52 protein-coding genes and 2 pseudogenes (1 of these 54 cut by a window edge) are annotated in these 57330 nt (G+C 73.7%); 25 read left to right on the top strand and 29 right to left on the bottom strand.

Annotated features, from left to right (window positions below; genetic code table 11):
• Nucleotides 1–57: 57 nt before the first annotated feature.
• A complete protein-coding gene (locus tag RM555_RS19720; RefSeq protein WP_311413136.1) occupies nt 58–423 on the top strand; it encodes a hypothetical protein in 366 nt (121 codons plus the stop codon).
• Nucleotides 424–780: 357 nt separating this feature from the next.
• Here the strand turns inward: RM555_RS19720 and RM555_RS19725 are convergent, their stop codons facing one another.
• From RM555_RS19725 to RM555_RS19735, 3 genes are all read right to left on the bottom strand, one after another.
• Nucleotides 781–1035, bottom strand: a complete 255-nt coding sequence (locus tag RM555_RS19725) for a Smr/MutS family protein (RefSeq protein WP_088987488.1) — start codon at nt 1033–1035, stop codon at nt 781–783.
• Between the two features lie 125 nt (nt 1036–1160).
• Nucleotides 1161–1529, bottom strand: a complete 369-nt coding sequence (locus tag RM555_RS19730) for a tetratricopeptide repeat protein (protein ID WP_311413137.1) — start codon at nt 1527–1529, stop codon at nt 1161–1163.
• A gap of 97 nt (nt 1530–1626) precedes the next feature.
• Nucleotides 1627–2397 carry an ROK family protein gene (locus RM555_RS19735; RefSeq protein WP_311413138.1) on the bottom strand — a complete coding sequence of 257 codons (771 nt, stop codon included), beginning with the start codon at nt 2395–2397 and terminating at the stop codon, nt 1627–1629.
• A gap of 74 nt (nt 2398–2471) precedes the next feature.
• Here RM555_RS19735 and RM555_RS19740 point away from each other — a divergent pair, with 74 nt between their 5' ends.
• The 3 genes from RM555_RS19740 (at nt 2472) to RM555_RS19750 (ending at nt 5265) form a co-directional block, all read left to right on the top strand.
• Nucleotides 2472–4109: an ABC-F family ATP-binding cassette domain-containing protein gene (locus tag RM555_RS19740; RefSeq protein ID WP_311413139.1), complete on the top strand. Its 1638-nt coding sequence runs from the start codon at nt 2472–2474 to the stop codon at nt 4107–4109.
• Between the two features lie 38 nt (nt 4110–4147).
• The gene (locus tag RM555_RS19745; RefSeq protein WP_151457752.1) at nt 4148–4465 is read left to right on the top strand and encodes a hypothetical protein; all 318 of its coding nucleotides are present in this window, start codon (nt 4148–4150) and stop codon (nt 4463–4465) included.
• A 74-nt stretch (nt 4466–4539) separates the two neighbouring features.
• Nucleotides 4540–5265: a methyltransferase domain-containing protein gene (locus RM555_RS19750; RefSeq protein WP_311413140.1), complete on the top strand. Its 726-nt coding sequence runs from the start codon at nt 4540–4542 to the stop codon at nt 5263–5265.
• 24 nt (nt 5266–5289) lie between these two features.
• Here the strand turns inward: RM555_RS19750 and RM555_RS19755 are convergent, their stop codons facing one another.
• A complete protein-coding gene (locus tag RM555_RS19755) occupies nt 5290–6297 on the bottom strand; it encodes a LacI family DNA-binding transcriptional regulator (protein ID WP_311413175.1) in 1008 nt (335 codons plus the stop codon).
• 135 nt (nt 6298–6432) lie between these two features.
• Between RM555_RS19755 and arfA the strand changes: the two genes are divergently transcribed.
• From arfA to RM555_RS19780, 5 genes are read left to right on the top strand one after another with little or no spacing between them, the layout of a single operon-like run.
• Complete coding sequence (gene arfA, locus RM555_RS19760) at nt 6433–7947, top strand: arabinosylfuranosidase ArfA (protein WP_311413141.1); 1515 nt, start codon at nt 6433–6435, stop codon at nt 7945–7947.
• Nucleotides 7948–8004: 57 nt separating this feature from the next.
• A complete protein-coding gene (locus tag RM555_RS19765) occupies nt 8005–9333 on the top strand; it encodes an ABC transporter substrate-binding protein (RefSeq protein WP_311413142.1) in 1329 nt (442 codons plus the stop codon).
• Nucleotides 9334–9339: 6 nt separating this feature from the next.
• A complete protein-coding gene (locus tag RM555_RS19770; protein WP_132230819.1) occupies nt 9340–10305 on the top strand; it encodes a carbohydrate ABC transporter permease in 966 nt (321 codons plus the stop codon).
• A 10-nt stretch (nt 10306–10315) separates the two neighbouring features.
• Complete coding sequence (locus RM555_RS19775) at nt 10316–11200, top strand: carbohydrate ABC transporter permease (RefSeq protein ID WP_311413143.1); 885 nt, start codon at nt 10316–10318, stop codon at nt 11198–11200.
• The gene (locus tag RM555_RS19780) at nt 11197–12213 is read left to right on the top strand and encodes a glycoside hydrolase family 43 protein (RefSeq protein ID WP_311413144.1); all 1017 of its coding nucleotides are present in this window, start codon (nt 11197–11199) and stop codon (nt 12211–12213) included. Before RM555_RS19775 ends, RM555_RS19780 begins: the two co-directional genes overlap by 4 nt.
• A 162-nt stretch (nt 12214–12375) precedes the next feature.
• On the opposite strand, the gene RM555_RS19785 is transcribed toward RM555_RS19780, so the two are convergent.
• Entirely contained in the window at nt 12376–13878 is a 1503-nt protein-coding gene (locus RM555_RS19785) for an amino acid permease (protein WP_449560149.1), read from the bottom strand.
• Nucleotides 13879–14189: 311 nt separating this feature from the next.
• On the opposite strand from RM555_RS19785, the gene RM555_RS19790 reads away from it, so the two are divergent.
• Together RM555_RS19790 and RM555_RS19795 are read left to right on the top strand one after the other, a co-directional pair.
• The gene (locus RM555_RS19790) at nt 14190–15854 is read left to right on the top strand and encodes a glycoside hydrolase family 10 protein (RefSeq protein WP_311413145.1); all 1665 of its coding nucleotides are present in this window, start codon (nt 14190–14192) and stop codon (nt 15852–15854) included.
• A 179-nt stretch (nt 15855–16033) separates the two neighbouring features.
• Nucleotides 16034–16570: a phospholipase gene (locus tag RM555_RS19795; protein WP_151453406.1), complete on the top strand. Its 537-nt coding sequence runs from the start codon at nt 16034–16036 to the stop codon at nt 16568–16570.
• Between the two features lie 79 nt (nt 16571–16649).
• Here RM555_RS19795 and RM555_RS19800 read toward each other — a convergent pair whose 3' ends face one another.
• Complete coding sequence (locus tag RM555_RS19800) at nt 16650–19520, bottom strand: ATP-binding protein (RefSeq protein WP_311413146.1); 2871 nt, start codon at nt 19518–19520, stop codon at nt 16650–16652.
• Nucleotides 19521–19619: 99 nt separating this feature from the next.
• Entirely contained in the window at nt 19620–19841 is a 222-nt protein-coding gene (locus tag RM555_RS19805) for an FmdB family zinc ribbon protein (RefSeq protein WP_311413147.1), read from the bottom strand.
• A gap of 380 nt (nt 19842–20221) precedes the next feature.
• On the opposite strand from RM555_RS19805, the pseudogene RM555_RS19810 reads away from it, so the two are divergent.
• The 3 genes and pseudogenes from RM555_RS19810 to RM555_RS19820 all read left to right on the top strand — a co-directional run.
• Nucleotides 20222–21511 (top strand): annotated as a pseudogene (locus tag RM555_RS19810) (lytic murein transglycosylase); the annotation flags it as partial.
• Nucleotides 21512–21583: 72 nt separating this feature from the next.
• Entirely contained in the window at nt 21584–22600 is a 1017-nt protein-coding gene (locus tag RM555_RS19815; RefSeq protein ID WP_311413177.1) for a GNAT family N-acetyltransferase, read from the top strand.
• A 97-nt stretch (nt 22601–22697) separates the two neighbouring features.
• A complete protein-coding gene (locus tag RM555_RS19820; RefSeq protein ID WP_311413148.1) occupies nt 22698–25976 on the top strand; it encodes a lamin tail domain-containing protein in 3279 nt (1092 codons plus the stop codon).
• A 65-nt stretch (nt 25977–26041) separates the two neighbouring features.
• Here the strand turns inward: RM555_RS19820 and RM555_RS19825 are convergent, their stop codons facing one another.
• The 6 genes from RM555_RS19825 to RM555_RS19850 all read right to left on the bottom strand — a co-directional run bounded on the left by RM555_RS19825 (nt 26042) and on the right by RM555_RS19850 (nt 33351).
• Nucleotides 26042–26608: a helix-turn-helix domain-containing protein gene (locus RM555_RS19825; RefSeq protein WP_311413149.1), complete on the bottom strand. Its 567-nt coding sequence runs from the start codon at nt 26606–26608 to the stop codon at nt 26042–26044.
• Between the two features lie 955 nt (nt 26609–27563).
• Complete coding sequence (gene hemB / locus RM555_RS19830) at nt 27564–28547, bottom strand: porphobilinogen synthase (RefSeq protein ID WP_311413150.1); 984 nt, start codon at nt 28545–28547, stop codon at nt 27564–27566.
• A 19-nt stretch (nt 28548–28566) separates the two neighbouring features.
• Entirely contained in the window at nt 28567–30147 is a 1581-nt protein-coding gene (locus RM555_RS19835) for a bifunctional uroporphyrinogen-III C-methyltransferase/uroporphyrinogen-III synthase (RefSeq protein ID WP_151453400.1), read from the bottom strand.
• Nucleotides 30144–31139: a hydroxymethylbilane synthase gene (gene hemC, locus RM555_RS19840; protein WP_311413151.1), complete on the bottom strand. Its 996-nt coding sequence runs from the start codon at nt 31137–31139 to the stop codon at nt 30144–30146. Before hemC ends, RM555_RS19835 begins: the two co-directional genes overlap by 4 nt.
• Entirely contained in the window at nt 31136–32584 is a 1449-nt protein-coding gene (locus RM555_RS19845; protein WP_311413152.1) for a glutamyl-tRNA reductase, read from the bottom strand. Before RM555_RS19845 ends, hemC begins: the two co-directional genes overlap by 4 nt.
• Nucleotides 32581–33351, bottom strand: coding sequence for a redox-sensing transcriptional repressor Rex (locus RM555_RS19850; RefSeq protein WP_151453397.1), 771 nt, complete (start codon nt 33349–33351; stop codon nt 32581–32583). Before RM555_RS19850 ends, RM555_RS19845 begins: the two co-directional genes overlap by 4 nt.
• Nucleotides 33352–33751: 400 nt before the next feature.
• On the opposite strand from RM555_RS19850, the gene RM555_RS19855 reads away from it, so the two are divergent.
• On the top strand, nt 33752–35053 hold the full coding sequence (locus RM555_RS19855) for a sensor histidine kinase (RefSeq protein ID WP_311413153.1): 1302 nt from the start codon (nt 33752–33754) through the stop codon (nt 35051–35053).
• A gap of 24 nt (nt 35054–35077) precedes the next feature.
• Nucleotides 35078–35731, top strand: a complete 654-nt coding sequence (locus tag RM555_RS19860) for a response regulator transcription factor (RefSeq protein ID WP_311413154.1) — start codon at nt 35078–35080, stop codon at nt 35729–35731.
• A 75-nt stretch (nt 35732–35806) separates the two neighbouring features.
• Here RM555_RS19860 and RM555_RS19865 read toward each other — a convergent pair whose 3' ends face one another.
• The 3 genes from RM555_RS19865 to RM555_RS19875 are packed head-to-tail and all read right to left on the bottom strand — an operon-like array spanning nt 35807 to nt 38457.
• Nucleotides 35807–36457, bottom strand: a complete 651-nt coding sequence (locus tag RM555_RS19865) for an HAD family hydrolase (RefSeq protein WP_311413155.1) — start codon at nt 36455–36457, stop codon at nt 35807–35809.
• Nucleotides 36458–36479: 22 nt separating this feature from the next.
• Nucleotides 36480–36731, bottom strand: coding sequence for a glutaredoxin family protein (locus RM555_RS19870; RefSeq protein WP_121399981.1), 252 nt, complete (start codon nt 36729–36731; stop codon nt 36480–36482).
• Nucleotides 36724–38457 (bottom strand): AMP-binding protein, encoded by a 1734-nt coding sequence (locus tag RM555_RS19875; protein ID WP_311413156.1) that lies wholly within the window; start codon nt 38455–38457, stop codon nt 36724–36726. Before RM555_RS19875 ends, RM555_RS19870 begins: the two co-directional genes overlap by 8 nt.
• Nucleotides 38458–39012: 555 nt before the next feature.
• On the opposite strand from RM555_RS19875, the gene RM555_RS19880 reads away from it, so the two are divergent.
• The 3 genes from RM555_RS19880 to RM555_RS19890 all read left to right on the top strand — a co-directional run bounded on the left by RM555_RS19880 (nt 39013) and on the right by RM555_RS19890 (nt 42149).
• Nucleotides 39013–39972 (top strand): ECF subfamily RNA polymerase sigma factor, BldN family, encoded by a 960-nt coding sequence (locus tag RM555_RS19880; RefSeq protein ID WP_311413157.1) that lies wholly within the window; start codon nt 39013–39015, stop codon nt 39970–39972.
• A gap of 290 nt (nt 39973–40262) precedes the next feature.
• On the top strand, nt 40263–41147 hold the full coding sequence (locus tag RM555_RS19885; RefSeq protein WP_311413158.1) for a DUF5667 domain-containing protein: 885 nt from the start codon (nt 40263–40265) through the stop codon (nt 41145–41147).
• Between the two features lie 126 nt (nt 41148–41273).
• Nucleotides 41274–42149, top strand: a complete 876-nt coding sequence (locus tag RM555_RS19890; protein ID WP_225852020.1) for an HAD family hydrolase — start codon at nt 41274–41276, stop codon at nt 42147–42149.
• Between the two features lie 68 nt (nt 42150–42217).
• Here RM555_RS19890 and RM555_RS19895 read toward each other — a convergent pair whose 3' ends face one another.
• From RM555_RS19895 to RM555_RS19930, 8 genes and pseudogenes are all read right to left on the bottom strand, one after another.
• Nucleotides 42218–43090, bottom strand: a complete 873-nt coding sequence (locus RM555_RS19895; protein ID WP_311413178.1) for a lysophospholipid acyltransferase family protein — start codon at nt 43088–43090, stop codon at nt 42218–42220.
• Nucleotides 43091–43257: 167 nt separating this feature from the next.
• Nucleotides 43258–44331, bottom strand: coding sequence for an NAD-dependent epimerase/dehydratase family protein (locus RM555_RS19900; protein WP_311413160.1), 1074 nt, complete (start codon nt 44329–44331; stop codon nt 43258–43260).
• A gap of 120 nt (nt 44332–44451) precedes the next feature.
• A complete protein-coding gene (locus RM555_RS19905) occupies nt 44452–44553 on the bottom strand; it encodes a 30S ribosomal protein bS22 (RefSeq protein WP_007465623.1) in 102 nt (33 codons plus the stop codon).
• 216 nt (nt 44554–44769) lie between these two features.
• On the bottom strand, nt 44770–44979 hold the full coding sequence (locus tag RM555_RS19910; protein ID WP_007465625.1) for a helix-turn-helix domain-containing protein: 210 nt from the start codon (nt 44977–44979) through the stop codon (nt 44770–44772).
• A gap of 274 nt (nt 44980–45253) precedes the next feature.
• Nucleotides 45254–45418 (bottom strand): annotated as a pseudogene (locus RM555_RS19915) (ABC transporter ATP-binding protein); the annotation flags it as partial.
• Between the two features lie 56 nt (nt 45419–45474).
• Nucleotides 45475–46920, bottom strand: coding sequence for a hypothetical protein (locus RM555_RS19920; protein WP_311413161.1), 1446 nt, complete (start codon nt 46918–46920; stop codon nt 45475–45477).
• A 209-nt stretch (nt 46921–47129) separates the two neighbouring features.
• Nucleotides 47130–47708 carry a TetR/AcrR family transcriptional regulator gene (locus RM555_RS19925; RefSeq protein WP_311413162.1) on the bottom strand — a complete coding sequence of 193 codons (579 nt, stop codon included), beginning with the start codon at nt 47706–47708 and terminating at the stop codon, nt 47130–47132.
• Entirely contained in the window at nt 47701–48498 is a 798-nt protein-coding gene (locus tag RM555_RS19930) for an alpha/beta fold hydrolase (RefSeq protein WP_311413163.1), read from the bottom strand. The genes RM555_RS19925 and RM555_RS19930 overlap by 8 nt, the downstream gene beginning before the upstream one ends.
• Nucleotides 48499–48575: 77 nt before the next feature.
• Between RM555_RS19930 and RM555_RS19935 the strand changes: the two genes are divergently transcribed.
• Entirely contained in the window at nt 48576–48974 is a 399-nt protein-coding gene (locus RM555_RS19935) for a VOC family protein (RefSeq protein WP_311413164.1), read from the top strand.
• Nucleotide 48975: 1 nt separating this feature from the next.
• Here the strand turns inward: RM555_RS19935 and RM555_RS19940 are convergent, their stop codons facing one another.
• Complete coding sequence (locus RM555_RS19940; RefSeq protein ID WP_311413165.1) at nt 48976–49896, bottom strand: proline dehydrogenase family protein; 921 nt, start codon at nt 49894–49896, stop codon at nt 48976–48978.
• 131 nt (nt 49897–50027) lie between these two features.
• Here RM555_RS19940 and RM555_RS19945 point away from each other — a divergent pair, with 131 nt between their 5' ends.
• Genes RM555_RS19945 through RM555_RS19955 form a run of 3 tightly spaced genes read left to right on the top strand, consistent with a single transcriptional unit; the run spans nt 50028 to nt 52057 of the window.
• Complete coding sequence (locus RM555_RS19945) at nt 50028–50297, top strand: hypothetical protein (protein WP_225852019.1); 270 nt, start codon at nt 50028–50030, stop codon at nt 50295–50297.
• Between the two features lies 1 nt (nt 50298).
• Nucleotides 50299–51465: a glutathionylspermidine synthase family protein gene (locus RM555_RS19950; RefSeq protein WP_311413166.1), complete on the top strand. Its 1167-nt coding sequence runs from the start codon at nt 50299–50301 to the stop codon at nt 51463–51465.
• 19 nt (nt 51466–51484) lie between these two features.
• Entirely contained in the window at nt 51485–52057 is a 573-nt protein-coding gene (locus tag RM555_RS19955; protein WP_132230792.1) for a CGNR zinc finger domain-containing protein, read from the top strand.
• 76 nt (nt 52058–52133) lie between these two features.
• Here the strand turns inward: RM555_RS19955 and RM555_RS19960 are convergent, their stop codons facing one another.
• Both RM555_RS19960 and RM555_RS19965 read right to left on the bottom strand, forming a co-directional pair.
• Nucleotides 52134–52940 carry a sugar phosphate isomerase/epimerase family protein gene (locus RM555_RS19960; RefSeq protein WP_207913771.1) on the bottom strand — a complete coding sequence of 269 codons (807 nt, stop codon included), beginning with the start codon at nt 52938–52940 and terminating at the stop codon, nt 52134–52136.
• A gap of 77 nt (nt 52941–53017) precedes the next feature.
• Nucleotides 53018–53962, bottom strand: a complete 945-nt coding sequence (locus RM555_RS19965; RefSeq protein WP_311413167.1) for a Ppx/GppA phosphatase family protein — start codon at nt 53960–53962, stop codon at nt 53018–53020.
• A gap of 74 nt (nt 53963–54036) precedes the next feature.
• On the opposite strand from RM555_RS19965, the gene RM555_RS19970 reads away from it, so the two are divergent.
• A complete protein-coding gene (locus RM555_RS19970) occupies nt 54037–54846 on the top strand; it encodes a hypothetical protein (protein WP_311413168.1) in 810 nt (269 codons plus the stop codon).
• Between the two features lie 56 nt (nt 54847–54902).
• Here RM555_RS19970 and RM555_RS19975 read toward each other — a convergent pair whose 3' ends face one another.
• A complete protein-coding gene (locus tag RM555_RS19975) occupies nt 54903–55586 on the bottom strand; it encodes a response regulator transcription factor (protein WP_311413169.1) in 684 nt (227 codons plus the stop codon).
• A gap of 23 nt (nt 55587–55609) precedes the next feature.
• The gene (locus RM555_RS19980) at nt 55610–56896 is read right to left on the bottom strand and encodes a sensor histidine kinase (RefSeq protein ID WP_311413170.1); all 1287 of its coding nucleotides are present in this window, start codon (nt 56894–56896) and stop codon (nt 55610–55612) included.
• A gap of 306 nt (nt 56897–57202) precedes the next feature.
• On the opposite strand from RM555_RS19980, the gene phoU reads away from it, so the two are divergent.
• Nucleotides 57203–57330, top strand: the beginning of a protein-coding gene (gene phoU / locus RM555_RS19985) for a phosphate signaling complex protein PhoU (protein WP_132230787.1). Its footprint extends 526 nt past the window's final position; the window shows 128 of its 654 coding nt (coding positions 1–128); the start codon lies at nt 57203–57205; its stop codon lies beyond the right edge, outside the window.

Raw genomic sequence — 57330 nt, forward strand, 5'->3', positions numbered from 1 at the left:
GGAGAGGGCTCTGGCGGGGGAGTAGCCCTACCAACTGGCAGAAGGGTGAAAAGGGGGATGACAAGTCCCACCCAGCCTGAGCGGCAGGTCGAGGAAGATCTGACGCAGCAGGGGTATCCGGAGACCGATCCCACCTGCCGGGGGCAGGCCGAGGACATCGAGGCCGAGGCGGAGTTGAAGGCCGGGCCCTTCCAGGGAAAGTTCCGTCTCCGCGACGGGGCAGGCAAGACGGCGTCGAGCTGGTCCCACCTCTTGGAGGTGGCTTCCGTCCTGGTCTGGCCGGCCGGGGTGACGCTTCTCCTCTGGCTCGCGGGCGCTCCCGTCGTGGTCAGGGTTTGGGCGATGGCGGTGGTCACCGTGGTTTCATTGGCCGTGTACGGCCTGCGGGTCTGGACCGCGAGGAGGGGGCGCCGGGAAGAGTAGGCACCCCGGAGGCGCGCTGGTGAGCGGTTGCTCGTGAGACCGGGCAACCGCTCACCCATGAACCGGGGAGCCGCTGGCGGCGAGGTCGCGGTGCCCGCAAGCACGGCGCGAGGCATCAGCGAGCAGCAAGAAAGCAGCGTGCACCTCACAGCCCTCGATCAACGGGCCCGCGCTGCGGCCTGCATGCCGGGGCCGTCAGCAACCGCCTCGCCGGCGATCCGCAAGTTCAGGGCTGGGCACAGATCCGGCACAACCGAGCGCGAGTAGCGGCGGAAGACGCCGGAAACCGATGGAAGGCGTTTCAGCAGGCCAGGAGCTATGCCGGGGGCAGCGTGGGAGGTCGGGAGACGGGGGCTCTTACTTCCAGCGGAAGTGGACGAAGAGGCGGCCGAAGTTCTTCGAGTCCTTCTCGACCCGGTGGTAGAGCTGCTTGACGTCCTTCTGGTCGAGAAAGCGCAGCACCCGCTTCTTGAGCTGGCCGGAGCCCTTGCCGGGGATGATCTCGACGAGCGTGGCCTTCTTCGCCACCGCCTCGTCCATGATCCCGCGCAGGGCCCGGTCGATGTCCTGGCCCTTGTTGAAGATGTCGTGCAGGTCCAGCTTCAGCTTCATCGCGCACCCGCCGGCAGCTCACGTCCCATGACGCCGATGGTAGGCGTCCCGCGGCGCCCGCGACGAGCGCGAGGGCGGGGCAGCTCGGCAGAGCTGCCCCGCCCTGGGCGTCGGTCCGTCCGCTGTCAGCGGGTGCCCTCGACCCGGGTCTGCACCCGGTCCAGGGCGGTGCGGTAGTCGTCGTTGCCGCTGTCCATGGCCGCCGCGATGCGCAGGTGCCGCAGCGCGTCGGCGTGCCGGCTGAGCCGCTCCAGCGTGCGGCCCAGCACGTGGTGGGCGTAGTGGTCGGCGGGGTCCCGGTCGATCAGCTCCCGCAGCTGCGCCTCGGCCCGGTTGAGCTGGGCCGACTGGAAGTACGCGCGGGCGAGCAGCTGGCGTACCGAGGCGTTGCCGGGCTCGGCCTCGACGATCGGTTCGAGCAGCCGGGCAGCCCCGGTCGGGTCACCGGCCTCGAAGAACATGGTCGCCCGCCGGTACTCGGCCAGAAGGTCCATCCGACCCACCCCCTCGTGTCGCGCCACTGTCCCGACGCTGGCACAACATCAGCCGTACCGCGACTGTTCCCGGGGGCCGGGAGCCGCGCGGGCGGGGTCAGGTGGGGGCACCGTGCCGGCCGGCGGCCAGCTCCCAGGCGCGTACGCCGCCGACGATGCCGGCGGTGTTGGGCACCACCACCACGTCGTCGCCCATCCGCACGAGCTGCTCGGGGCGGATCAGTCGGGAGTTGCCGCCGCCCAGGTAGAGCCGGTCCCAGCGGAACACCGGGCGCAGCCCGTCCACGACCTGGCGGATGCGGCGGGACCAGAACGCGTCCCCGAGCCGGCGCCGCTCCGGCTCCCCCACGTACGTGTCGTAGGTGGTGTTCCAGCGCACCGGCGCGTGGGACAGCTCCAGGTGCGGGGCGAGCACCCCGCCGTCGAAGAGCGCGCTGCCCAGCCCGGTGCCGAGGGTCAGCACCAGCTCGCAGCCGGTCCCGGCGACCACGCCGGCGCCGTGCACCTCGGCGTCGTTGAGTACCAGCGCGGGTACCCCGAACGCCTCGGCGAGCGCGGTCCGCGCGTCGTACCCGGACCACTGGGCGACCAGGCCCGGGTCGACCTTCGACCGGGGGCCGGAGCGGGTCACGTAGTGCGGGGTGGCGACCACCACCCCGTGCCGGATCATGCCCGGCAGGCCGACGGTGAGCCGGTCCGCCGTGGGCAGCCGGCCGGCGAGGTCCAGCAGCGTCTTCACGAAGAGCGCCGGCGGCAGGGGGTACGGGGTGGGCACCCGCAGCGGCTGGGCGCGCATCGTGCCCGCCTCGTCCAGCACGGACGCCTTGATCCCGCCGCCGCCACAGTCGATCGCCAGTGTGGTCACCACCCGAGCAGTGTGCCGCGCGGCTGCCGGGGCGCGAAGCAAGGGTGGGCGATCGGGGCGGATAGGGTCGGACACTGATGAGCGCGACGATGATCGTCAAGGGGCTGGCCGCGGGGCACGGGGACCGGGCACTGTTCGCCGGGCTGGACCTGGTGGTCGCACCGGGGGACGTGGTGGGGCTGGTCGGGCCGAACGGGGCCGGCAAGTCGACGCTGCTGCGTACCCTCGCCGGACTGCTGCCGGTGGAGGCCGGCAGCGTGACCCTGAGCCCGCCCACGGCGAGCGTCGGGCACCTGCCGCAGGAGCCCGAGCGGCGGCCCGGCGAGACCGTGCGGGACTTCCTGGCCCGGCGCACCGGGGTCACCGCCGCGCAGGCCGCGCTGGACGCGGCGACGGCCGCGCTCACCGACGGCGTGCCCGGCGCCGACGACGCCTACGCCGAGTCCCTGGAGCGCTGGCTCGCCCTCGGCGGGGCGGACCTGGAGGAACGGGCCGAGCAGGTGGCCGCCGAGCTGGGGCTCACGGTCGACCTGGAGCACCCGATGACCGGCCTCTCCGGCGGTCAGGCGGCCCGGGCCGGGCTGGCCTCGCTGCTGCTCAGCCGCTACGACGTGTTCCTGCTCGACGAGCCGACCAACGACCTGGACCTGGCCGGCCTGGAGCGGCTGGAGGAGTTCGTCACCGGGCTGCGCGCCGGCACGGTGCTGGTCAGCCACGACCGGGAGTTCCTCGCCCGCACGGTCACCCGCGTGCTGGAACTGGACCTGCACCAGCAGCAGATCCGGCACTACGGCGGCGGCTACGCGGGCTACCTGGAGGAGCGCGAGGTCGCCCGCCGGCACGCGCGGGAGTACTACGAGGAGTACGCCGACACCCGGGCCGGCCTGGAGGCGCGCGCCCGCACCCAGCGGGCCTGGATGGAGAAGGGCGTGAAGAACGCCCGCCGCAAGGCCACCGACAACGACAAGATCGGCCGCAAGTTCCGCGCCGAGTCGACCGAGAAGCAGGCGGCCAAGGCCAAGCAGACCGAGCGCCTGATCGAGCGGCTGGAGGTGGTCGAGGAGCCGCGCAAGGAGTGGGAGCTGCGGATGGAGATCGCCGCCGCGCCCCGCGCCGGCGCCGTCGTGGCCTCGCTGCGCGACGCCGTCGTACGCCGGGGCGACTTCACCCTCGGCCCGGTGACCCTCCAGGTCGACTGGGCCGACAAGGTGGCGGTGACCGGGGCGAACGGCTCCGGCAAGTCCACCCTGCTCGCCGCCCTGCTGGGCCGGCTCCCGCTGGACTCCGGGCACGCCGCGCTCGGCCCGGGCGTGGTGGTCGGCGAGGTGGACCAGGCCCGGGGGCTGTTCCTCGGCGACGTGCCGCTGATCGACGCGTTCGGTGCCGCCGTACCGCAGCTGTCGCCGGCGGACGCGCGCACGCTGCTGGCCAAGTTCGGCCTGCGCTCGGGGCACGTGCTGCGGCCGGCGGCGACCCTGTCGCCGGGCGAGCGGACCCGGGCGGCGCTGGCGCTGCTCCAGGGGCGCGGGGTGAACCTGCTGGTGCTGGACGAGCCGACGAACCACCTGGACCTGCCCGCCATCGAGCAGTTGGAGTCGGCGCTGGCCAGCTATCCGGGCACGCTGCTGCTGGTCACCCACGACCGGCGGATGCTCGACGCCGTGACCACGAACCGACGGCTGCGGGTGGCCGCCGGGCGGATCGCCGAGGATTGATCCCTGCCGACCCGCTCGCGCCGGGTGAGAATGACCCCATGCTCAAGTGGGAGTACGCGCTGCTGGTCCGCCGCCGCCAGGCGGCCACCACCGACATCGGCTGGGAGATCGTCTTCGTCTGGTACGGCCCGGACGGCTCCATGGTCGACGTGACGCCCTACGGCGACACCGCGCTGGCCCATCTCAACCGGGCCGGTGACCAGGGCTGGGAGCTGGTCTCGATGAGCGAGGACCCGTCCATGCCCGGCAACAGCGAGCTGCACCGCTATCACCTCAAGCGGCCCAAGGCGGCCGCCCCGCCGCCCCGGCAGCGGATGCGCGGCGGCGGACGCCCCCGGCGGACGATCGGTGGCTGACCGCCCGCCCGGCTCGGGGCGTCCGGGGCATAACGGGCGGGGATCCGGGTATCGGCCGGCGGGAGGTGGCCCGGATGGTCGCGCTGGCACAGAACCCGCCCTCGGCCGAGCGGCTGCGGGCGGTCGACGGATTCCTCACCGAGGCCTGGGTCGACCAGGCCCGGCACGACGACCGGCTGCGAGACCTCGCGGTCGAGGTGCGCTTCGACCGGGGGGTGGCCCACCTCAGCGGCGAGGTCGCCGGGCAGGACGAGCTGCGCATGGTCCGGGACCGGGTCGGCCGGCTCGCCGGCGTGCTCGGCGTCTGGTGCCGGGTACGCGTCGGCGGGCGCGACCCGGTGGTGGTCGACCTGGGCTGCGGCGCCACCAAGCAGTGGCCGGGCAACCTGGGGCTGGACATCTTCCCGGCCCCGGGGGTGGACGCGGTGGCGGACCTCTCCGGCTCGCTGCCGCTGGCCGACGACTCGGTGGACGTCTTCTTCGCGGTGCACATCCTGGAGCACCTGATCGACTTCCTGCCGCTGGTCGACGAGTGCCACCGGGCGCTCCGGCCGGGCGGCGTGCTGCACGTGATGAGCCCGTGGTGGCGGCACGTGAACGCCGTCGCCGACCCGACCCACGTCCGGCTGCTCGACGTGCAGACGGTCAAGGGCGTCTGCCTCCAGCGCCCGCCGGGCACCCCGCGCTGGTATCCCCTGCACGTCGGCTGCGACGGCGCCTCGATCTTCGCCGACCTCACCCCGCTGCCCCCGGACGCGGACGGCCCCACCCCCGCCCACCTGGCCCGCTTCTTCGACTGACCGCCGCCCCTGGCCAGCGGGGGGTCAGCGGCCGAGGGTGCTCTCGCGGGGCGCCAGGCGCCAGGGGGCCGAGAGTTCACGGGGCGGGGCGGTGCGGTCGCCGTCGATCCGGCCGGCGAGCAGTTCCACCGCCAGCCGGGCGATGCGCTCCTTGTCCGGCGCGATGGTGCTCAGGGTGGGCACGGAGAAGCGGCCGTCCTCGATGTCGTCGAAACCGGCCACCGCCACGTCCTCGGGGACGCGCAGGCCCGCCTCGTGCAGGGCGCGCAGGACGCCCAGGGCGAGCGTGTCGTTGAAGCAGAAGACCGCGTCGGGGCGTACGCCGGAGGTCAGCAGGCCGCGCATCGCGGCGGCGCCGTCCGCGCGGTGCCAGGCCGTCGCGGGCGCCACCAGCCGCTCGTCGTACGGGAGGCCGGCGTCGGCGAGCGCGGCGGTGTAGCCGGCGAGCCGCAGCCGGGCGCTGGCCCCCTCGGGGGTGCGCTGCGAGCCGATGGCGGCGATCCGGCGCCGGCCGAGACCGGCCAGGTGGGTGGTGATCTCCCGGGCGGCGCCCACGTTGTCGATCCCGACGTGATCGGCGGGACCGTGGTCGACCCGCTCGCCGAGCAGCACCATCGGGGTGCCGGCCAGCCCGGTGAGGTCCTCGGCGGTGAGCGCCAGCGGGCTGAAGATCAGCCCGTCGATCAGGTGCTCGGTGATGCCCGACGCGGCCACCCGCTCCTGCTCCCGACCGCCGCCGGTCTGGTCGATCAGCACCGTCCAGCCCAGCTCGGCCGCGGCCGTGACGACGTGCCGGGCCAGCTCCGCGAAGTAGGGGATGTCCAGTTCGGGGACCGCGAACGCGATGATCCCGGTGCGCCCCTTGCGGAGGTTGCGCGCGGAGAGGTTGGGCCGGTAGTTCAGCTCGGCGATGGCCTCCTCGACCCGGGCGCGGGTGTCGGGCCGGACGTGCACGTAGCCGTTGACCACGTTGGAGACGGTCTTCACCGACACGCCGGCGCGCTCCGCCACGTCCTTCAGCCTGTGCCGCACCACGTCGCCCTCCCCCATGGCGCGCACTTTACCGCGTGGGCGGCCCTTTACAACGTTGCTTACAACGTTGTAGAAACCAGGAGCACCAGGTGACCACGGTCACCCGGGACCGGCAACGAGGAAAGGTGGCACCCCTTGCGGACCGCGCAGCTCACCATCGACCCGGCCTTCGCCGTCGGACCGGCCGACCGGCGGCTCTTCGGCTCGTTCGTCGAGCACATGGGTCGCTGCGTCTACGGCGGGGTCTACGAGCCCGGGCACCCCACCGCCGACGCGCGCGGCCTGCGCGGCGACGTGCTGGAGCTGACCCGGGAGCTGGGCGTCTCCGTGGTCCGCTACCCCGGCGGCAACTTCGTCTCCGGCTACCGCTGGGAGGACGGCGTCGGCCCGGTCGGTGACCGCCCCCGCCGGCTCGACCTGGCCTGGAAGACCGTCGAGACCAACGCCTTCGGGCTCGACGAGTTCATGACCTGGGCCGCCGAGGCGGGCGTCGAGCCGATGATGGCCGTCAACCTCGGCACCCGGGGCGTGCAGGAGGCCTGCGACCTGCTGGAGTACACGAACCATCCGGGCGGGACCCAGCTGTCCGACCTGCGCCGCAAGCACGGCGCCGAGGAGCCGTACGGGGTGCGGCTCTGGTGCCTGGGCAACGAGCTGGACGGCCCGTGGCAGGTCGGCCACAAGACCGCCGACGAGTACGGCCGGCTCGCCGCCGAGACCGCCCGCGCCATGAAGATGATCGACCCGTCGATCAGCCTGGTGGCCTGCGGCAGCTCCAACCGGACGATGTCCACCTTCGCCTCCTGGGAGGCGACCGTGCTGGAGCACACCTACGAGCACGTCGACTACATCTCCGCGCACACCTACTACGACCCGTCCGACGGCGACCGGGCCAGCATCCTGGCCTCCGCCGTCGACATGGACAACTTCATCCGCGACGTCGTGGCCACAGCCGACCACGTGGCCGCCAAGCAGCGGCACCGGCGGAAGCTGAAGATCTCCTTCGACGAGTGGAACGTCTGGTACCAGTCCCGTCTCCAGGCCGACCTGGACCGGCGCGGCTGGGTCGAGGCACCGGCGCTGATCGAGGACGACTTCACCGCCGTCGACGCGGTGGTGGTCGGCGACCTGCTGATCACCCTGCTCCGGCACGCCGACCGGGTCGGGGTGGCCTGCCAGGCCCAGCTCGCCAACGTGATCGCCCCGATCCGCACCCGCACCGGCGGCCCCGCCTGGCGGCAGAGCATCTTCCACCCGTTCGCGCTGACCGCCCGGCACGCCCGCGGCACCGTGCTGCGCACCGAGCCGGTCGGCCCGACCTACGAGACGAAGCGGTACGGCGAGGTCCCCGTGCTCGACACGGTCGCCGTGCACGACGAGGAGACCGGCGAGCTGACCGTGTTCGCGGTCAACCGGGGCAACACGGACCTGGAGCTGCACCTCGACCTGCGCGGCCTCGCAGGACTATCCGGTCAATCCCACCTCTGCCTCGCCGCCGGGGACGACCCGACGGCGACGAACACCGAGGCCGAGCCCGACCGGGTGACGCCCCGGCAGCTGCCCGACCCCACCACCGACGGCGGCCGGTGCTCCGTGCGCCTTCCGGCCGTCTCCTGGAACGTGCTGCGCTTCTCCCCCACCGGCGGCTGACACCGCACCGGTCCTGAGCAGGCACACTTCATCCCGTCCCCCAAGGAGCGAAACCCCATGATGCAGAACGAAATGAGCCGGCGGCGCCTGCTCGGCCTCGGCCTCGGGCTCGGCGCCGCGGCGTCGTTGACCCTGGCCGGGTGCGGCGGCGGCGACGACAGTTCGGGCCCGGCGGCCGGCAACGGCGGCAAGGACTACACCGGCCCGAAGGTGGACCTGAAGCTGTGGAACGGCTTCACCGGCGGCGACGGCGACATCTTCAAGGCGCTGGTGAACCAGTTCAACACCGAGCACCAGAACATCGCCGTCTCGATCGCCACGTACCAGTGGGAGGACTACTACAACAAGCTCCCCGGCGCGGCCTCCAGCGGCGCCGGCCCGGACATCGCGGTCATGCACATGGACCAGCTCGCCACGTTCGCCGCGCGCGGCGTGATCACCGAGCTGGACGACGTCGCCAAGACCCTGGAGCTGTCGGAGGGCGACTTCGCCCCCACCGTCTGGAAGGGCGGGCTCTACAACTCCAAGCGGTACGGCATCCCGCTGGACATGCACCCCCTCGGCTTCTACTACAACAAGGGGGTCATGCAGAAGGCCGGCCTGGACCCGAACAAGCCGCCGACGACGAAGGACGACTACACCGCCGCGCTGACCGAGCTGAAGAAGTCCGGGGTGCAGGGCTTCTGGGTCAGCCCGTTCCAGTTCACCGGCGGCATGACCTTCTACTCGCTGCTGCACCAGTGGGGCGGCAGCGTCTTCGACGCCGAGGCCACCAAGGCCACCTTCAACTCCGACCAGGCCGTCGAGGCGTGCACCTGGCTGACCGACCTGATCAAGCAGGGCCACTCCCCGGCCAACGTCGGCCAGGACGCCGACTACCTCGCCTTCAAGAGCGGCAAGAACGCGTTCAACTGGAACGGCATCTGGCAGATCAACGACCTGAAGAAGAGCCCGGACATCCAGTGGGGCGTCGCGCCCCTGCCGCAGATCGGCTCGCAGCCGGCCGCCTGGGCCAACTCGCACAACTTCACGATCGTCAAGCAGCGGGCCAACGACGCCAACAAGGTCTCGGCGGCGAAGGTCTTCATCAACTGGCTCAGCCAGCACTCCCTGGAGTGGGCCAAGGGCGGCCAGGTCCCGGCCCGCAAGGCCGTACGGGACGGCGCCGACTTCAAGGCGCTGGCCGAGGTCAACGCGCTCGCCCCCGAGCTGGAGTACGCGGCCTTCCCGCCGGCGGCCCCGGGCCTGGGTGAGGTCATGACGACCTTCTACAACTCGTTCAACGAGGCGGCGCTGGGCAAGAAGTCGCCGAAGCAGGCGCTGGACGACGGGGTGACCAAGGCGAACAAGCAGCTGGAGGACAACCGCAAGAAGTACGGGAGCTGAGTCCCCGTGGCGGACGTGATCGAGGCGGGGGCGGCGCGTGCTGACGCGCCGCCCCCGGCGGCCGACGCCCCCCGTGGCGGCGCCCGGGCGGGCCGGGCCGGGCGGGCGACGCCGTACCTCTTCCTCGCCCCGTACCTGCTGCTGTTCGGGGTCTTCGGGCTGCTGCCGATCCTGCTCGGCCTCTGGCTCTCCGTGCACCAGTGGGACTTCCAGCTGCCCAACCGGCCCTTCGTCGGGCTGGACAACTACCAGGAGCTGTTCTCCAGCGACTCGGCCGTCTACGGCGACTGGTGGCAGAGCGTCCGGGCGACGGCGATCTTCACCGTCTTCGCGGTGCCGCTGCTGGTGGTCGTCCCGCTCGGGCTGGCGCTGCTGCTGAACCGCTCGTTCCCCGGCCGGACCTTCTTCCGGGCGATCTACTTCGCGCCGTACGTGCTGGGCGTGGCGGTGATCGGCCTGCTCTGGCGGTTCCTGCTCGACGCCAACCTGGGCCTGGTCAACCGGATCGCCGGGATGGTCGGGCTGCCGGCCGACACCCCGTGGGTGACGGACGTGCCGTGGGCCTGGGTCTCGCTGGTCGGGGTGACCGTGTGGTGGACCTCCGGCTTCAACGCGGTGATCTACCTGGCCGGGCTTCAGGACATTCCGCAGGAGCTGTACGAGGCGGCGAAGGTGGACGGCGCGAGCGCCTGGGAACGGTTCCGGCACGTCACGCTCCCCGGGCTGCGTCCGGTGCTGCTCTTCGTGATCACCACGACCGTGCTCGCCTCGGCGAACGTGTTCGGTCAGTCGTTCCTGATCACCCAGGGCGCGCCGGGCACGGAGACCCGCACGGTGGTCTGGTTCATCGTCGAGGAGGGGCTGCGGGACAACGACGCGGGCCGTGCCGCCGCGATGAGCATCGTGTTCGCGCTGATGCTGGCGGTCGTGAGCATCGCCAACTTCCGCCTCTTCCGCTACCGGGAAGACTGAGGGGACCGCCATGACGACGCCCACGCGCGCCCCCGCGCCGACCCGCGCCCCGGCGACCGGCCGCGCCCCGGGGAGCGCGCTGCGCCGCACCGCGCTCTACGCCACCCTGGTCGCGCTCGCCCTGGTCTTCCTGCTGCCGCTGGGGTGGATGGTCATCACCTCGCTGAAGACCTACACCGGGGCCCAGCAGATCCCGCCGACCTGGCTGCCCGACCCGATCTCCGGGTACGGCTACGGGCAGATCCTGAACAACTCCGCCAACCCCGTGCTGCGCTGGTTCGCCAACAGCATGCTGGCCGCCACCGCGCACGCGCTGCTGGTGCTGGCGACGGCCTCGATGGCCGCGTACGCCCTGGCCCGGATGCGGTTCCGCGGCCGCGGGGTGCTCTTCGCGCTGATCGTCGGGACGCTGTTCATCCCGCCGACCTCGCTGATCATCCCGAACTTCCTGATCGTCGACGAGCTGAACTGGATCGACACCCTGGCCGTGGTGATCGTCCCCGGGGCGGCGAGCGCGTTCGGGGTGTTCTTCCTGCGGCAGTTCTTCCTCTCCCTGCCCCGGGAGCTGGAGGAGGCCGCGGTGCTGGACGGGGCCAACCAGTGGCAGATCTTCTGGAAGGTGGTGCTGCCGCTGTCCAGGCCGGCGCTGGCCACGCTGGCGGTGCTGTCGTTCCTCACCAACTGGAACGACTTCCTCTGGCCGATCTTCGTGCTGTTCAGCCCGGAGACGCTCACCCTGCCGCCGGGGCTGGGCCTGCTCCAGGGCGCCTACGTCACCGACTACCCGGTGATCATGGCGGGGGCGGTGCTGGCCAGCGTGCCGGTGCTGATCCTCTTCGTGCTCGCCCAGCGGCACATCATCCAGGGCGTCTCCCGCAGCGGGCTGAAGGGATGACGGTCGGGACCACCCGGCGGCGCGGCGCGGCGGCGGTGCTCGCCGCCGCGCTGCTCGCCGCCGGTTGCGGTGGTGGAGAAGAACCTTCGAGCACGGGAGACGACGCGCGCATGTTCACCAACCCGGTCGTACGCACCGACGCGCCCGACCCGCAGGCGATCCGGGTGGGCGACACCTGGTACCTGTTCCACACGAACGCCGGTGGCCGCAACGTCCCGGTGCTCACTTCCCCGGACCTGGTCGACTGGACCCCGGCCGGGGACGCGCTGCCGGAACTGCCGGGGTGGGCGGACGCCGGGAAGACCTGGGCGCCCGAGGCGATCGAGCTGGCCCCGGGCCGGTTCGCGCTCTACTACACCGTCGCCGGGCGCGAGTCGGGGCGGCAGTGCGTCGGGCGGGCCGTGGCGGGCGCGCCGCAGGGGCCGTACCGGGACGACTCGACCGGTCCGCTGATCTGCCAGGCGGAGCTGGGCGGGGCGATCGACGCCAGCCCGTTCCGGGACGCCGACGGCAGCCTCTGGCTGCTGTGGAAGAACGACGGCAACGCCATCGGGGTGGACACCTGGATCTGGTCGCAGCGCCTCTCCGACGACGGGCTGCGCCTGGTCGGCGAGCCGACGAAGCTGCTGAAGCAGACCGAGCCGTGGGAGGGCACCCTGATCGAGGGCCCGTTCCTGCACCGCCACGACGGCAGGCTGTTCCTGTTCTTCGCCGCGAACGCCTACGACCGCGCCGAGTACGCGGAGGGCTACGCGATCTGCGAGTCGCCCACCGGGCCGTGCGTGAAGGCCCCGGAGAACCCGATCCTGAAGACCAACGAGGTCGCCTCCGGGCCGGGGCACGCCTCGATGGTGGTCGAGGACGGGCGCACCTGGCTGCTCTACCACGCCTGGCCGCCCGGCCAGGAGGGCACCGTCGACCCGGGCCGCCAAATCTGGCTCGACGAGGTCGTCTGGACCGACGGCAAGCCCGTCGTCAAGGGCCCGACGGCGGGGCCGCAGCAGCGGCCCTGACCGGGAGCCTTCCGGAAGGCGGCGAGCCCGGAAGACCACACGCACGGGGAGACACCGACAGCGCGGCACCCGACAGGGGTGCCGCGCTGTCCTCGTACACCAGGGCCTGACCGCCCGGAGCGGGCCGGGCTCCCCGGAAACCCCACCCCGCGACCAGCCGGATCAGACGGAAGCCGGTTCCCGGGAGTCCGGGGACGAGGAACGCCGGGCGAGGCGGTTGCGGCGGTAGCCGTAGCCGAAGTAGATCAGCACGCCGAGCAGCATCCACGCGGCGAACCGCAGCCAGGTCTCCACCGACAGGTTCAGCATCAGGTAGAAGCAGGCCAGCGCCGAGAAGATCGGCAGCACCGGGGAGAACGGCACCCGGAACGGCCGGTCCAGGTCCGGGCGCTTGCGGCGCAGGACCGGCACCGCGATCGAGACGATCACGAACGCCGCGAGCGCGCCGATGCTGACCAGGTCGGCCAGGGCCGACAGCGGCAGGAAGCCGGCGAGCAGCGCGACCGCCACCGTCATGACGGCCGAGATCCGGTACGGGGTGCCCCAGCGCGGGTGCACCTTCGCGATCGACGGCGGGATCAGCCCGTCGCGGCTGATGGCGAAGCCGATCCGGCCCATGGCCACGAGGTCGACCAGGATCACGCTGGTCAGGCCGGCGACGGCGGCGATGGAGACGAGGATGCCGGCCCACTCGGCGCCGACCGCGTTGAAGGCCGCCGCGATCGGGGCGCCCCGGTCGATCTGGTCGTACGGCACCATGCCCACCACGACCAGCGAGACGCCGATGTACAGCACCGTGGAGATCAGCAGCGTGCCGAGCAGGCCGAGGGTGAGGTCCCGGCGGGGCCGCTTGGTCTCCTCGCCGAGGTTGGCGACCGCCTCGAAGCCGGTGTACGCGAAGAAGACCACCGCGGCGGCGCTGAGCACGCCCACGAAGCCGAACACCGAGGGCTCCAGGCCGAAGAGCGCCTGGGTGACGGGCTGCTTGATGCCGTCCTCGCTGCCGTCTGCGGGCTGCGCCGGCGGGATGAACGGGGTGAGGTTGGCGGCCTTCACGAAGAACAGGCCGGCGACCACGATGAAGACGCAGATGGCGACCTTGACCAGCACCAGCAGGTTGGTCACCCGGGCCGACTCGCGGATGCCGACGATCGCCACGACGCCGAGCAGCAGCACGATGCCGATCGCGCCGACGTTGACGACGCTGCCCTCCTCGCCGAACCAGGCGGTGGGCAGGCCGACGAGTTCGGCCAGGTAGCCGGACCAGCCGCGCGCCACCACCGCCGCGCCGAGGGCGAACTCCAGCAGCAGGTCCCAACCGATGATCCAGGCGACGATCTCGCCCATGGTCGCGTACGCGTAGGTGTAGGCGCTGCCGGCGGCCGGCACGCTGGAGGCCAGTTCGGCGTAGCAGAGGGCGGCGAGCAGGGCGACCAGGCCGGCGATGGCGAACGAGATCACCACGCCGGGCCCCGCGCTGTCGCGGGCCTCGATGCCGGTGAGCGTGAAGATGCCGGTGCCGATCACGATGCCGATGCCGAAGCCGGTGAGGTCGCGGGCGCCGAGCCGGCGCTTCAGGCCGGGCCCGCCGTCCTCACCGTCGGCCTCGCTCTGCGCGATCACGTCCCCGATCGGTTTGGTACGCAGCACGGACACCGTGGTCACCTCCCACCGTCCGGACCACCCTGGTGGCGGCCGGTGACCGGCGTTGCTACCCAGGGTGGACCCCCCTCAATCCCCACGTCTCGGGCCATTCGGGCCAGCACCCGCCGTGTGCACTCCGCCACGGCGCGTTTCGTGAGCCCGGCCACTAGGGGGAGCCGGCGTGGACGGACGGATCGATCGCGCCCAGACTCTTGCGCAGAGCCCGTGAGGTGTGAAAATTTCCTACCAGCGGCAGAATGTCAACGGCGAATCTTGCCGTCTGCGCCGCGATGAACCCCTGACACGGGAGCCCCAACGAAGGGACACACCGCATGAAGGCAACTCGGCTCGGAGCCGCCGGGCTGGCCGCCGCACTGCTCGGCGCGCTCGTCGCCGCCACCCCGGCGAGCGCGGCACCCGACGCGGCGACCACCGCCGCCTCCACCACCTCCTGCGTCACCGACCCGGCCACGCCGAAGCGGCAGTTCCGGGCCATGTGGATCTCCTCGGTCGTCAACATCGACTGGCCGAGCAAGGCGTCCCAGACGTCGCCGGACCGCGTCGCCACGCAGCAGGCCGAGTACCGCCAGCTGCTCGACCTCGCCGAGCGGCTCAACCACAACGCCGTGGTCGTCCAGATCCGGCCGACCGCCGACGCGTTCTGGCCCTCGCCCCACGAGCCCTGGTCGGAGTACCTGACCGGGGTCCGCGGCGAGAACCCGGGCTGGGACCCGCTGAAGTTCGTGGTCGAGGAGGCGCACAAGCGCAACCTGGAGTTCCACGCCTGGTTCAACCCGTACCGCATCTCCATGCCCGCCCCGGGCGGCGCCGGCGCCGACATCAACCAGCTCGCGCCCAACCACCCGGTCCGCGAGCACCCCGAGTGGACCTTCGCCTACCCGCCGGCCGGGGTCGCCGGCAGCCGGCTCTACTACAACCCCGGCATCCCCGAGGTCCGCGAGTTCGTGCAGACCGCGATGATGGACGCGGTCAAGCGGTACGACGTCGACGGCGTGCACTTCGACGACTACTTCTACCCCTACCCGAGCGGCACCCACCAGGTGCCCGACGACGCCACCTTCGCGGCGCACAACCGGGGCTTCACCGACAAGGCCGACTGGCGGCGGGACAACATCAACCTGCTGGTCCAGGAGATGAACGCCAAGATCAAGGCCGAGAAGCCGTGGGTGAAGTTCGGCGTCAGCCCGTTCGGCATCTGGCGCAACCAGTCGGCCGACCCGCTGGGCTCGGACACCACCGGCAGCCAGTCGTACGACATCATCTCCGCCGACACCCGCAAGTGGGTCAAGGAGGAGTGGATCGACTACATCGTGCCGCAGCTCTACTGGTACATGGGCCAGTACCCGGCCGCCGACTACACCCGGCTGGTGCCGTGGTGGGCGGACGTGGTCAAGGGCACCCGGGTGCAGCTCTACATCGGGCAGGCCGACTACAAGAGCGGTGACCCGGCCTACGGCTCCTTCTGGATGAACCCGCAGGAGTTGTCCAACCACCTGACGCTGAACCGGCAGTACCCGGAGGTCCTGGGCAACGTCCACTTCTCGGCCGTGCAGGTGCGGGCCAACCGGCTCGGCGCGACCGACATCTACGCCGCCGAGCACTACTCCCGCCCGGCGCTGATCCCGACCATGACGCACCTGCCGAAGAAGCCGCTGCTCATGCCGGTGGTCACCAAGGCCGCGCGGCAGTCCGACGGGGTCCGCCTGAACTGGCTCCAGCCGGCGAACGGCGTGGGCCCGCTCGGCACCGCCACGTCGTACGCGGTCTACCGCTTCGACGGGACCGGCCTGGCCGGCCGGTGCGACTTCGCCGACGCGGCGCACCTCGTCGACACGGTCCGCGCCGACACGGACAGCCGGACGCAGTCCTGGGTGGACACCACCGCCGAGGCCGGCAAGCGGTACACCTACTACGTGACCGCGCTCGACCGGCTGGCGAACGAGAGCCCGGCGAGCCCGCCGGCGTTCGTCCGCTGACGTGACACCGAATGCCCCGGGTGCCCCTGGCGCCCGGGGCATTCGTCTGTTTCGACGCCTGTCACCAAATGTCGGTGGGCACCGCATCCCCCGGAACCATTCATGATCGACACTGTTCGGCACTCCGGTGACCCGCCGGTAACCCCCGTCCCGCCCGCACATCCCCCGCGGAGGTACCCGTGCCCAAACGCCTCACCACCCTGCTCGCCTCGGCCGCGCTCACGATGCTCTTCGTCTTCGGGGTCTCCTCCCCCGCCGCCGCCGTCACGACCTCGCAGAAGCTGTCCGTCCTCTCCAGCTGGACGCAGACGAGCGCCTCCAGCTACAACTCCTGGAACTCCGGCCGGCTCAACCAGGGCGCCTGGGCGGCGTACGGCTTCAACTGGTCGACCGACTACTGCTCGTCGAGCCCGGACAACCCGCTCGGCTTCACGTTCAACCTCTCCTGCTACCGGCACGACTTCGGCTACCGCAACTACAAGGCGATGGGCCGGTTCTCGGCGAACAAGGCCCGCCTCGACGACGCCTTCTACGCCGACCTGAAGCGGGTCTGCGCCACGTACAACGCCGCCGTGCGGCCCGCCTGCACCAGCCTCGCCTGGACGTACTACCAGGCCGTCAAGGCCTTCGGCTCGCTCGCCGCCGTGCAGCAGGCCGACATCGACCGCGCCGCCCGGATGAAGGCCGACGCCGAGAGCCGCGCCGCCCTGCGCTGACCGCGCCCGTACGCCCAGGGGTTCGCGTCCCCGGCCAGCCCGAGGACGCGGACCCCGACCGGCGGGTCCCACCCCGCCGTCAGGCGTGGCCGGTGTGGCGACGGCGACGGTCCGGGGCGACGGACTGGCGGGGAGCCACGCGGGCGTGACCGGCGCCGAACCTCGCCGAGCCCACCGCCAGGTCCGGATGCTCGACGGCGAGGGCCAGCGCCGCCGCCTCCTCCAGCCCCAGCTCGGTCCCCTCGCCGTACGCGCCGTCGAAGGTCGCGTCGCCCAGCTCCTGACGCAGCTCCCCCTGCCGCTGTGCCCAGTACCCGCCGTAGATGCCCGGGGCGCAGCGCATGCTCGCCCGGGTCGCCCCCGCCGCGCCGAACAGGCGGGCCGCCGTGAGCCCGTCACCGCCGGCCGCGCAACGTACGGCCATCGCGTTCAGCGTGTCGCAGGCCCGACCGTGGAAGCCGTGGCTCATCCGCGAGCGCAGCGCCACCTGGAGATGCTCGTGCGCGGCGATCAGGTCCCCGCGCGCCAGGGCGACCATCCCGAGCAGCATGTCGACCGAGCGCCGCCCCCGCTCCACCGGGCGGGCCGCCTCCACCGGGCGGGCCGCGCCCAGCAGCTCGGCCGCCTCGTCCAGGGCGCCCCGCCGCCAGAGCAGCTCGGCCAGGCTGAACACCCCGAAGAGCGCGTCGCCGAGCACCTCCTGGCCGGACGCCCAGTCGATCACCTCGCGGCAGATCCGCTCCGCCTCCGCGAACTGTCCCATGTCGACCAGCGGGGCCGCCCGCCCGGCGAGCACCCGGGCGAGCAGGCCGGCGTCGCCCGCCTGCCGGGCCGCCGCCTCCGCCCGCTGGGAGTAGCGCAGCTCCTCGGCGAACTCGCCGTCCGCGCCGGCGTGCAGCGAGTGCATGTGGTACGCCGCCGCCAGCTCGGCCTCCGGGATCCGCTCCCCCGTCTCGGCGATCCGCCCGTACAGCCGGAACAGCCAGAGTCGCCCCTCCCGCGCCAGGCCCCGCTCCCGCCACCACTGGTCGAGGCCCCCGGCCAGCCGCAGGCCGGCCCGGGCACTGCCGCCGGTGGCGCACCAGCGCAGCGCGGCGCGCAGCTCGCCGGCGAGCGGGTCGAGAGCGTAGAGCGACAGGGTCACCGGCCGCCCGTCCGGGCCCAGGTGGGCGCGCTCCATCGCGTGCGTCGACCACGCCACGTGCCGGTTGCGGGCCGACCTCTCCTCTCCCGCCTCCGCCAGCCGCCGCGCCGCGTACGCCCGGATCGGGTCGAGCATCCGGTACGTGCTGCCCGAGGCGTGCGGCTCCGCCAGCACCATCGACTTGTCGACCAGCACCGAGAGCGGATCGAGCGGGTCGTCGCCGAGCAGCCACTCCACCGTCGCCAGGTCGACCGGGCCGGCGAAGACCGCCAGCCAGCGCAGCAGCCGGGCGGCGCGCGGCCCCAGCGTGCGGTACGACCAGGTGACCGTGGCCTGCATCGTCAGGTGCCGCTCGGTGGCGGAACGCTGCACCGCCCGGACGGCCGGGCTGGGCGGCACCATCCCCACGGCCGCCGCCACCAGGTCCACCGTCTCCGGCCGACCGCCCGGCCGGTCCGGCTCCACCGGCGAGTCCGGCTCCACCGGCCAGTCCGGGTCCGCTGGCGAGTCCGGGTCCGCACGGCCCGCGTCGAGGGTGCCCAGCACGTCGTCGAGGCGCTCGGCGAGCTGCCCGACGGAGAGCACCCGCAGCCGGGCGGCGGCCAGCTCAATGGCGAGCGGCAGCCCGTCCAACCGCCGCACCACCCGCCGCAGGTCGGCCGACTCTCCCGGGTCCGGTGGCCGGCCGCCCCGGGCCGCCGCCGTCCGGTCCAGCAGCAGCGCGACCGCGTCGCTCTCCGCCCCGTCCACGGGCGGATCGACCGACAGCGACGGGATCCGCCAGACCACCTCGCCCGGCAGGCCGAACGACTCCCGGCTGGTGGCGAGCACCCGGACGCCCACCCCGCCGGCGAGCAGCCGGGAGATCACGTCGGCCGAGGCGGCCGGCTGGGCGTCGCAGGTGTCCAGCAGCACGAGCATCCGGCGCGCGGCCGCGTACTCCACAAGTGTGTCGACCATCGGGCGGCCCGGCTCGGGACGCAGACCGAGCACGGCGGCGACCTCGAACGCCACCAGACCCGGGTCGGTGACCGCGGCGATGTCGACGAACCAGACACCGTCCGGATGCGACTCCACGAGGTCGACGGCGAGCTCCACGGCCAGCCGCGTCTTGCCCGCACCCCCCGCGCCGAGGACGGTCACCAGCCGGTGAGCCTCCACCAGCCGCTTCAGCTCGGTCCGCTCCGCGTGCCGGCCGACGAACGAGGTGACCGGGGTCGGCAGGTTGTGCGCGGACGCGTCGGCGGTGCGGGGCCGCGGGAACTGCCGCTCCAGGCCGGGCGCGACCAGTTGGAAGAGCCGCTCCCGGTCGTCGAAGCCGCGCAACCGGTGCAGGCCCAGGTCGTGCAGGGACACGTCGGGCGGCAGCGGCTCCGCGTGCCGCGCCGTCGACGCCGAGCAGAGCACCTGGCCACCGTGGGCGGCAGCGGCGATCCGGGCCGCGCGGTGCACCTCCGGGCTGACGTACTCGCCGTCGCGCGGCTCCGCCCAGCCGGTGTGCAGCCCCATCCGGACCCGGGGCATGGCCTCGGCGGTGGGCCACTCGTGGCTGGCCAGCGCCCGCTGCGCGGTCAGGCAGGCCGTCAGCGCGGCGGCCGCGTCGGGAAAGGCGAGGAAGAACGAGTCCCCCTCGGTCAGCAGCTCCGCGCCCTCGGTCGCGGCGATCGTGCGGCGCAGCAGGCGGCGGTGCTCCCGCAGCACCGGGCGGTAGTCCGGGCCGAGCAGCTGGGCCAGCCGGGTGGAACCCTCGATGTCGGTGAAGACGAAGGTCACCAACCCGCTCGGAAGGTGGATCCGTGGCGACATGGTGGAACCTCCGCCCGTGACGTCGGACTCATGCTGCCTGATACCGGACCATCACGCATCGTGAGAACGGTCGGCCGGAGCCGACTGCGGGCCCGCAGGTCAGCAGCCGCAGCCACCGCCGCAACAACCCCCACCGGCCGGCGCCGGCGCGCCACCGGCCACACCGCCGCCACCCCGGCCGGTGATCGCGACGGTGGAGAGGAGCTTGACCGTGTCGGCGTGCCCCTGCGGGCAGGACGCCGGCTCAGCGGCCTGCGACATCGGGCGGTTGACCTCGAAGGTGTCGCCGCAGGCGCGGCAACGGAACTCGTACCGGGGCATGGCACCAGGGTACGACCGGTCCTGACGAACGGGGGGACATGGGTGATACTCAACTTGTGGTGGACGGCGAGGACAGGACGACCCTTCGGCCCCTGCGGCCGGCGGCACCGATCGACGGGCCGCTCGCCGGTTCCGGCGCCGCGCCCGAACCCGCGACGCGGTTGCCGCGTCCCCGCCGCCCCTGGCTGAGATCCACCGCCGCCGGCGACGCGAAGCCGGCCACCGAGGCCAAGCCGGCGACCGAGCCCATCGCCGACACGAAGCCGGCCACCGGATCCAAGCCGGCGACCGGATCCGAGCCGGCGACCGAGGCCACCGCCGAGAAGGCGAAGCCGACCGACGACGCGAAGCCGGCGACCGGCACCAGGCCGGTCACCGAGCCCACTGCCGAAGCGAAGGCGGCGGAAGAAGCGAAGTCGGGCGACGGGTCGGCCGCCGACGCGAAGCCGGCCACGACCGGGAAGTCAGGCGACAGCGCCGGCACGACCGCGAAGCCGGGCGACAGCGCGGCCACGACCGGGAAATCGAGCGACAGCGCGGCCACGACCGGGAAATCGAGCGACAGCGCCGACACGGCCGCGAAGTCGGGCGACGGAACCGCTCCCGGCACGAAGGCCGGCGGCGCGGTCGGGGCCTCGACGACCGGGTCCGGGGCGAAGACCGGTGACGACGCTGGCGCGGCGTCGGCCACGGGCGCGGGCGACCTCGCGGAGACGAAGGTCGACGTGCCCGCCGCGAAGCCGGCCACCGGGCCCCGGCGCCGCCGGGTGCAGTTCGCGCACGCCGTACGCCGGCCGCCGCACCGCGTCGCGATGGGCGCCGCCCGCGCGACCCGGGACTGGTCGCGGCGGCCCAGCGGGCGGCTCACCCTGCCCGGGGTGTTCCTGCTCGCCCTGGTCGCGGCGACGGCTGCGGCGGGTGCGCTGCTGGTGCCCGCGACGGCCCGGGGACCCCGTCCGGTCGCGGTCGACGCCACCTCCACCGCGCCGGCCACCGTTCCGCAGGCGCCACTGCCCGGCGGCACGGTGCTGCCCGGTCAGACGCCACTGCCCGGCGGGACGGTGCCGCCCGGTCCGCTCCCCGGCGGGATCACCGGCCGGCCGTCGGACGCGCTGGCCGGCTGGGCCGCCCAGGTCGGGCCGAAGGTCGGCATCTCGCCGGTGGCCATGCAGGCGTACGGCTACGCCGAGGTGGTGCTCGCCCAGACCAACCGCAGCTGCGGGCTGAGCTGGACCACCCTGGCGGCCATCGGGTTCGTCGAGTCGGGGCACGGTCAGGCCAACAACGCGACGCTCCGCCCGGACGGCAAGGCGCTGCCCGAGATCATCGGCCTGCCGCTCGACGGGCAGGGCGGCCGAATGCGCATCCCCGACACCGACCGCGGCGTGATGGACAAGGACACGGTCCTCGACCGGGCGGTCGGGCCGATGCAGTTCATCCCGACGACCTGGCAGGAGATCGGGGCCGACGCCGACAACGACGGCGTCAAGGACCCGCACGACCTGGACGACGCCGCCCTCGCCGCCGGCAACTACCTCTGCAAGGGCGGCCGGAACCTGACCATCCCCGCCGACTGGTGGAACGCGATCCTGTCCTACAACGACGTCCGCCGGTACGCCCAGGACGTCTACGACACCGCCAACCGGTACGGACAGGCGAGCCGCACGTGAAGTGATCGTCCGCATACATTGGAGAACTGGACACTTCCCCCGGGCAGCGGTTAGCGGCAAGCTAGACGGGTGATGGTGCGCGAGTGGGACCCCAGGACCGCGTCGTCCGCCGAGATCGCGTCGCTGCTGGACACGCTGAACGCGGTCCTGGCGGCCGATCTGCCGCAGGACCCGCCGTGGCGGGAGAATTCCATGCGGGAATACCTCGCCGAGGTGATGCCCGGCGAGCGGCGGATCTCCTGGGTCGCCCAGGCGGAGCCGGCGACCGACGGCAGCCCGGGGGCGATCCTGGGCCACGTGCACGTGCTGCTGCTCGGTGACATCGGGGTGCTGGAGGTGCTGGTGCACCCGGCGGAGCGGCGCACGGGCCTCGGGCGGGACCTCGTCCTGACCGCCGCCAGGCGGGTCTATCAGGAGGGCTTCCAGTCGATCGGGGTCGAGGTCGTCGGCGACACGCCGGCCGTCGCCTTCTACGAGTCGCTGGGCTTCTCGAAGGAGTACGTCGAGACCCGCAGCGTGCTGGACCTGTCCGGGGTGGACTGGGCCGAGCTGTCCGAGATGGCCACCGGCATCGGCGCGGGCTACCACCTGGAGTTCCACCCCGGCGGCCCGCCGGACGAGCTGATCGAGGCGTACGCGCGGGCCAAGGCGGAGGTGCGCGACGTCGAGGACGGCGAGCTGCGCCCCAGCTCCTACGACCCGCAGCGGCTGCGCGACAGTCTGGACTGCCTGCACCGGCGGGGCATGAAGCCCTACATCGTGCTCGCCCTGCACGAGCAGACCGGGGAGGTGGCCGGGCTGACCGAGGTGGTCGTGCCGGTCCAGCATCCCACCCGCGCCGACCAGTACGACACCATCGTCGTGCAGGACCACCGGGGCTACGGCATCGACCGGGCGATCAAGGCCCGGATGCTGATGGAGCTGCGCTCGGCGGAGGCGGAGCTGACCGAGGTGCAGACCTGGAACGCGCAGGCCAACGAGGCCATGCTCAAGGTCAACGCCGAGTTGGGCTACCGCCCGGACCGCGAGTGGTGCGAATACAGCATCGACGTGGCTGAGCTGGTGCACCGCCTCGACGCCGGACGCTGACCGGAACGTTCACGAAACTGTCCGGTGGGGGATGGACGGCGGTCAGCACCGACCCTTAACGTGCGTTAGTTCCCCGTCCACCCATCGTGGAGGCCTCATGCGCCCGCGCCGCACTCTTGCCGCGCTCGCGACCGCCACCGCCGCCGTGACCGTAACGGCTGTCGGCGTCGCACCCACCGCGGCCAGCGCCGCGCCCACCGACCTCTTCATCTCCGAGTACGTCGAAGGCTCGTCGAACAACAAGGCGATCGAGCTGTTCAACGGCACCGGCGCCGCCGTCGACCTGGCCGCCGGCGGGTACCAGCTCCAGTTGCACTTCAACGGCTCCACCACGCCGACGAACCTGGCCCTCACCGGCACCGTCGCGGCCGGCGACGCCTTCGTCCTCGCCGCCGCCTCGGCCGCGCCGGGCATCCTGGACCGGGCCGACCAGACCACCGGTGCCAGCCTGTTCAACGGCGACGACGCCATCGTGCTGCGTCGGGGCGGCACCGTGCTCGACTCGATCGGCCAGGTCGGCGTCGACCCGGGCACCGAGTGGGGCACCGGCGTCACCAGCACCGCCGACAACACGCTGCGTCGGTCGGCCGCCGTGACCTCGGGCGACACCGACCCCTCCGACGCGTTCGACCCGGCCGCGCAGTGGGCCGGCTTCCCCGTCGACACGTTCGACGGCCTCGGCGCGCACGCCGTCGACGGCGGTGGCCCGGTCGACGCGCCCGCCACGCTCACCTGCGGCCCGGCGCTGGTGACCTCGGCCGGCACGGCCGCCACCCGGGAGGTCACCGCCACCGACCCGGACGACCGGATCGTCGACCTGGTGGTCACCTCGGTCGACCCGACCCCGGCCACCGGCTCCGTCAGCCGCTCGGCGGTCACCCCGGCCGACGCGGTCGGCGGCACCGCCCGCGCCACGGTCGGCACGAGCGCCGACCTGGCCGCCGGGGCGTACACCGTGGTGCTGACCGCCACCGACGCGGACGGCGGCACCGCCACCTGCACCCTGGCCGTGCAGGTGACCCGGGAGTTGACCGTCGGCGAGGTGCAGGGCCCGACCACCGACGGCGAGTCCGGCCCCGCCGACCGGTCGCCGCTCGCGCCGGCCACCGGCAACGGGACCAGCAGCACGCTGTACGACGTACGCGGCGTGATCACCCAGCGGACCCTCGCGCGTGACTCGTCGGGCCGCGACCAGCACGGGTTCTTCCTGCAGAGCCGGAAGGACGCCACCGACGGCGACCCGACCAGCTCGGACGGCATCTTCGTCTTCATGGGCTCGTTCACCTCGCTGATCGGCGGCTACGTGCCGACGGTCGGCGACGAGGTGGTGCTGCGCGCCCGGGTCTCCGAGTACTTCAACTTCACCCAGCTCTCCGGCGCGTCGCTGGTGCGCCGGACCGCCTCCGGCGTGGACGTGAACGCCGAGGTCCAGGTGACCGACGCCGTGCCGCCGGTCGAGGTGGCGGCGGCGCAGCGCTTCTTCGAGCGGCACGAGGGCGCCCGGCTGCGCGTACGTGCCGGCAGCGGCGCGGTGAGCGGGCGCAACGTCTTCGCCTCCACCGCCGACGCCGAGATCTTCGTGATCGACCGGGACGACCCGCTGCTCGACCGCGCCGACGCGTACGCCCGCCGGGTGTTCCGGGACGCGCACCCGCTCGACAACGACCCGGGCCGCCGCTTCGACGACGGCAACGGCCGGCGCGTCCTGCTCGGCAGCATGGGCGTGAAGGGCAGCACGGGCGACAGCGCCGCGCTGCTCCCGCCGGCGCGCACCTTCGACACGCTGACCGCCGACGCGGTCGGCGGGCTCTACTACTCGTTCGAGAAGTACGGCGTGCAGGTCGAGGCGGCAGCGTTCACCGGCGGGGCCGACCCGTCGGCGAACAACCCGCCGAAGCCCGCCAACCGGTCGGAGGAGGTCGCGGTCGCGACCTACAACGTCGAGAACCTGTACGACTACCGTGACGACCCGTTCGACGGCTGCGACTTCGCCGGCAACGCCGGCTGCACCGGGGTACGCCCGCCGTTCGACTACGTCCCGGGCAGCGAGCAGGAGTACCGCGAGCAGCTCGTGGCACTGGCCGACCAGATCACCACCGACCTGCACTCCCCGGACCTGATCCTGGTGCAGGAGGCCGAGGACCAGGACATCTGCTCGGTCTCCGGCGGCGCGCTGGTCTGCGGCACCACGGACAACGCCGACGGCGCACCGGACAGCCTCCAGGACCTGGCGCTGGCCATCACGGCCGCCGGTGGCCCCGCCTACCAGGCCGCGTACGACCGCACCGGCGCGGACGCCCGGGGCATCACCGCGGCGTTCCTGTTCCGCACCGACCGGGTGTCGCTGGCGGCGCCCACCGCCGGCGACCCGCTGCTGGGCTCGGCGCCGACCGTCGAGTACCGGGGGGCGGCGCTGCCGGGCAACGCGGACGTGCAGAACCCGAAGGCGCTCAACGCGGTGCTTCCGGACGACGTGGACACGTCCACCGGCAAGGACGGGAACAACGTCTTCACCCGCGCGCCGCAGCTCGGCAAGTTCACGGTCGCCGCCGCGCCCGGCTCCGCCGAGCGTTACACGCTCTGGGCCGCGAGCAACCACTACTCGTCCGGGCCGGACAGCCGGGTCGGGCAGCGCCGGGAGCAGGCGGCGTACGGGGCTGCGATCGTCACCGCGATCGAGGCGTCGGACCCGCACGCTCGGGTGGTCTACGGCGGGGACCTGAACGTGTTCCCCCGCCCCGACGACCCCATCGCCACGGCGGCGGATCCCACCCCGTCGGACCAGCTCGGGCCGCTGTACGAGGCGGGCCTGCGCAACCTGTGGGACGACCTGCTCGCCGACGCGCCGTCGTCCGCCTACTCGTACAGCTTCGAGGGGCAGGCGCAGACGCTGGACCACCTGTTCGTGAACGGCGCGCTGCACCGGGACCTGGTGCAGATGCGGGCCGCGCACATCAACGCCGACTGGCCGGCCGACCACGCGGCCGACGGCAGCCGGGGTTCCAGCGACCACGACCCGCAGGTGGCCCGCTTCCGCTCCCGCGCGTCGCTGAGCGTCGGCGACGCCTCGGTGGTCGAGGGCGACCGGGGCACCCGGCCGCTGACCTACACGGTCACCGTGTCGCGCCCGCTGTCCCAGCCGGTGCTGCTCTGCGCCGCCACGTACGGCACCACGGCCCAGGCCGGCGCCGACTACGACCCGTACGTCGGCTGCAAGGTCCTGGCCGCCGGGCAGACGTCGCTGGCCTTCCCGGTGACCGTACGCGGTGACCGGAAGCGGGAGGCCGACGAGAAGGTGAACCTGGTCGTGGCCGGGGTGCCCGGCCTGCGGCTGGCCGATCCTCTCGCCGTGGGCACCATCACCGACGACGACTGACGTCACACCGCAGCCCGCCCCGACGGCCCGCCGCCCAGGAACGTCCTGGCCGGCGGGCCGTCCGCTCACCACGGGAGGCCCGGGCCGGGCAGCCGCGACGGCGGGGGCACGCGCGGCGGCGGAGGCACGCGCGGCGGCGGGGGCACGCTGCGGTACTTCGCCACCCGCACCTCCCACTGGCTGCGCCGCCGCATGGCGTCGCGGACCCGGCGGTCGCGGTAGAACGTCTCCGGCGGGCGGGCCAGCCCGTAGATGTCCGCCCACCACTCGCCCGGCTCGGGGTCGAGAATGGTGTCCAGGTGCGAGGGGTAGCGACGCCCCGCCCCGTCGCGGGTGTCCTGCCAGTCCCGCATCGGCTTCAGCACCCGCCCGAACTCGTCGACGACGGCCAGCCGGAACCCGGCGACCCCGATGATGCGGCGCAGGAGCAGGATGCTCGGCACCATCCGGCCCGCCTCGATCCGCCCGACGGTGGAATGGTTCACCCCGGCCCACCGGGCCAGCTCCCGCTGGCTGAGGCTGGCATGCCGCCGGACCGCCCGGACGATGCCCGCGGCCGGCCATGGGGTGTCGAACGGCTCGGTCAGCATCACGGGCGGCTCGCGCGATCCCGTGCCCTGATCGGTACCCACCGCCTGGTCGCCACCCGTCGCCCCGACGCCGCCCGACGGCCCAGCGGCGCCCGACGGCCCAGCGGCGCCCGACGGCCCAGCGCCGCCCGACGGCCCCGCGGGTCCCGACGGCCCGGCGGCACCGGGCAACTGGTCGGAGCCAGCTGGTCGGTCGGAATCCCGGTCGATTTCCGGTTCGGCGGGAGGCTCGGTCATCCCTTCACGCTCCCGGCTGCGATGCCTCTCCCGCAATCCCGCCCGCTCAGCCTGTGGACAACGCAGCCGCCTGTGGAAAACCAGCGCCCGGTCCTGCCCCAACAGCCCGGACGAACCCTGCGCGGCGGGCACGCACCGCAACCGGAGCGGTTCTCCCGCAGGTGCATACGCTAAGTGATTGTAAATCCGGCCCTGAACGACCCTGGATCGCCGCCGCTGACGGTCACAACGCTGTGGACAGCGAGTTCAGTGTGGGCCCTCGTCGGGAGCGACGAACCTCCGCGCGCCCTTTGCTCTGCATCCTTATACGCAACAGGCACTCTTCGTTACTGGTGCGTATGACGATGCAGAGCAAAGCGTCCGAAGGGTGGTGGGCTTCGGGGCACAGGTTGAGTACCCAGCGTTACGGTAGGGACTGCTGGTCTGCGGCGCGGGCGTCTACTCGAAGGCGGCAACCACCACTGACGCCTGCGTATGCCCGCAAGGGAAGACAGCGACACGCACCAGCACCGCACCGGACGACGAGCGGGCAGGTGATGGTCCGGCGAGTGCCCCGAGACGGGCGGCGGAGGAATGGGTTGGCTCGATCGGAACCCGCCTCGCTGCCCGGGACGGGTCGGAGACCCGAAGGCCGGACCGGATCAAGGTGCGCCAGACCAGGTAGCGCCGGGCAGGACCAGGCAGGCCAGGCCACGCCGCACAGGACCAAGCCGCGCCGGACCAAGCCGCGCCGGACCAAGCCACGCTGGGTCGGGTTGGGTCAGTAGCGCTGGCGAAGGAGTCCGGCGGCCTCGACCGCCCAGTAGGTGAGGATGATCTGCGCGCCGGCCCGACGGATCGAGGTGAGCGTCTCCAGCATCACCCGCTCCCGGTCGATCCAGCCGTTGGCGGCAGCCGCCTCGACCATCGCGTACTCGCCGGAGACCTGGTAGGCGGCGACGGGAACGTCCACCGCCGCACGGACCGCCGACACCACGTCGAGGTACGGCAGGGCCGGCTTGACCATCACCATGTCGGCGCCCTCGGCGACGTCCAGCTCGACCTCGCGCAGCGACTCCCGCAGGTTGGCGGGGTCCTGCTGGTAGGTGCGGCGGTCGCCCTCCAGGGCCGACTCCACCGCGTCCCGGAACGGGCCGTAGAAGGCCGAGGCGTACTTGACGGCGTACGCCAGCACCGCCACGTCCTGGTGGCCCGCGGCGTCGAGCGCCCGGCGTACCACGGCGATCTGGCCGTCCATCATGCCGGACGGCCCGACCACACCGACCCCGGCGGCGGCCTGGGCGACCGCCATCTCGGCGTACGCCTCCAGCGTGGCGTCGTTGTTGACGTCACCGTCGGGGGTGAGCAGGCCGCAGTGCCCGTGCGAGGTGAACTCGTCCAGGCAGAGGTCGCTCATCACCACAGTGGCGTCGCCCACCTCGGCGACGACGTCGCGGATCGCGACGTTGAGGATGCCGTTCGGGTCGATCCCGCCGGAGCCGGTGGCGTCCCGCCGCTCCGGCACGCCGAAGAGCATGATGCCGCCGACGCCCGCCTGGACCGCCTCGGCCGCGGCCTTGCGGAGCGAGTCCCGGGAGTGCTGGAGCACCCCCGGGAGCGACGCGATCGCCCGCGGTTCCGTCAACCCCTCCCTGACGAACATCGGCACGACCAGCTCGGCCGGGTCGACGCGGGTCTCGGAGACCAGCCGCCGGATGGCCGCGTTGCGGCGCAGCCGGCGGGGCCGGATCTCGGGGTACGGCATCACGGACCTCCTGCTACGACTACCGGAACCTCAGGGCGGTCGGCCCCTGCACCTTCGAGCCACGGCGCTGCTTCGCCGGCATGGCGGCGAGCTTCTCGCGCAGCTCGACGGCGTAGGCGGCGAGCGCCTCCACCAGATCGGGGACCGAGGCGTGCGGCGGCTGGACGTCGACCCGCAGGCCGAACTCCGTCGCGGTCTCCGCCGTCTTGGGCCCGATCACTGCAACGACGGTACGGGCATGCGGCTTCCCCGCGATACCCACCAGATTGCGCACCGTCGAGCTGGACGTGAAGAGCACCGCGTCGAAGCCACCCGACTTGATCGCGTCCCGGATCTCGGCGGGCGGCGGGGCGGCCCGGACCGTCCGGTAGGCGGTCACGTCGTCGACCTCCCAACCGCGCTCGGTGAGGCCGGCGGCGAGGGTCTCGGTGGCGATGTCGGCGCGCGGCAGCAGCACCCGACCGACCGGGTCGAGGATCTCGTCGTGCGGCGAGAACTCGGCCAGCAGCCCCTCGGAGGACTGCTCCCCCGACGGGATCAGCTCGGGCTGGATGCCGAACGCGCGGACGGCGTCGGCGGTCGCCTCACCGATGCAGGCGATCTTGACGCCGCCGAAGTGCCGGGCGTCGAGACCGTGCTCGGCGAACTTCTCCCAGACCGCGCGGACCGCGTTGACGGAGGTGAAGATCACCCAGGCGTACCGGCCGTCGACCAGGCCCTTGACCGCCCGCTCCATCTGGGCCGGGGTGCGCGGCGGCTCGACCGCGATCGTCGGCACCTCGCAGGGGATGGCCCCGTACGCGCGCAGCCGGGCGCTCATCACGCCGGCCTGCTCCTTGGTGCGGGGCACGAGGACCTTCCAGCCGTACAGCGGCCGGTTCTCCCACCAGCTCAGCTTGTCCCGCTGGCCCACACCCTCGCCGACGGTGAGGACCACCCGGCCGGTGAAGCCGAGCGCCGCCGCGACGAACGAGTCGACGGTCGACGTGGTGGTGTACTGCGTCTCGCCGGTGCCGTCACCGGTCACCCCGACGCCGGTGGTGCCCTCCACCCCGGCCGCGAGCAGCCCGTCGCGGATCGCGGCGAGGTCGCCGGCGTCCACGGCCAAGGCCAACGAGCCCCGGCCGACGGCTGCGGCCAGCGCGTCGAAGTCCAGCGTGCTGACGTCCTCGACGTCGGCCGCCGTCCGTACGCCCGGCAGCGGCACGCCCGCGTAGGTCGCCACCCCCTCGGCCTGGCCGACCCCGGGAACCACCTCAAAGTGCGCGGCGGTCCGCGCGACCGCCTGCACCTCCTTGACGACCGAATCGTGGCCGAACGGGTCGCCGGCGACCAGGTGCACCGCGTTCAGCCCGGAACGGGCCGCCGAGATCAGCACCTTCGCCACGTCACCCGGCGCGCCCTCCGCCGGAGTGAACTGGGCGTCTTCCCTGGCCTGGGCGCGGACGGCGTCGAGCAGCGACTCGGGGACTCCCCGGTCGTACACCACCTGGTCGGCGTCGACCAGAGCGTCGTGCGCCCGGCGGGTCAGCAGGCCCGGGTCGCCGGGACCGGCCCCGACGAAGGCGATGCGGCCTACGGGCTTACGGGTGCGGGTCATTCTGTGCTCCCAAATTGCTGGGTCCCCGGGCCGGCGTGTCCATCGTGGCCGAGGATCGAGTCGGCGCCGAGGTCGAGGAGTTCGGCGGCGAGTGCCTTGCCGATCTCCGCCGCGTCGGCGAGCGTTCCGGTGCGGGACAGCCGGAGGTCTCTCGTGCCGTCCGGACTGATCACCGCCCCGCGCAGATAGATCTCCTGGACGAAGTCACCCTCGACGCCCGAGCCGGTTGGCTCGCCTTCGGCGACGACGGCGTAGGCGGCGACCGGGGCGGAGCATCCGGCCTCCAGGGTGGCCAGCAGCGCCCGTTCCGCGGTGACCGCGGCGTGGGACGGTGCGTGGTCGAGCACGGCGAGCAGCTCGACCAGGTCCGTGTCGTCGACCCGGCACTCCACCGCCAGCGCGCCCTGGGCGGGCGCGGGCAGCATCAGCATCGGGTCGAGCGTCTCGGTGATCACGTCGGTACGCCCGAGCCGGGCCAGCCCGGCCCGGGCCAGGACGACCGCGTCGAGGTCGGCCTCCGGGCCGAGCACCCGCGCGAGGCGGCTGTCGACGTTGCCGCGGATCGGGGTGACCTCCAGCTGCATCCCGAGGGCGTGCAGCTGGGCGATGCGGCGCAGCGCTCCGGTGCCCACGGTCGCGCCGGAGGGCAGCTCGGCGAGCGTCCGGCCGTCCCGGGCGACAAGCGCGTCCCGCGGGTCCTGCCGCACCGGCACCGCCGCGATGTGCAGCCCGGCCGCCGCCGCGGTGGGCAGGTCCTTGTAGGAGTGCACCGCGAAGTCGATGGTGCCGGCGGTCAGGGCGTCCCGCAGGGCGGAGACGAAGACGCCGACGCCGAGCCGGTGCACCGGCGCGGACGAGCGGTCGCCGGCGGTGACCACCTCGACCAGCTCGACGGGCCGGCCGGTGGCGGCGGTCAGGGCCTCCGCGACGTGGCCGGACTGGGCCATCGCCAGTTTGCTGCCCCGGGTACCGAGGCGCAGGGGCGTGCTCATCGCTCACCTCCGAGGGGCGGGACGTCGGCGGAACCCGTCGACGGCGGGATGTCGGCGAGGCCGACGGACGGCAGATTGTCGGCGAGGCCGCCGGGTGGCAGGACGTCGGCGAGGCCGAACGGCGGCGCGGCGTCGCCGGCCACGATGTCGGGGACGTTGTCGACCGGGGACGTCTGCGGCACCTTGAGGTCGAACAGCTCGCGCAGCAGGGCCGCGTACTGGTCGCCGCCGGGTTCGGCCGCCAACTGGCGCACCCGCACGGTCGGCTGGTGCAGCAGCCGCTGCACCACCCGGTGCACCGTCCGGGCCACCTCGGCGCGCTGGTCGTCCGTGAGGTCCGGGCGGCGCTGGGCGAGCCGGCGCAGCTCGGCGCCGACCACGTCGTCGGCGCGGCCACGCAGGGCGGCCACCGTGGGCGCCACGTCGGCGCCGCGCAGCCAGGTGAGGAAGGCGTCGACCTCGCCGGCCACGATCCGTTCGACGGCGGCGGCGTCGGCTGCGGCGGGCCCGTCGGCGAGCAGCGTCGCCATCCGGTCGATGTCGATGACCTCGACGCCGGGCAACTCGGCGACGCCGGCTTCCACGTCGCGCGGCACGGCCAGGTCGAGCAGGACGAGCGGCCCCCGGCCGGGGTCGCGCCCGGCGAGCGCCCGGGTCACCACGTCACGGGTGAGGACCGCTTCGGTGGCCGCGGTGGCGGCCACTACGATGTCCACTGTGGAGAGAACGGTGGTCAGCTCCGCCATCGGCGTCGCGCTGGCCCCGTACGCCTCGGCCAGCCGGACGGCCCGGTCGGCGCCCCGGTTGGTGACCGTGAGCGGCCCGGCGCCCAGCCGGGACAGCGTGGCGACGCTCAGCGAGCCCATCGCGCCCGCGCCGACCACCAGCGCGGGATGGCCGGCGAGGTCGCCGTCGAGATGCCCGGCGGCCAGCTCCAGCGCGGCCGTCACCACGCTCTGGCCGGCCCGGTCGATCCCGGTCTCCGCGTGCGCCCGCTTGCCGACCCGCAGCGCCTGCTGCATCAGCTCGTGCAGCAGCCGCCCGGCGGTGTCTGCCCCGGTCGCGGAATGGTAGGCGTCCCGGAGCTGGCCGAGGATCTGCGCCTCGCCGACCACCATCGAGTCGAGCCCGGCGGCGACCCGGAAGACGTGGTCCACGGCGGCGGCGTCGAAGTGCACGTAGAGGTGGTTGGCGAGCGCGGCGGGCTGGCAGCCGGCCTGGTCGGCCAGCACCGCGCAGATGTCGCCGAGGCCGCCGTGGAAGCCGGACACGGCGGCGTAGACCTCCACCCGGTTGCAGGTGGAGACGATCACGGCCTCGGTCACGTACGGCTGGGCGACCAGGCGGTCCAGGGTGCGGGTGAGGTCCGCGGGGCCGACCGCGAGCTGCTCCAGCGTGGCGACGGGAGCGGTGCGGTAGGACGCGCCGACGACGAGCAGTTTCACGTGCCGATCGCCTCCTGCGGGTCGGTGACGGCGAGCCCCCCGGGCAGGGCGGTCAGGGCGGACCCACCGGTGGCGGGCAGCGCGGTCAGCGATGCCTTGCGGTGCTCGTGGAAGGACAGGATCTGCAGCTCGATCGCGAGGTCGACCTTGCGCACGTCGACCCCCTCCGGAACCGAGAGTACGCACGGGGCGAAGTTCAGGATGCTCGTCACACCGACGGCCACGAGCTGGTCCGCCACCGCCTGGGCGGCCGGGGCCGGGGTGGCGATCACGCCGATGGCGATGGCCTCCTCGACGGCGACCCGGGGCAGCTCGTCGATGTGCCGGACGACCAGCCCGCTGATCTCCTCGCCGACCCGGGCGGGGTCGGCGTCGAAGAGGGCGGCGATCCGGAAGCCGCGGCTGGCGAAGCCGTCGTAGCCGGCGAGGGCGTGACCGAGATTACCCACGCCGACCAGGGCGACGGCCCGCCGCTGGGTGAGCCCGAGCACGTACTCGATCTGGTCGACCAGCAGCGCCACGTCGTAGCCGACGCCACGGGTCCCGTACGAGCCGAGGTGCGAGAGGTCCTTGCGGAGCTTCGCGGAGTTCACGCCGGCAGCGCTGGCCAGTCCCTCGCTGGACACGGTCTCGTGGCCGGTTTCGGCGAGGTTGTGCAGGGCACGGAGGTATTCCGGGAGCCGCGCGACGGTCGCCTCCGGCAGATCCGGGAGCGCCGGTACGGCACCGGCGCGGCCGGGCGCGCCAGGGTGACGGTGCTGACTCATGAGACTCCGTGCGGTGCGATCCTCGGCCAACTCGGGCGGCCGGCCGTTTCGGGATCCCCGCTGGCGACCGAGATTGCCGGCTGTGCTAGCAGGGCGCGTCGGAACTACAGAGTAGGCGCTTGTGAACGCGTGCACAAATCGCGATCTTGACAGCTCGCGACGCGGCTTCACCAGCCCCTCCATTCCGCAAGATCGATCCAGTGGCCGCCGCCGGCCACCGCCCGACCTCGGGGCGGTGGCGATGGTGCCGGTAGCGCCGATTATTGCTCAATTACGACTTCTCTGACCAATCGCGCGGCCCACGGCTCGCCCACGATCCGGTCACGGTAGGGCCAGCCCTACGCCGCAGAGGCGGGCCGACGGGATGGGTCGGCGACCCCGCGCTGCCTAGCCTCGTGACATGACCGCCGTACCCGTCGCCGCCGATCAGCCCGTGCCGGCGCCGACCATCTCCCGACAGCTCCTGCTGGACTCCGGCTACGTGCTGCTGGGCCTCCCGCTGGCCCTGGCCAGCTTCGTCGTCCTGCTGGTGGGCCTGGCTGCCGGGCTGGGGCTGGTCGTGACGGTGATCGGCCTGCCGATCCTCAGCGGCACCCTCTACGCCGCCCGGGGCCTCGCCGACATCGAGCGCCTCCGCCTGCCCACCGTGCTCCACCAGGCCCGGATCCGCCCCCAGTACCGGCTGCCGGAGCCCGGCGCGAGCGCCTGGCGGCGGATCTTCGTGCCGATGGGGGACGCGCAGTCCTGGCTCGACCTGGCGCACGGCATCCTCAAGCTGATCGTGGCCATCGTCACCTTCGTGGTCACGCTGGTCTGGTGGGCCGGCGCCGTCGCCGGCACCCTCTACTGGGCGTACGACTGGACGCTGCCGCACGGCGACCCGGAGGACGTCGGCCTCCCCCAGCTCCTCGGCCTCGGCAACTCGACCGTCGTCCGGATCGGGCTGCACACCGCGATCGGGCTGTTCTTCCTGATCACCCTGCCGATCGTGGCCCGGGGCTGTGCGCTGCTGCAGGCCGGCTTCGGCCGGGCCCTGCTCACCGGCGTGGCCGAGATGCGCAACCGGATCACCGTGCTGGAGGAACAGAAGCGGGCCGCCGTCTCCGCCGAGGCGAGCGCGCTGCGCCGACTGGAGCGGGACATCCACGACGGCCCGCAGCAGCGCCTCGTCCGGCTCGCGATGGACCTCAGCCGGGCCCGCCAGCAACTCGCCACCGACCCGCGGGCCGCCGGGCGCACCCTGGACGAGGCGGTCACCCAGACCCGGGAGACGCTCGCCGAGCTGCGCGCCCTGTCCCGGGGCATCGCGCCGCCGATCCTGGTCGACCGGGGACTGCCCAGCGCCCTGGCGGCACTGGCCGGGCGCGGCCTGATCCCGATCGAGCTGCGGGTGGACCCGGAACTGGCCAGCCCGGCCGGCCGGCTCGACCCGGCGGTCGAGAGCACCGCCTACTTCGTGGTGTCCGAGGCGCTGACCAACGTCGCCAAGCACAGCCGGGCGACCGAGTGCCAGGTCACCGTGGCCCGGCACGACGGGCGGCTGGAGGTCGACGTCGACGACGACGGGCAGGGCGGCGCCCACCTGGCCAAGGGGCACGGGCTGGTCGGCATCGCCGACCGGATCCGCTCCGCCGGGGGCCGGCTCTCCGTGGTCAGCCCGGTTGGCGGGCCCACCAAGATCCGCGCGGAACTCCCGCTGTGAGCCGTACGTGGTAGACAACAGGGCATGCGGATCGTGATCGCGGACGACGCGGTGCTGCTCCGGGAGGGGCTGGTACGGCTGCTCACCGAGCGCGGGCACGAGGTGGTGGCCGCCGTGGCCGACGGCGACGCGCTGGTGGCGGCGGTGGTGGCGCACCGGCCGGACGTGTCGATCGTCGACGTCCGGATGCCGCCGTCGCACACCGACGAGGGGCTGCGCGCGGCGGTGGAGGCCCGCCGCCTGGTGCCCCGCACCCCGATCCTGGTCCTCTCCCAGTACGTCGAGGTGTCGTACGCCGACGACCTGCTCGCCACCACCGGCGGCGGCGGGGGCGGGATCGGCTACCTGCTGAAGGACCGGGTGGCCGCGATCGACGAGTTCCTCGACGCGCTGGACCGGGTGGCCGCCGGCGGGACGGTGCTCGACCCCGAGGTGGTCGGCCAGCTCTTCGCCCGGCGGCGGCGCGACGACCCGCTGCGCGAGCTCACCCCGCGCGAACGCGAGGTGCTCGCGCTGATGGCCGAGGGCCGCTCCAACACGGCGATCGCGAAGACCCTGGTGGTCACCGACGGCGCCGTCGAGAAGCACGTCCGGAACATCTTCACCAAGCTCCAGCTCCCACCCGACACGGAGCAGCACCGGCGGGTCCTGGCCGTGCTGGCCTACCTGCGCAACTGACCCGCCACCCGGCCCGCCGCCCACGCACGGACCGGCCGCCGGTCTGTCGCCTCGGCCCGGACGAGGCCGGCCCGGTCAGGGCAGCGTGGCCGCCAGGCTGACCGCCTCGCTGAGGGTGTCGGCGACCGGGTGGCCGGAGGCGCGCAGCCGTGCCGCGTCGGTGAACCCGCCGGTGTAGAGGACGGCGTGGCCCCCCACCGACACGGCGGCGTCGGCGTCGTCGACGGAGTCCCCGATCAGCACCACGTCCCGGCCGTCCACGCCCAGCTCCGTCAGGTGCCGCCGGAGCGACTCGGCCTTGCGGTCGCCGCCGACGGTCGCCCGCAGCCCGTCCACCCGGACGAAGTTCCCGGTCAGCCCGTACGTGTGCACGGTCGGCACCAGCTCCTCGTGGAACCACATGGACAGCAGGGACTGGCTGCCCGGCCAGGCGGCCATCGCGACCGTGGCGTCGTGCGCCAGCTCGCAGGTCGTCAGCCCGGTGCGGTACGCGTCGTGGAAGATCCGGTCCAGCCGGCCGAACGCGTCGTCGTCGACCGCCCGGCCGAGCACCTCGGCGTAGTAGTCGGCGATCGGGCGGCGGAACCGTACCCGGTGCTCGTCGGCGGTCACGGCGGGCCCGCCGACGCTGGCGAAGGCGGCGTTGGTGCAGGCGACCACCAGGCTCAGGTCGTTGAGCAGGGTGCCGTTCCAGTCCCACACCAGGTGGTTGCGTGCCGGGGTCATGGCAGCACCATAGCGCCCGGCACTACAGCTGCGGCGTGGTCAGGTCCCGCAGCAGCCGCTCCTCCTCCACCCGCCAGTAGCCGTGCTCCTTGCCGTCGAGCAGCACCACGGGCAGCCGGTCGCCGTACTCGCGTTCCAGCTCGATGTCGTCGGTGACGTCCTTCTCGGTCCACCGGTCCCCGGTGACCGCCACCACCCGGTCCAGCGCCAGCTTCGCCTCGTCGCAGAGGTGGCAGCCTGGGCGGGTGATCAGGGTGAGTCGGGGCTCACGCATCGGTCTCCTCCGTCGTGCTGGCGCCGGTCGGAGCCGGCGGGCGGGTCTCCGGCGACGCCGCCGGGGACGGCACCGGGGACGCCGGGGACGACGCCGTCCGGAGCAGGGTCTTGCGCACCTTGCCGATCACCGAGTGCGGCAACTCGTCGACGAACTCGACGGCGGTCGGGCACTTGAACCGGGCCAGGTTGCGGGCGCAGTGGGCGAGCAGCTCCTCACCGGTCACCGGACGCCCCGGCGCCGGCACCACGTACGCCCGGACAGTCTCGCCGGTCCGCGGGTGCGGCACACCCAGTACCGCCGACTCGGCCACCCCCGGGTGCGCGGCGAGCACCAGCTCGACCTCGTGCGGGTACACGTTGAACCCGTTGACCAGGATCAGCTCGCCGATCCGGTCGACCAGGAAGAGGTCGCCGTCGGAGTCGGCGTACGCCACGTCGCCGGTGGGCCACCAGCCGTCGGCGTCCGGGCCGCCCCGGCCGTCCGGCCAGTAGCCTGCGAAGACGTTCGCCCCGCGCACCACGACCTGGCCCGGGTCGGTGCCGGGCGTGACGTCGGAGAGATCCAGTTCGTCGGCGTCGTCCTCCGGCTCGGCCACGCCGTCGCGCCACAGGTCGGCCCCGTCCGTCCCGACCAGACGCAGCTCGACGCCGGGCAGCGGCCGGCCGATCGAGCCGGGCTTCGGCTCCCCGCCGACCAGGGTGGAGGTGAGCACCGGCGCGGTCTCGGTCAGGCCGTACCCGACGTGCACCGGGCGGCCGGCGACCTCGGCGAAGCGCGCCGCGACGGCCGGCTCCAGCGGTGCCGCGCCGCAGACCACGGCCCGGACCGACGTCATCGCCGCGGCGAGGACGGCGGCGTCCGCCGTGGACCAGGCGGCCACCATCGACGGTACGCCGACCAGCACGGTGACCCGGTGCCGGGCGATCACGGCCAGCCCCGCGTCGGAGCCGAGGTCGTCGACGAGCACCCCGGTCGCGCCATGGTGGACGACCGCGCCGAGCCCTGCGTTCAGCCCGTACGCGTGGAACAGCGGCAGCGCCAGCAGCACGGTGTCGTCCGGGCCGACGACCGGCGGGTCGATGCGGCCGACCTGCTCGTGGTTGGCCGCCAGCGCCCGGTGCGTCAGCATCGCGCCCTTCGGCCGCCCCTCGGTGCCGGAGGTGTAGAGCAGCAGCGCCAGGTCGTCGCCGCCCCGGACGGGAAACGGCTGACCGGCGTCGGCCACCGGCGGCGCGGTGTGCACGGCGACGAGCGCGGGCAGGTCCCCTGCGGCGTCGGCGACCAGGTCGCGTACCCGCTCGGTGCCGATCAGCACCGAGGCGCCGGAGTCGGCCAGCACGTGCCGCAGTTCGGGGGCGGTGAGGCCGGGGTTGACCGGCACCGCGACCAGCCCGGCGCGCAGCGCGGCCAGGCAGCTCACCACGAAGTCCGGCGAGTTGCCGAGCGCGACGGCGATCCGGGGCGGGTGCGGGTCGGCGGCTTTCGGCGTCGGGCCGGGCCCGGCGGGTCGCGCCCCGGTCAGGGCCGCCAGGGCGTGGGCGGTGGCCGTCACCGACGCGTCCAGTTCGGACCAGGTGACGGTCCGCTCGCGCCAGTGCAGCGCGGGTCGGTCGCCGTGGGCGGTGGCCGCCCGGTGGAGCCGCTCGACGAGGGTCGAGGCGGAGCTGTCGGTTGCGTCCTGCACGGTGGCTGAGTCTGGCACAGCGCGGGGCCTGTGGGCCATGCCCGCCGGAGGCCGGAGGGGACATCCCGGTCTGCGGCACCGGCGTCCCGCACAAGTCCCGCCCACGGGACGCCCGGCGGGCGCGGACGGGACACGACCGGTCCCGTCCATAGGACACGCCGCGACGCACCGGGCACGCCGGACGGTCCTGGGTCGACACCCGCGCCGCCGATCCACCCGATCACCGCGACACGCACGCCGACCTGGAATTTCCTTCGCAATCACGCGGCAATCCGAAAGTCAACCGCACACGACGGACAACCGGTCCGCCAGTTGTGCGGCGCGGCGGGAAATACTTCCGCCCTGTGTAACGGACTTGCCACGCGTGGGTGACGTTGGCCCTATCATCACTCGGGTCGGCTCACCCCATTTGCCGTGAGTCGACACCCCTCAGCCCGAGGAGGCCCCCGTGCCTGTGAGCGCATTGGACCAGCACCTCAAGGGGATCTGCCGCCCGTCGGCACACCCCGAGCCAGCCCTGCCCGGCCCAGCCGGCCGGGCCACGACGGCGACGCGCCGACCGGCGTGGTCGGCCGGCGGGACGGAGGCGGCGCGGTGACCACCTTCGGTTACGCGGAACGGCCGGCCGGCCTGACCAACCCGGCGATCCGCGGCCCGCTCAACGAACGGCCCGCCGCCCGGGCTCCGCTGGACGACACGGGCAGCCTCGCCGTCCGGGGGGAGGGCGCGTCGAGCCGGACCCGCAGCCGGCCACACCAGAACGAACCGCCGCCCCGCTCCGCGACACCGGGCGGCAACGCCAAATCGGCCGGCGGCCGGGTCGCCGTCCCCGCCCGGCCCACCATGCCGGCGCAGGGCCGCCGCACCACGGAGCCGGCCAAGGCGCCCGACGAGTCGGGCGCGGAGACCGCGGTGCTCCCGGCGGTGCCGGCCGCCGCCGCGCCGGTCAACACCTCGACGGGCTTCCCCAGCCGTCCGGACCCGTCCGACCCCGCCACGGAGGTCTGGGGGCTGGTCGAGCGGGCCCAGGCCGGCGAGTCCGAGGCGTTCGGGCTGATCTACGACCGGTACGTCGACACGGTGTTCCGGTTCGTCTACTTCCGGGTGGGCAACCGGCAACTCGCCGAGGACCTCACCTCCGACACCTTCCTGCGCGCCCTCAAGCGGATCGGCAGCTTCACCTGGCAGGGGCGCGACCTGGGCGCCTGGCTGGTCACCATCGCCCGGAACCTGGTGGCGGACCATTTCAAGTCCGGCCGCTACCGGCTGGAGGTCACCACCGGGGACGTGCTGGACGCCGACCGCGAGGACCGGGGCCCGGAGGGCAGCCCGGAGGCGGCGGTCGTCGAGCACATCACCAACGTGGCCCTGCTCAGCGCCGTCAAGCAGCTCAACCCGGAGCAGCAGGAGTGCATCGTGCTCCGCTTCCTGCAGGGCTTCTCCGTGGCCGAGACGGCCCGCACGATGGGCAAGAACGAGGGCGCGATCAAGGCACTCCAGTACCGCGCGGTACGAGCGCTGGCCCGGCTGCTGCCGGACGGCTTCCAACCGTAGTCCCGGGCACGAAGAACGCCGTGCATCGATGCGATGTACGCGCAGGTCCGTGGCGTCGCGACCCCGTGACAGCGATCACTTTGGGTGATTTCGCCTCCGCCGGCCCCGTAACCCATGTCCGGTGCGGACCGTTTCTCCGGGTGCGACCGGTGGTAGCCCCGGCATCCCCCGGGCCCCCGAGGTCCGGCAGCGCGGCCGGCCACGACCTTCGTCCGTGGTGTCCCGCCGTCACCGGTCGCTGTCGAAGACAGCGGCCGACCGGCCGCGACCAGCGAGAGGAGGTGCCCGCGGTGGACAGCAACCTCTTCTCCCGTCGGCGCGCGGAGCGCTTCGCGCAGCTTCTCGACGAGGCCAACGGGGGCCGGCGACACCACGTCCGTTCCCGGGCCGACGACCAGTTGGCCACGCTCGTCGCGGTGGGTCAGCGGCTGCCCGCCGCCCCGCCCGCCGTGGAGGTGGACCCGGAGTTCCGCACCGGACTGCGGGCCATGCTCCTGGCCACGGCCGAGCGCGAGGGCATCGGTGCCCCGGCCGCCGTCACCACCCAGCCGTCGTCCCGGCGCTCCGCCGCCGACGCCGGCCGCAACCGGCTGCTGCCGGCGGTGACCGCCCGCCGGGCCCGCGCCCGGGGCGCCATCCTGGTCGGCGTCGCGGCCGGCGCCGTCGCCCTCTCGGGCATCTCGGCCGCCAGCGAGAACGCCGTCCCCGGCGACGCGCTGTACGGCATGAAGCGCTCCACCGAACGCGCCCAGCTCGCGCTGGCCAGTTCCGACGTCAGCCGGGGCCAGCTGTTCCTGGGCTTCGCCCGTACCCGGCTCGCCGAGGCGGCCGCGCTACGCGGCAACGAGGCCGGCTTCAGCGCGGTGCTGGACGACATGGACGCCGACACCCGCCAGGGCGTACGCCTGCTGACCACCGCCGCGACGCAGCGCTCGGACCCGGCGGCGCTGGACGCGGTCAACTCCTTCCTCACCGGCCAGCGCCGGGCGGTCGGCGGGCTCCTCGACGACGCCAGCCGGGCCGAACGCGACCGGACCCGCCGCTCGCTCGCCCTGCTCGACGCGGCCCGCAAGCGCTCCGACGCGCTGCGCGCGACGATCGCCTGCGGTGGGCCCGCACCCGTCGGCAGCGACGCCCTCGGCCCGGCCCCGGCCACCTGCCCCGGCGACCGCTGATCCGACGTCGGCCGGACCGGCCGAGACGTCCACGCCACAGTTCTCCCCATGGGCGGCCGTCCGCCAGGCGCGCCCGGCTACCCTCGCGGAAGCACACGTCGCGCCGGTCGAGCGGAGGGAGGTCGCGTGGTCCGCAGCCGCAAGGTGACCGTCAGCACCGACGCCCACGGTCACACCGCCGGCTGGGCGGAGACCGACTTCGCGCCCCTCGCTCCCCCGGAACCCGATCCGACCGCGGCGGCCTTCTTCGACGTCGACAACACGATGATGCGGGGCGCGTCGATCTACTGGTTCGCCCGGGGCCTCGCCGCGCGCGACTACTTCACCACCGCGGACCTGGCCCGGTTCGCCTGGCAGCAGCTGCGGTTCCGGCTGCTCGCCACCGAGCACGCCGGCGACATGTCGCAGGCCAAGGAGGCCGCCCTCGCCTTCGTCGAGGGCTGGCGGGTGGACGACGTGGAGCGCCTCGCGGAGGAGATCTTCGACGAGCTGATGGCGCCCCGGATCTGGGCCGGCACCCGCCAGCTCGCCCAGCGCCACCTGGACGCCGGCGAGCGGGTCTGGCTGGTCAGCGCCGCGCCCGTGGAGATCGGCCGGGTGATCGCCGCGCGGCTGGGCCTGACCGGCGCGGTCGGCACGGTCGCCGAGATCGTCGACGGCGCGTACACCGGCCGGCTGGTCGGCGACCTGATGCACGGCCCGGCCAAGGCGGAGGCGGTCACCCAGCTCGCCGCGGTCGAAGGGCTGGACCTGCGCCGCTGCACCGCCTACAGCGACTCGTGCAACGACCTGCCGATGCTCTCCATGGTGGGCCGGGGCGTGGCCGTGAACCCGGACGCGGCCCTGTTCAAGGAGGCCCGGCAGCGCGGCTGGGACGTCCGCGACTTCCGCACCGGCCGCCGCGCCGTCAAGATCGCCGTACCGTCCACCGCGGCGGCCGGCCTGGTCGCCGGGGCGGTCGGCGCCGGGTTGGCGCTGCACCGGCGCCGCCGCGACGGCTGACGGCTCGGCCCGCGCAGTCAGCCGTACCGGCCGCCCGCGCCCTCAGCGACGCGGGCCGCCCGCATCCGTCAGGGGCCGAACGGGTCCGGGCGCCGCTCCAGCAACTGGTGCAGGGTCTGCTGGATGGTCTCCCGCACCTGGTCCGCGAGGTTGAACACGACCAGCGGGTCGTCGGCGGAGTCGATCAGGTGCGCGGTGGGGATCGGCGGGCAGAACTCGATCAGCCACTTGCTCGGCAGCGGCACCATGCCGAGCGGCCCCAGCAGGGGGAACGTGGGCGTGACCGGGAAGTAGGGCAGCTTGAGCAGCCGCGCCAGGGGCTTGATGTCGGCGAGCATCGGATAGGTCTCCTCGCCGCCGACGATGGCGACCGGCACGATCGGGGTGCCCGTGCGCAGCGCCGCCGAGACGAACCCGCCCCGGCCGAAGCGTTGCAGCTTGTAGCGCTCGGAGTAGAGCTTGCCGATGCCCTTGAAGCCCTCGGGAAAGACGCCGACCAGCTCGCCGTTGCCGAGCAGCCGCTCCGCGTCCGGGTTGCAGGCGACCGTGCCGCCGGTCTTGCGGGCCAGCTCGGAGACCACCGGCATCCGGAAGACCAGGTCGGCGCCGAGCAGCCGCAGGTAGCGGCGGGCCGGGTGCTGGTCGTGCAGCGCGGCCGAGAGGATCAGCGCGTCCAGCGCCACGGTGCCCGAGTGGTTGCCGACCACCAGGCCGGCGCCCTCGGTGGGCACGTGCTCCAGGCCGGTGACCTCGGTGCGGAACCAGTCGCGGTAGAGCATCCGCAGCAGCGGGTGGAAGACCGCGTCGGTGATCTCGGGATCGAAGCCGAACTCGTCGACCTCGTAGTCGCCGGAGAGCCGACGACGCAGGAACGCCAGGCCCTTGGCGACCTTGCGGTCCCAGTGGTCGCCGGGCCGGTCCGGCACCGAGGGCCCGCCCACCGGGGCCGGTGCCGGCGCGTCGTGCGCGACCGTCTCGTCGGTGGCGGACGTGTCGGGCTCGTCGGGCGTGCCGAGATGGTGTCCGTTCGCCCGCGCGGGCTCCGCGTCCGGCGCGGCCACGGTCAGCGGTACGTCGTAGCGGCCGTCGCGCCGCTCCTCCGGCCCGTTCACGAGCCCTCCCGTACGGCAGCCCGAACCTGCCGGATCCCGTCCAGCACGAGCTGCTCCGCGACGGCCAACTGGTCCCGGTTCACGACGACACCGCCGTAGTGGGCGTGGATGAAGTCGTCGAAGGCGGCGGCGGTGGAGCGGGGTGTGAAGCCGTACTCCCGCTCCAGCCGGCTGGTGTCGACGACCCGGCCGTGCACGAAGAGGTCGACCTGGTCCAGGCCGTAGCGGCCGAAGCCGAGGTTGCGGGCGATCGCGGCGGCGCTGGAGAGGCCGGGCTCCAGCACCGGCACGGCCACCCGGCCGGCCCGCCGGATCGCCTGCGACAGGGAGAGCACGCCCGGCCCGGCCACGTTGTACGTCCCCGGATGGTCCTCGACGATCGACCGGTGCAGCACCTCCAGCGCGTCGTCGAAGTGCAGGAACTGCAACCGGGGGTCCCGCCCGAACACGGTGGGCACCACCGGCCGGGAGAAGTAGCGGGTGAGGGTGGTGTCGGCGGTCGAGCCGATGAACGGCGCGAAGCGCAGCACGGTCGCGGTGACGTCGGGCCGGCGGCGGCGGAAGCCGCGGACGTACCCCTCGATGTCCAGGATGTCGCGGCCGAACCCGCCGCGTGGCACCTCGCGCGGCTCGGTCTCCTCGGTGAAGACGGCCGGGTCGCGGAAGGACGCCCCGTAGGCGGCCGTCGAGGAGCGGACCACGAGCTTGCGCAGCCGGGGGGCGCGCTGGCAGGCGGCGAGGAGCTGCATCGTGCCGATGACGTTCTGTTCCTTCATCGCCGAGCGGCCGCCGTGCTGCGGGTCCGGCGAGGTCACCAGCGCGAGGTGGACCACCGCGTCGACGTCCAGGTCGGCGAGGAGGCCGCCGAGCGAGCCGGCGTCGATGCGGACGCGCTCGACCCGGTCGAGCAGGTCGGAGAACTCGGCACCGGGCTCGGGCTGGTCCACGCCGATGACCCGCTCGATGCGGGGGTCGGCCGCGAGCCGGGCCGCGACGTGCGCGCCGAGGTAGCGGCTGACCCCGGTGACGACGACGACCCCCGGGGCACCTGTGGTGCCACCGGGGGTCATGTCGCGCACCTTCCCCGGCAGGAGGGATCGAACCGGGACATCCGCGGCGTGATCACCTGAGCCTCCGAGGGTCGACAGTTGGCAAGTGACGACGGGAGCCGGGCCGGGACCCGGCCCCGGTCACTTGCCGAGACGGCGACGCTGGACGCGGGTCTTGCGCAGCAGCTTGCGGTGCTTCTTCTTAGCCATGCGCTTGCGGCGCTTCTTGACCACCGAGCCCATACGAAAGCCTTTCGATGCAACGTGCGGGGCGACCGGATGACGCCACGGTGTGACGTCGGCGACCGCTTGCGGACAACGGACCGGACCAGCGGGGTAAGCGGCAGGGCGCACCTGCGGTCACGGTCGGGGTCCAGGGTAGCCGGAGAGCGTCAGCAGGACCAACGCGCCCCCGCCGATGCCCGTTACGTCGTGCTTGAACGACGGCCCGCGGGAGGGTCAGGCGGTTTCCTGAAAGGCGCCCCGCAGGTATTCGTGCACCGCGTGTTCGGGCACCCGGAACGACCGGCCGACCCGGACCGCGGTGAGTTCACCGCTGTGCACCAGGCGGTAGACCGTCATCTTCGACACCCGCATCACCGTCGCCACCTCGGCGACGGTGAGGAACTTGACCTCCGACAGCCGTCCGTCGGACTGCGACCCGGCCATGGCTCACCGACCAATCCCATGCCCGGCGCGTGCCACCGGACGGGTTCGTCCCGCCCGGACCGGCGACGCGCGTGTTACCAGTACGGTAGCGGGACGGCTGTGACCGGCGCGATCCCTTCGTACAACTGATCATGATTCTCGCCGGTGTCCACCCGACCGGTCGGTTCGTTGTCGAACCTGTTGCGCCCGGCGTCCGATCGGTCCCCGTCCGGGACACGCCGCCCGGTCCGGGGCGGTCGGGACGCTGCCCGACGCGCGTGGACGCCGCGATGGTCGGAACCGGGCCGCCGCGCGGAAGGCGTCCGGTGGCTCCGGCGGCGCCACCGGAGCCACCGGACGGGTGCCCCGGGCCGCTTCCGGACGCGGACCGGGGCTCCGCGCTGGGAGCGGGCACCAGTGTGTCAGGTCGCCCGGCGCGGCCCGACAGCGGTCGATCATGAATGTCGGGGGCCGCCTGAACCGGCGCCAGCGGGGGCCACGGCGCCGCCCGGACCGTCAACCGACCACGGCCCGGACGTACCCGACGCACTCGTCGTGCAGGGCGGACCAGGGTTCGCCGAGGACCCGCTCGGCCGCCTGGTCCACCGGCGTGCGCTCGTGCACCACGGCCGCGAAGAAGGCGAGCAGCCGCTCCGGGCCGAACCGGTCGACCAGGTGCCGGACCGCCAGGTAGGAGACGCCGTAGCTGCCGCTGACCCGGTCGGCCGGGGCGTCGTCGGCCGGGCTGAGGCTGTCGAGCCGGCCGTCCCAGCCGCCGAGCAGGCGCCGCACCTCGTCCAGTCCCGCGTACCGGTCGATCGGCTCGCCGTCGGCGCCCGCGTACTCGGCCAGCCCCTCCACCAGCCACCAGGTGCCCTTGCCCGGGTACCCCCGCTCCGGCAGGGACGCGGCGTGGGTCAGCTCGTGCCGGAGCAGGTCGTCCACCCCGCCGGGGACGAGCCCGTCGGCGTTGAGCACCACCTCGTGGTGGCCGCCGCCGACCGTGACCGCGTACCCGCCCGTCCACTTCGGCCGGCCGCCGCCGTACCAGCGCTGCCACTCGCCCCGGCCCGCGTGGAAGATCCGGTACCGGTCCGGCGTGCGGCCGCCCACGGCGTACGTGTCGGCGACCCGGGCGGCGGCCTCCGCCTGGGCCAGCAGGCCGGGCAGTTCCTTGCGCAGGGCGGGAGTGGTGGCCACGAGCGTACGCCGGCCGACGGCCACGGCCAGCTCGCTGACCTCCCAGGGCCGGGTGCCGGTCTCGGCGGACCGGGACGGCTCCACGGCGAGCAGCCGGGGCCGCTCCCCCTCCCGCCACCGGGTGCCGGTCAGCACGCGGCTGGTGCGGCAGTCCGGCGTGACGAAGCAGTAGCGGAACTCGACAAGCAACCGCCACTCGCCGGGGCGGCCCTCGACCGGCGTGGGCAGGCCGTTGGCGCCGGCCTGCCAGGCGGTCACCCGCAGCGCGCGCAGCGCGGCGTACCGGCGGCGCAGGTCCGGATGCGCGACCGGCTCCGCGACCGCCAGGAACCCGGCGCGGTCCCCACCGAGCAGGGCGGCGGACTGTCGGGCCAGTTCGGCCGTCATCCGTTCGCCGAGCCGGCGGGCGGCCGCGGTGGCGGGGTCGTCGGGCGGCGCGGCGGACGCCCCCGGGGCCGGGGGGTCGCCGGCCCGCACCAGGCCGGCCACCAGCGCCGCGGGCAGGCCACAGGCCAGCAGCAGTATGACCGCCGCCAGCGCCACCCCGAGCGGCCCGATCCGCCGCGACGGCCGCTCGCTGCCCACCGCCGCCGGAACGGCCGACGCGGCGGGCTCGGCCTGCACATCGGGCTCGACCTCGACAATGGACCCGGCGTCGTCAGCGGACCCGGCGTCGTCAGCGGGCCCGGCCTCTTCTGTGGCGGCGACCGGTGTGCCGTCCGTCACCGGTCGGCCGTCCGTTCCGGGCTGCCCGTCAGTCACCCGCCGAAGGGTACGACCATCGGGGCGGCCCGGCGACCACGGCCCGGCGAGCCACGCCGCCTGGCAGCCCGGAGCGCGGCGGAGGCAGCGGCACGACGACGGCGGCGCCCACCCGGACGGAGATCGCCGCGTCCAGGATCAGCCCCACCGGCCGCCGACGGCCGGCACGGCCAGTTCCAGTGGGAAGAGCGGCAGCGGACCCAGGGCCGTCAGCGGCGGTCCGCGTGGGGCCAGGACCGGAACGCGCCGTCCAGCGCGGCGACCAGGTTGTCGAACGTGGCGCCGACGGCGCGGGGCAGGCCGAAGCCGCCGGCCGCCTCCAGCGAGACGAATCCGTGCAGGGTGCTACGCAGCATCCGGGTCGCGTCGACGGCGTCGTCGCCGTCGAGCCCGTAGCCCCGCAGGGTGGCCCGGATCGCCCCGACGGCCCGCTCCCCGGCGGCGACGTGTTCCGGGTCGGCCGGGTCCGGCACCCGCTGGGTCGCCGGGTAGCGACCGGGGTGCCGGTGCGCGTACGCCCGGTAGGCGGCGGCGACGGCCCGCAGCGCGTCCCCGCCGGCCCGGCCCGCGGCGGCGGCGGTCAGTTCGTCGGCGAGTTCGGCGGTGGCCAGCGCCGAGAGCTTCTGGGCGAGCGCGTCGGCCCCCCGCACGTGCTTGTAGAGGCTCGGCAGCGCGACGCCGAGCCGGTTGGCCAGCGCGGCGAGGGTGAGCTGGTCGGCGCCGACCTCGTCGGCGAGCCGGGCCGCCTCGCGCACCACGCTCGCCTGGGTCAGCCCGGCCCTAGGCACCGGTGACCGCCAGGAACTCGGCGAGCTGGGCGGCGGTGCGCGCCGGCTGGTCGGCGTGCGGGTAGTGGCCGGAGTCGTCGATCATCCGTGCCTCGGCGGTGGCGAAGAGCCGGCGGGCCGCCCGCGCCCCGGCACCCGGGTCGCGGAAGTCCGGGTCCTTCGTGCCCATCAGCACCAGCACCGGCTGCCGGACCTCGCGCGCCCGCGCGGTCCAGTGCGGGGCGGCCGGCGCGATCACGCCGCGCATCGCCGCCATCCGGCCGGGCTCGCGCAGGGTGGCGACCATCGCCCTGCGGTACGCCGCGTCGTCGGCCGGCCGCTCGCACGGGAAGAGCGTGCGGTGGAAGAGCCCGAACAGCCGGGGGCTGCGCAGCACGGCGGCCAGGGCGACCCGCATGAACGGGTTGAGCTTCGGCTCCTCGGCGAACGGGGCGAGCTGGACGACGCCGTTGACGAGCGCGGGCTTGTCGGCGGCGGCGAAGACCACGGCCGCCGCGCTGGACGAGCTGCCGACGAGGGTGGCCGGCCCGCCGCCGAGGTCGCGGACCACGGCGAGCAGGTCGGCGCCGACCTCCGCCGGGGCGTACGACGGCCAGCCGGCGCTGGACGCGCCGTGCCCCCGGACGTCCACCGACGCCACCCGGTGCCCGGCCGCGACGAGCAGCGGGACCAGGTGGCGGAAGGAGCCGCGGTTCTCCCCCATGCCGTGCGAGAGGACGACGAGCGGCCCCTGCCCGTGCACCTCGTAGGCGATCCGCCCGCCGTTCCGTTCCACGTAGCTAACTGTCATAACTTGCAAGCTAATGCAATTAGCTAACGCCGTCAAGGGCTTGACCTCACGCCGGGTTCAGGTCGCACGATCGGGTCATGTCGCCCGCCCCCACGCACCTGCGCATCGCCCGACCGAGCCGCGACCTGGCAGCCGCCGAACGCTTCTGGGTCGGCGGGCTCGGCCTCGACGTGCTCTGGCGCTCCGCCGCCGAGGCGCCGGGCGAGCACGACCTGCTCATGGTCGGCCGGCCGGGCGACCACTGGCACCTCGAACTCGTCGGCGGGGAGCACGCCGCCGCGCCCACGCCGACCGCCGAGGACCTGCTGGTGCTCTACCTCGACGGCCCCGTCGACGACGGGCTGGTCCGGGAACTGGAACGGGCCGGCGGGACGAGGGTCTCCGCCGGCCCGTACTGGGACCGCTGGGGGGTGACGGTGGCCGATCCGGACGGCTACCGCCTGGTGCTGAGCACCCGGGGCTGGTCGAACGGCTGACCTACTTCTTCGACAGCACGGCCCGGCCGAAGAACATCAGGTTGGCCGGGCGCTCGGCGAGCCGGCGCATCAGGTAGCCGTACCAGTCCTCGCCGTAGGGCAGGTAGGTCCGCACGGTGTAGCCCTCGCCGGCCAGCCGGGCCTGCTCCTCCGGGCGGATGCCGTAGAGCATCTGGAACTCGAAGCGCTCGGGGCCGCGGTCGAACCAGCGGGCCCGGTCCTCCCCGATGGCGATCAGGCGGGGGTCGTGGGTGGCCAGCATCGGGTAGCCGTCGCCGGACATGAGGATGTTCATGCACCGCACGTAGGACTTGTCCACCTCGCGCGCGGACTGGTAGGCCACCGACTCCGGCTCCTTGTACGCGCCCTTGCACAGCCGGACCCGGGAACCGGCCGTGGCCAGCTCGCGGCAGTCCGACTCCGTCCGCCGCAGGTACGCCTGGAGCACGGCCCCGGTCGACGGGTGGTCCTTGCGCAGCTTGGCGAGGATGTCCAGCGTCGAGTCGGTGGTGGTGTGGTCCTCCATGTCCAGGGTGACCGTGGTGCCCGCCTCCTCGGCGGCGGCGCAGATCGCCCGCGCGTTGTCGTAGGCGAGCTGCTCGTCGAACATCTGGCCGAGCGCCGACAGCTTGACGCTGACCTCGGCGGCCGGGGTGAGCCCCGCCTCGGCGAGCCGCCGGAGCAGCCCGACGTACTCGTCGCGGGTGGCGGTGGCCTGCTCGGGGGTGACGGTGTCCTCGCCGAGGTTGTCGAGGGTGACCGCGAGACCGTCGTCGACGAGTTCGCGGGTCGCGCGCAACGCGTCGTCGGTCTTGGCGCCGGCGACGAACCGGCGGACGAGGTCCCGCGTGAACGGGGCCGTCGCGACGAGCCGCTCGACCTGGGGTGACCGGGAGGCGGCGAGGATGACGGTACGGAGCATGGACCGAGCGTAACGCCCGCCGGTGACCCCGCGCGGGGCAGCGGGCGCAGCCTCGGCCGCCAGGTCCCAACACCGTCACAGGCACCGACCGGGGGCGGACGGCGGTGGCCCCCATCGGTTACAACGATGACGTGGAACAACGCCCCCGCCGCCGACTCCGGTCGGCCTCCGTGCAGCTCGGCGCGCTCACCGTCCTCGCGCTCACCCTCTCTGGCTGCAACATGTCCTCGGACGACGACGATGACGACTGCGCCCTCGGCCCCGTGGGCGGCGGCGAGACGGTGGCCCTGGCGCTGCGGGCGCCCACGGTGACCGCCGGGCGCACCGCGCCGGAGCCGGCCGCCGCGGCGGTGCCCGACCGGGGCGGCTTCGGCACCCACCTCGCCTCCTGCGGCGGCTGAGGTGCGCCGGGAGTCGGTCACCCCCCGCCCGGACTGGGACGCCACGATCCGCTCCCAGGGCCTGGTGTACGTCGACACCGAGCTGCCCGACGGCGGCATCATGTCGTACTGGGACGAGACCGCCGCGTACGCGTTCGAGCTCGACGAGGTGCTGCGGCTGGAGGAGGCGACCGAGGAGCTGCACCGGATGTCGGTCGCCGCCGCCGAGCACGTCGTCGCACGCAACCGCTACGCCGAGTTCGGCATCCCCGCCTGGGCGGCCGAGGCCGTGGCCCGGTCGCTGCGCGAGGCGCCGCCCACCCTCTACGGGCGCTTCGACCTCGCCTACGACGGCAGCTGGCCGCCGAAGATGCTGGAATACAACGCCGACACCCCCACCGCGCTGGTCGAGGCGAGCATCATCCAGTGGTACTGGCTGGAGCACACCCGGCCGGAGCTGGACCAGTGGAACAGCCTGCACGAGCGCCTCGTCGAGGCCTGGGCGAAGATCGGCGCGGAGCTGCACGACCGCCGGGTGCACGTGCTCTGGTCCAACGAGGAGGAGTCCGGCGAGGACCACATGACCGCCGGCTACCTCGCCGAGACCGCCCGCCAGGCCGGGCTGGAGGTCACGCTCCAGCCGATCCAGCACATCGGCTGGGACGGTCGCCGCTTCGTCGACGCGGCCGACCAGCAGGTCACCACCTGCTTCAAGCTCTACCCCTGGGAGTGGATGCTCGCCGAGCCGTACGGGCCGCTGGCGCTGGAGCCGGGCACCCCGACGACCTGGATCGAGCCGGCGTGGAAGCTGCTGCTGTCGAACAAGGCGCTGCTCGCCGTGCTCTGGGAGCTCTACCCGGGCCACGAGCTGCTGCTGCCGGCGTACCTCGACTCGCCGCGCGGCATGACCGAGTACGTGGCCAAGCCGCTGCTCGGCCGCGAGGGCGGCTCGGTGCGGATCGTCACCGGCGACACCGAGATCACCAACCCGGGGATCTACGGCGACGAGGGCTGGTGCTACCAGGAGTTCCGGGCGCTGCCGGAGTTCGCCGGCAACCGGATGGTGCTGGGCAGCTGGATCGTCGACGGCGAGTCGGCCGGGGTGGGGGTGCGGGAGAGCGCGAGCCTCATCACCGACGGCTACGCGCGGTTCCTGCCGCACTACATCGACGCGCCACGGGTCCCCTGAGTCGTCTACGGTTGTGGGCGTGAACTTCGACGCGTACGCCCGGACCGGCGTTGACCTCGTCAACGCCCGCCTGGACGACCTCGACGACCTCCGGGCTCTCTTCCCCGACGACAACGCGTGGATGCGCGACGAGGTGGCGGAACGGGACCTCGCGACATTCCGGCGGGCGCAGAAGCGCTTGCGCGACGTCTTCGAGTACGGCACATCCGGGCGGGACGCCCAGGCGGTGACCGAGCTCAACGCGCTGCTGGAGGCGTTCCCGGTGCAGCCCCGCATCTCCGGGCACGACTCCAGCGACTGGCACATGCACGTGACCAGCCGGGGCGCCTCGGTGAGCGCCGAATACCTGGCCGGCGCCGCCTGGGGGCTGTCGGTCTGGCTCTGCGAGTACGGCAGCGCCCGGTTCGGGGTGTGTGCCGACGACCGCTGCGGCAACGTCTACCTGGACACCTCGTCCAACTGCTGCCGGCGGTTCTGCTCGGAACGCTGCGCCACCCGCTCGCACGTGGCCGCCCACCGCGCCCGCAAGCGCGCGGCCATCGGCGAGCAGGCCGGCGTGAGCAGCAAGGAATCGCTCAGCACGACCGTCTGACGCCGTACCCGGCCGGTGCCCCCGCAGCGGCCGGGCGCGGCGGCCCTCCGGGCGTCCACCTGGCCCGGCGCGGCGTTCAGGCGTCGACCGGGGACGGGGTGCCGAGGTGCTGGCGGGCGAACGCCAGCGACTCCCGCAGGTCGGCCTCCCGCACGGCGCGGCTCTTCGCGCCCCGGGTGGTGACCTCCACGGCGACCGAGCCGGTGAAGCCGCGCCCGGCCAGCGAGGAGAGCAGTTCGCCGCAGGGCTGGGTGCCGCGCCCCGGCACCAGGTGCTCGTCGCGGCCCTCGCCGGTGCCGTCGCCGAGGTGCACGTGGGCCAGGTTGGCCCCCATCCGGTCGGCCATCGCCAGCGAGTCGGTGTGCGAGGCGGCGCAGTGCGACAGGTCGAGCGTGTAGGAGTCGTACCCCGTCTCGGTCGGGTCCCAGCCCGGGACGTACGGCACGAACTGCCGCCCCGCCATCCGGACCGGGTACATGTTCTCGACCGGGAAGCGCAGGTCGGGATGGTCGGCGGCGATCGCGGCGAGCCCGTCGGCGAAGTTGCGCGCGTAGTCCCGCTGCCAGGTGAACGGCGGGTGCACCACCACGGTGGGTGCCCCGAGCGTCGCCGCCAGCTCCGCGGAGCGGCGCAGCCGCTCCCACGGGTCGGGGCTCCACACCCGCTGCGTGACCAGCAGGCAGGGCGCGTGGACGGAGAGCACCGGGACGCCGTAGTGCTCGGCGAGCCCGCGCAGCGCGCCGGCGTCCTGGCTGACGGCGTCGGTCCAGACCATCACCTCGACGCCGTCGTAGCCGAGCGCGGCGGCCAACTGGAACGCCGCCGCGGTCCGCTCAGGAAAGACCGAGGACGTGGACAGGAGCACGGGGACGCGGGAAGTCACACCATCGAGGGTAGCCGGGGTCGATCGACACCTCGTGACGAGAGACCGCAAACCGCCCAGATCACACTCCTTGCCACTCACACCGGGCCGAGCTGGTCCAGGTGGCGCAGGATCACGCCCTCGCGCAGCGCCCAGGGGCAGATGTCCAGCGCGTCCACGTCCAGCTGGCGCAGCACGGCCTCGGCGACGACCGCCCCGGCGAGCAGCTGGTGGGCCCGGCCGGCGCTGACCCCCTCCACCTCGACGAGCTGGGCCGGCGGGATGTGCCGGATGAACCCGAGCACCTGGCGCAGCCCGGCGCGGGTGAGCCGGCGGGGCGCCCACAGTCCGGCGCCGGAGGGCGCCGCGCCGGCCAGCCGGGCCAGCGTCCGGAACGTCTTCGAGGTGGCCACCGGTCGCTCCCAGCCCACCGCGGTCAGCTGCGCGACGACCGGTTCCAGCAGCCCGTCGACGTACGCCCGCAGCTCGTCGACCGCCTCGGCCGGCGGCGGCGCCGCGCTGTCGGGGGCCACCCGGAGCTGGTCCCGGGTGAGCCGGCCGGCGCCGAGCGGCAGAGAAACCGCCACGGCCGGATCCTCGTCGATGCCGGCCGCGAGCTCCAGCGAGCCGCCGCCGATGTCCAGCACCAGCAGCCGGCCCGCCGACCAGCCGAACCAGCGCCGCACCGCGAGGAAGGTCAGCCGCGCCTCGTCCGCACCCGGCAGCACCTCCAGGCGTACGTCGGTCTCGTCACGCACCCGCGCCAGCACCTCGGCGGCGTTGGTGGCGTCGCGGACGGCGGAGGTGGCGAACGCGATGAGGTCCTCGGCGCCCAGCCCCGCGGCGGCCGCCTTGGCCATGCCGACCGCCTTGACCAGGCCGTCCGCGCCGGCCTCGGTCAGCGCGCCGTCCGGGCCGATCTGCTCGGCCAGCCGCAGCACGACCTTCTCCGAGTGCGCCGGCCAGGGGTGCGCCCCGTGATGGGCGTCGACCACCAGCAGGTGCACCGTGTTGGAACCGACGTCGAGGACACCCAGTCGCATGCTGAAGACACTAGGGCCAACCGGATTGCGCGGCTCGGCGGACCGGTGGGGGCACCGGGCGTACGCTGGGCCGGGTGACAGGCCAGATCGAACTCCGTGTGCTGGTGGACGACCCGGACGACCCCCGCAGCCGCGAGGTGCCCCTGGACTTTCCCCGGGAGTGGATCGAGTTCGCCGACCCGGCGGACGACAACCACCTCATCCGGGCCGACCTGACGTGGCTGCTCTCCCGTTGGACGTGCATCTTCGGCCGGGGCTGCCACGGCATCGTCGCCGGTCGGGCCGCCGACGGCTGCTGCTCGCACGGCGCGTTCTTCACCGACTCCGAGGACGAGCAGCGGGTCCGGGCCGCGGTCAAGCGGCTGACCCCGGCGACGTGGCAGCACTTCCGGCGCGGATTCAAGAACTGGACCGAGAACGACACCATCGACGGCAAGAACTCCGCCCGCCGCACCGCCACCCAGGAGGCGGACGGGCCGTGCGTCTTCCTCAACGACGCCGACTTCCCGGCCGGCGGCGGCTGCGCCCTGCACGCGCAGGCGCTGCGCGACGGGGTGCACCCGCTGGAATACAAGCCCGACGTCTGCTGGCAGCTGCCGATCCGCCGCGACCAGGAGTGGGTCAAGCGGCCGGACAACACGAAGGTGCTGGTCTCCACGCTTTCCGAGTTCGACCGGCGGGGCTGGGGCGCCGGCGGGCACGACCTGGACTGGTGGTGCACCTCCTCCACCGACGCGCACGTCGGCAGCGAGCCGATGTACGTCTCCTACGGCCCGGAGCTGACCGCGCTCGTCGGCGCCCCCGCGTACGCGAAGCTGGCCGAGGTGTGCGGGGCGCGCAGGCGGCAGGGCATGGTCGCCCCGCACCCCGCCGACGGCGCCTGACCAACCGACGACGACGGGGCCCGCGCGCGGCGCGGGCCCCGTCGTGCGTACGCCGATCAGGGCTCGAACTTGTAGCCCAGACCCCGCACGGTGACGATGAAGCGCGGCGCGGACGGCTCCGGCTCGACCTTGGAGCGCAGCCGCTTGACGTGCACGTCGAGGGTCTTGGTGTCGCCGACGTAGTCGGCCCCCCAGACCCGGTCGATGAGCTGGCCCCGGGTGAGCACCCGGCCCGCGTTGCGCAGCAGCAGCTCCAGCAGCTCGAACTCCTTGAGCGGGAGCTGGACGGGGGCGCCGTCGACGGTCACCACGTGCCGTTCGATGTCCATCCGGACCGGGCCGGCGGCCAGCGTCGGCCCGCCCGCCTCGGCGGCCTCGGCGCTCTGCCGCCGCAGCACCGCGCGGATCCGGGCGACCAGCTCCCGGGGCGAGTACGGCTTGGTCACGTAGTCGTCGGCGCCGATCTCCAGGCCGACCACCTTGTCGATCTCACTGTCCCGGGCGGTGACCATGATGATCGGCACGTGCGAGCGCTGCCGGAGCTGCCGGCACACCTCGGTGCCGGACATCTCGGGCAGCATCAGGTCGAGCAGCACGATGTCGGCGCCGGTCCGGTCGAACTCGGTGAGGGCGGCGGTCCCCGTCGCGGCGACGGACACCTCGAAACCCTCCTTGCGGAGCATGTACGACAGGGCGTCGGAGAACGACTCCTCGTCCTCGACCACCAGTACGCGGCTCAACGGGACTTCCTTTCCATATGCTGTCAGGCCTGCCGGAGCTCGGCCGGACCGGCCTCGATCCCAGCGGACGGCGGTGTCGCCAGGCCCTCGTCAGGGGGACGGGTGGGCAGCCGGAGGGTGAACGTCGATCCACCACCAAGAGTGCTCGACACCTCCACCCTTCCGCCATGGTTGCCGGCGATGTGTTTCACGATGGCCAGCCCGAGGCCGGTGCCGCCGGTCGACCGGGACCGGGCCTGGTCGGCCCGGTAGAACCGCTCGAAGATCCGGTCGACGTCGGTCGGGGCGATCCCGATGCCCTGGTCGGCGACGGAGATCTCCACGTGTTCGTCGGCGGCGCGGGCGGTGATCCGGACGGTGGTGTCCTCGCCCGAGTAGTTGACGGCGTTCTCCACCAGGTTGGACACGGCCGTGGCGAGCTGGGTGTCGCTGCCGTGGACGGTCAGCCCCCGTTCGGCGTCGACGGCCACCTCGATCCGGCGGGCGGCGGCGGAGGTGCGGGTCCGGTCGATGACCTCGGCGATCACCCAGTCGATCGCGACCGGCTCCGGGGGCGGCTGCGGCTCGGCGCCCTGGAGGCGGGTCAGCTCCAGCAGCTCCTGCACCAGGCGGCCCAGCCGGGTCGACTCGTGCTGGATGCGCTCGGCGAACCGACGCGCGGCGACCAGGTCCTCGGAGAGGTCGGGCGCGCCGGCCCCGGCGGGCTCGGTGGCGTCCAGCAGCGCCTCGGCGAGGAGTTGCAGGGCCCCGATGGGGGTCTTGAGCTCGTGGCTGACGTTGGCGACGAAGTCGCGGCGGACCCGGGCCAGCCGGTGCGACTCGGTCACGTCCGAGGCCTCGACGGCGATGAAGCCCGCCCCGATCCCCATCGCCCGCAGGTGCACCCCGAGCGGGTTCACTCCGGCGTTGTCGCGGCCCCGCGGCAGGTCCAGCTCGATCTCGCGCCGCACGCCGGTGCGGCGCACCTGCCCGGCGAGCGTACGGATCAGCGGGTGGGCGGCGATCGAGCCCTGGGTGGCGCCGGTGCGGAGCAGCCCCATCGCGCGGGCGGCCGGGTTGACCAGGACGGGCAGGTCGTCGGGGTCGAGCACGACCACGCCGGCCCGCAGGGAGTCGATGGTCCGGCGGCCGATGCCGGACTGCGGATCCTCGGCTATCGGGAGCCTCCCGGAGGTGTGGGGGAAGCCGGACCGGCTCCCCGCCCGCGTGGCGCGTTCGCCCGGCGCCCGGACGAGCCGGGGCAGCAGCACCCCGGCGACCAGTCCGATCGCCAGCCCCACGGCCACCGCGACCGTCACCGCCCATTCCACCCGGCGATCGTAGGGTCATTGTTAACCTGGCAACCACCACAAATAGGATGAATCACCTTCGCTTCCGGCAAAGTTCACCCCCGCGTCCGGCGTCGTTCACCGAGGTTCACCTCGGGTCTCCCCGCCCGACCTACCGTGGGCGGCGTACCTGCTCCCGCCGGCCCGGGCCGGCGACCAGCGACCCTCGCCCGCGCCACTGAGCCGGCGACCGGCGACCGTTGCGCCGGCTCCGTGGCGCGGGCGACCGGCGACCGTTGCGCCGGCTCCGGCGGGACGACCGACAACCAGCGACCACAGGACGTGACAATGCGCGACGAGTTCCGGGCTGACCTCCAGATCGTCAGCCAACTGCTGGTGGACATGGCGGAAGGGGTCCGGGCCGCGATGCGGCAGGCCACCCACGCACTGCTCACCGCGGACCGCCGGGCGGCCGA

Source organism: Micromonospora reichwaldensis (assembly GCF_031845925.1).
GTDB classification, from domain to species: domain Bacteria; phylum Actinomycetota; class Actinomycetes; order Mycobacteriales; family Micromonosporaceae; genus Micromonospora; species Micromonospora reichwaldensis.

Coding starts and splice junctions, on each gene's coding strand:
- RM555_RS19835 (WP_151453400.1), bottom strand. CDS start 30,147: ATGACCCGCACCCGTAAGCCCGTAGGCCGCATCGCCTTCGTCGGGGCC.
- RM555_RS19725 (WP_088987488.1), bottom strand. CDS start 1,035: ATGAAGCTGAAGCTGGACCTGCACGACATCTTCAACAAGGGCCAGGAC.
- RM555_RS19780 (WP_311413144.1), top strand. CDS start 11,197: ATGACGGTCGGGACCACCCGGCGGCGCGGCGCGGCGGCGGTGCTCGCC.
- RM555_RS19875 (WP_311413156.1), bottom strand. CDS start 38,457: ATGGCCCACAGGCCCCGCGCTGTGCCAGACTCAGCCACCGTGCAGGAC.
- RM555_RS19910 (WP_007465625.1), bottom strand. CDS start 44,979: ATGGCCGGGTCGCAGTCCGACGGACGGCTGTCGGAGGTCAAGTTCCTC.
- RM555_RS19900 (WP_311413160.1), bottom strand. CDS start 44,331: ATGACCCCCGGTGGCACCACAGGTGCCCCGGGGGTCGTCGTCGTCACC.
- RM555_RS19855 (WP_311413153.1), top strand. CDS start 33,752: ATGACCGCCGTACCCGTCGCCGCCGATCAGCCCGTGCCGGCGCCGACC.
- RM555_RS19720 (WP_311413136.1), top strand. CDS start 58: ATGACAAGTCCCACCCAGCCTGAGCGGCAGGTCGAGGAAGATCTGACG.
- RM555_RS19740 (WP_311413139.1), top strand. CDS start 2,472: ATGAGCGCGACGATGATCGTCAAGGGGCTGGCCGCGGGGCACGGGGAC.
- RM555_RS19775 (WP_311413143.1), top strand. CDS start 10,316: ATGACGACGCCCACGCGCGCCCCCGCGCCGACCCGCGCCCCGGCGACC.
- RM555_RS19865 (WP_311413155.1), bottom strand. CDS start 36,457: ATGACCCCGGCACGCAACCACCTGGTGTGGGACTGGAACGGCACCCTG.
- RM555_RS19850 (WP_151453397.1), bottom strand. CDS start 33,351: ATGAGTCAGCACCGTCACCCTGGCGCGCCCGGCCGCGCCGGTGCCGTA.
- RM555_RS19790 (WP_311413145.1), top strand. CDS start 14,190: ATGAAGGCAACTCGGCTCGGAGCCGCCGGGCTGGCCGCCGCACTGCTC.
- RM555_RS19805 (WP_311413147.1), bottom strand. CDS start 19,841: ATGCCCCGGTACGAGTTCCGTTGCCGCGCCTGCGGCGACACCTTCGAG.
- RM555_RS19905 (WP_007465623.1), bottom strand. CDS start 44,553: ATGGGCTCGGTGGTCAAGAAGCGCCGCAAGCGCATGGCTAAGAAGAAG.
- RM555_RS19940 (WP_311413165.1), bottom strand. CDS start 49,896: ATGCTCCGTACCGTCATCCTCGCCGCCTCCCGGTCACCCCAGGTCGAG.
- RM555_RS19800 (WP_311413146.1), bottom strand. CDS start 19,520: ATGTCGCCACGGATCCACCTTCCGAGCGGGTTGGTGACCTTCGTCTTC.
- RM555_RS19730 (WP_311413137.1), bottom strand. CDS start 1,529: ATGGACCTTCTGGCCGAGTACCGGCGGGCGACCATGTTCTTCGAGGCC.
- RM555_RS19870 (WP_121399981.1), bottom strand. CDS start 36,731: ATGCGTGAGCCCCGACTCACCCTGATCACCCGCCCAGGCTGCCACCTC.
- hemB (WP_311413150.1), bottom strand. CDS start 28,547: ATGCCGTACCCCGAGATCCGGCCCCGCCGGCTGCGCCGCAACGCGGCC.
- RM555_RS19815 (WP_311413177.1), top strand. CDS start 21,584: ATGGTGCGCGAGTGGGACCCCAGGACCGCGTCGTCCGCCGAGATCGCG.
- RM555_RS19930 (WP_311413163.1), bottom strand. CDS start 48,498: ATGACAGTTAGCTACGTGGAACGGAACGGCGGGCGGATCGCCTACGAG.
- RM555_RS19820 (WP_311413148.1), top strand. CDS start 22,698: ATGCGCCCGCGCCGCACTCTTGCCGCGCTCGCGACCGCCACCGCCGCC.
- RM555_RS19860 (WP_311413154.1), top strand. CDS start 35,078: ATGCGGATCGTGATCGCGGACGACGCGGTGCTGCTCCGGGAGGGGCTG.
- RM555_RS19765 (WP_311413142.1), top strand. CDS start 8,005: ATGATGCAGAACGAAATGAGCCGGCGGCGCCTGCTCGGCCTCGGCCTC.
- hemC (WP_311413151.1), bottom strand. CDS start 31,139: ATGAGCACGCCCCTGCGCCTCGGTACCCGGGGCAGCAAACTGGCGATG.
- RM555_RS19745 (WP_151457752.1), top strand. CDS start 4,148: ATGCTCAAGTGGGAGTACGCGCTGCTGGTCCGCCGCCGCCAGGCGGCC.
- RM555_RS19965 (WP_311413167.1), bottom strand. CDS start 53,962: ATGCGACTGGGTGTCCTCGACGTCGGTTCCAACACGGTGCACCTGCTG.
- RM555_RS19750 (WP_311413140.1), top strand. CDS start 4,540: ATGGTCGCGCTGGCACAGAACCCGCCCTCGGCCGAGCGGCTGCGGGCG.
- RM555_RS19935 (WP_311413164.1), top strand. CDS start 48,576: ATGTCGCCCGCCCCCACGCACCTGCGCATCGCCCGACCGAGCCGCGAC.